Raw genomic sequence first — 57,671 nt, 5'->3', positions numbered from 1 at the left:
CTATATCGTAGATATCATTATTAACAACTAAAGGATTAACCATGAGCCAGACTCAATCAATAGCGACTTATGACGATAATAATATCTTTGCCAAAATGCTTGATGGTGATATTCCTTACCACAAAGTTTATGAAGATGATAAAACGCTCGCCTTTATGGATATAATGCCGCAAGCGAAGGGTCACGTACTCGTGATCCCTAAACAAAAAGCGGTTGATTTGGCCGACCTTGAGCCTGAATATGCGTCGGCGATACTTATGACTGCCAAAAAAGTCATGGCAGCCCAGCGGCAAGTATTTGCGCGTGAAGGCATTGTTCAAATGCAGCTTAATGGTAGCGAGGCAGGACAGACGGTGTTTCATTATCATATTCATCTTATCCCTAGCAGCATTCATGAGCTAGGTCGTCATGCGGTCACACAAGCGGATAATGCAGAGCTGGCCAAATTAGCTCAGCAACTTGCTGGAAAAATAATTGAGTAAGCTATCTTGACTACGCACTTATGATCTAACTATGAAGAAGGCAGCTGACAAGTTGCCTTTTTTAATTTTGGGTAACAGTCTAGTAACAAATGTTAATGTATTGTTATATGTTAGGTCGTTTTCTGGGGTTTTTCTAATGATTGTGTTAATTATTGTCGCCTACAACCTTTTTTATGACCTGCATAGCATCGTTATATGGATTCAGTGGCTGTAAGTGCTCAATGCTTAAGGCTAGTAACAGAACTTTTAATAGAACCTTGTTACCATAATAATAAGAGACCACGTTTATGGAAAATAGATCCTCTCGTTCTACCATCTTGCTGCCTGTATTTATACCAGCAGCTATCATTATGATTTTGTTAGTTATTGGTACGTCTATTAATCCAGAAGCTGCTGGTGCAGTATTCAGCAATGTGCTCAATTTTATTACCGACACTTTCGGCTGGTTTTATATGCTAGCGGTCGCTATATTTTTGATTTTTATCATTATGCTAGCGTTTTCATCTTATGGCAGTATCAAGCTCGGTCCTGATCATGGCGAAGCGGAATATAAGTTTCTCGAATGGTTTGCGATGCTGTTTTCAGCAGGTTACGGTATTGCACTACTATTTTATGGTGTAGCCGAGCCAGTAATACATTTTGCGAGTCCGCCACTATCACAGCCTGAAACTATTGCTGCCGCTAAAGAAGCCATGCAGATCGCCTATTTTCATTGGGGCTTTCATATTTGGGCGATCTATGGGGTTGTTGGTTTATCTCTGGCCTATTTCGCCTTTCGACATGGTTTGCCTTTGTCTATACGTTCCACTCTTTATCCACTTATCGGTGATAAAATCTATGGTCCTATTGGTCATACGGTTGATGTCTTTGCAATTTTAGGGACGATGTTTGGTATTGCCACTAGTTTAGGGCTATCTGTCGCACAAATTAATGCGGGTTTAAATTATCTATTACCTAACTTAGTCCCCGTTAATACAACGGTACAAGTGATTACGATTGCAGTGGTGACGGGTTTGGCGCTGATATCAGTGTTGGCAGGTATGGACAAAGGGGTCAAGCGCTTATCTATCTTGAATATGGTGCTGGCAACTTCATTAATGATTTTTGTATTCGTTGTGGGTCCAACGATATTTATTCTAAACGCTTTTATGGAAAACACGGGCAGTTATTTAGGTAATATCGTTGAGCGTAGTTTTAGTTTGCAAGCTTACAAGTCTAGTGATTGGATTGGTAGTTGGACACTGTTTATCTTTGCATGGACGATTGCCTGGGCGCCTTTTGTTGGTTTGTTTATCGCTAAAATCAGCCGTGGCCGTACTATCCGTGAGTTCATCGCGGGTGTCATGCTGGTGCCAACTATTTTCACCTTTTTTTGGTTTTCAGTATTCGGTGATACTGCGCTTAATATGATTATGGTTCAAGGGTATGACTCTTTAATCACTGACGTGCAGAATAACCAAGCGATTGCGTTATTCAAATTATTAGAGAATCTGCCTTTTACTCAGATAATATCTTCTATCACGGTATTGTTAATTATCACTTTTTTTGTGACTTCATCGGATTCAGGGTCACTAGTGATTGACTCACTAGCAGCTGGTGGCCGTAGTGATACACCATGGTGGCAGCGCTCATTTTGGGTAGTAACAGAGGGCGCAGTTGCTGCTGTTCTGTTAATTGCAGGTGGTTTGACAGCGTTGCAAACGGCGGCTATCGTCAGTGCTCTACCTTTTGCCATTATTATTTTAATCTCTATCTTTGGCATGTGGCGTGCCCTACGCATTGAGGGTCATCGTAATCAAAGTTTGGCCAATGACAATCATATACCACCGCACCTGCTCAAACTTGAATCATGGCGCGACCGTATTGACTATATTACCGAACAACCAAGTCGTGAGGAAGTACTGGACTATATCAAAGGTACGGTTATGTCGTCTATGACTGAGGTGGCAGAGAAATTTAAAGAGACAGGTTGGATTCCTGAAGTTAACTACGATGATACTAATAATCGAGCAGTATTGGAATTACAACGTGGTGACGATGTCGAGTTTTGGTATGAAGTGCGCTTATCACATTATGATACGCCTGATTATTACTCAGATGACTCAAAAAATGGGCTATCGCAAGATCACTATCATCGAGCGCAAGTGTACTTACGCCGCGGTGCCCAAACCTATGATCTATATGGCTATCAATCAGAGTCTGTCATCAACGACATCATTGATCAGTTTGAAAAGTACTTGCACTTCTTAAATGAGTCGCCTAATAGTTTGCCATGGCGTATGCAAGAGCATGATGAAGACCTTACCCTTGAGCAGGGTAGTGTGTTTGATAAATAGTATAGGTTTTAAACCTTGCAAAACCTATAATAACCCTTAGAATAACGGCTTGTTTTTATTGATTTAATTTTATCAAAGGGCAAGCCGTTTTTTATGTCTATAGATACGCTCATCCGTCCAAAATCAAGTCTAGAACTCAGTCCCAATACTGCCGCAGCAGCGAGGTCTGATAGTGCTCATCCGCTATTACAGCCATTAGTGATTGGCGGCTTGACGATAGAGAACCGCTTAATGGTCGCGCCAATGGCTGGCGTCACAGATAATCCTTTTCGCAGATTGTGCAAATCCTTTGGCGCAGGTCACGCAGTCAGCGAAATGATCATCGCTGATACGGCGCTTTATGCGCGTAGAAAGTCGCTTTATCGTGCTAACTTCGATAATGAAATTGCGCCTATCTCTGCACAAATTGCAGGGGCTGAGCCCGATAAACTCGCCGAAGCGGCACGCTATCAGATCGATAATGGTGCACAGATTATCGATATCAATATGGGCTGTCCTGCCAAAAAGGTCTGCCGTAAGCTGGCAGGGTCAGCGCTGCTACAAGATGAGGATCTAGTCGCAAGATTACTTGATGCAGCAGTAAACGCGGTCGACGCACCAGTAACGCTAAAGACGCGCTTAGGCTTTGAGAATGGTCGTGAGAATATTTTGCGCGTCGCCAAGATGGCCGAGCAAGCGGGCATTGCGGCGATTGCTATTCATGGTCGTACTCGCGAGGATATGTATACAGGCGAGGCACGTTATGAGCTGATACGTGAGGTCAAAGAGAGTATTAGCATCCCTGTCATTGCCAATGGTGATATTGATAGCGCCCAAAAAGCTCAGCAGGTTTACGAGCTAACGGGCTGTGATGCGGTGATGATCGGTCGCGCCGCTCAAGGTCAGCCATGGCTGTTTCGTGATATCGAGCATTATCTGCGCACAGGTCAGGTACTAGATGCGCCAACGGTTAGTGAGATTAAGGAGATAGTGTTGACACATTTGCAAGAGTTGTATGGCTTTTACGGTGAATACTCTGGCTGTCGTATCGCTCGTAAGCATATTGCTTGGTATACCACAGGTATTCCTAATTCTAATGCCTTTCGCCAAGCGATGTATGGGGAGGAGAGCACCGCTGGACAATTCAAAGTGGTGGAGAGTTTCCTACAAGCGCATGAATAAAGTGATTTAAAATATCGATTTTAAAGCCTCTAATAGATTGTTTTTTAAGACTTGCGAGCTGCTTTATATAACTAAGTTACTGCATAAAATAAATTAGTGAAAAATGAAAGCTACTGCTAAATAGTTACTGATTAATAATGCTTTGATACTTGCTAAATAATGTTTGTCAATAGTAATAAGCTAAACGGTACTATATAACTGATAGATTACTATGACTACTAATACCTTTACAAATATTTGCTTAATGGTGATAATCGCTGCATTATAAGGCTTTATGCGCATCTCTTTAACTAAGAGTAATTAGTTTTTGCTATGCTAAAACTGGATAGTGGCTGGACCACATTAAACAACAAGGACGTTTTATGGCTAATATATCAAAAAAAGTAATCGCTAAGGCCGTTAAGGGTAAAAATATTCTTATCACAGGTGCCTCAAGTGGTATTGGTGAGCGCACTGCGCATTTGCTTAGCGAATGTGGTGCTCATGTAATTTTACTGGCACGTACGGAAGAAAATCTTAAGATGGTCAAGGACGAAATCGAGAAAAACGGCGGTAAAGCCAGCTATTATGCTTGTGACCTGACTGATATGGACGATATCGAAAAGACGACTGATAAGATTATCGCTGACTTTAATCATATCGATATATTAGTGAACAATGCAGGTCGCTCTATTCGTCGCTCGGTTCATGAATCGGTTAACCGCTTCCATGATTTTGAGAGGACAATGAATATCAACTATTTTGGCGCGGTTAAGACTATTTTGGCCTTTTTGCCGATTATGATTAGTAGACAGACGGGTCAGATCATTAATATCTCATCCATTGGTGTACTAGCTAATAGTCCACGTTTTGCTGCCTACGTCGCCTCAAAAGCGGCATTAGATGCCTTTAGCCGTTGTCTAGCCGCTGAAGTAAAAGGCCATGATATCTCTATTACCAATGTCTTTATGCCATTAGTGCGCACGCCTATGATTGCGCCGACTAAGCTGTACCGTTATATGCCAGCGCTTATGCCTGATGAGGCAGCTATGATGGTAGCCAAAGCTATTGTAGAGCAGCCAAACAGTATCGCTAGTAACATGGGTAAGTTTGCTTCAGTTACTTTTTCACTGGTACCCGCATTTAACGTCGGTCTGCAATCTATGGGCTATCGTATCTTCCCAAGCTCAAGTGCCGCACAAACCACGGACTCTAAACCTAATATCGCCCAACGTGCCTTTGCAAAGCTGATCCCTGGCGAGCATTAATTCCAATAGTTTAATATTACTCTCTAAGAATTAAAGGATACTTCGGTATCCTTTTTTTGTTTAATTGATTTTACGAGGATACGCGCGATTTCCCAGTGAAGACTTTAAGGTTTGGCTTTAGGACAATGGCACTAAGATTTTGAGTGGTTTGTAGCAGCTTATTGTATATAGCAGTGTATTGTTCAACAGACCCTAGATAATTAAAGTACTAAAAGCGTATTATGTGGGGATTATTTTCATTACGGATAGCAAAAAAAGTGAGGTAGTAATACCCGCTTTTTTATGAATATTTTTATTAGGATAGGTCATGCTTCTTCGTTTTATTGCGCGTCATAGCACATTAATTATGCCAGTTTGCGCTATTGTGGGCTTTATTTTTCCAAACTTATCCAATGCAGTATTGGTATATTTACCCCAAATACTGTTCTTCTTGATGTTTTTCACTTTATTGGGTATCGATCAATATGCGCTGTTAAAGCGTATAGCGACAAGCTATGTCTGGGTTTTTGCCTTGTTACAAAGCGGGGGCATGAGTCTAGCTTTGATAGTCATTGCTTATGCGCTTGGTGTACGTGGCGATTGGCTATTGGCCATTGCAGGTCTTGGTGCCACTGCTCCATTATTTGGTAGTGGTGCGTTGGTCAATGCAGTGGGGTTTGATGCACAACTGGCAACGGCAAAAACTATCGCTGCGACCCTCGTTATGCCATTTACCTTATTAGGCGTATTGTGGCTATTAGGCGATGGAAATGCGCATATAGACGTTGGTACTTATATCAAACGCTTGTTAGTTTATATCGTTATGCCAATGGTGCTAGCTGTAGGGGTGCGTCGGTTCGTTCCACCTGCTATTTTGTCACGTTATTATCCCAAAATTGGACAGTTTAATATTTTACTGCTGATGTTGTTTCCATTGGGACTGATGGCAGGATTTCGTACTACCTTTGACCACGATCCGTGGCAAGCATTGTTATTACTAGTGCTAAGTTCGGTATTGGCATTGGTGTTTTATTTTAGCGCTTATATCATATATCGGCGTTTTGGCTATGAAAATGCCATTGTCGCTGCGCTGGTATGTGGCGGACGCAATGTACTACTTGCTTACACTATAACGGTACCCTTTATGGGCGCGGTGTTTCTACCGTTACTGGGTGCCTTTCAATTACCAGCATTCTGCTTACCCTTACTGGGCAAATATATGGCAAAACGCCATACACCTTGAAGTATAGATTTAAGGTCAGGTTTCAGCTCATGGTATCTACGGGCTGAGGTATCCTTTTTTATGTCATTGACATTATGAGGTAAGGGTCAGGTTCCCTAGTGAGGACTCGAATCTATTGAGCATAAGAAAGACAGTTTATATAGGGTCCGTTAAGGTATATATTAATACCAATGATCCAAATTCAGGAATTAAGTCATGTTATTTTTTCATTTAAAATCATCATTGCCTATATTCAAAACGGCAATGGCTTCTGCTTTACTAATCGGTACTGTACAACTGATGACAGGCTGTAACTCACAGCCTTCACCTTCAAGTAATGACAGCACTGCACAAACGAATAATACAGATAAAAATGTGGCTAAGGATGATAAGATGTCTGTCAATCCAGCGCCTACAGATACGAGTGCTATGGATAAAGCCCAAACTAACGAAGCAGAAGATATAGCTGATGAGCAAATCGTCAGCCCGTCAGGGTATCAAAAACTAAGCTTCGGTCAGGTTATTACCCCCGAATTGCTAAATAGCCTGAGAATGACCAAAGCCAAGAGCGATAACGAACAATGCTATTACGTCAGTAATCCAGAATTGAGCTATATCGATAAAGATTACGGTGAACGTGCTTCTGTGCTATATCAAATCATAGATGGTAAAGTTGCTCTGATCAGTATTCAGGATTCAAGCATAGCGTTTTATAAAGACATCAACGTTGGAAATTTAGCTACAGACGTTATGAAAGCACATAATGACGAGCTTAGCTACGAGGTCGATAAATATGCAGTTGATGGTGATTACTATAACCTGATTGCTAATGTCAATTTTAAGGCGATACAAGAAAGCCCACTTGGAGAATTCTTAAAAGACGACAATATTAGGCTTAATAATAAACAGGATAAGTTGCCGCTACAAATTGAATATCATATCAAAGGCGGTCAAAAGCTAAGTGATTCTACGATTAAGGCTACTGAGTGGACAGTAGACCATAAAAATCTATTAAAAGGTGAGGTAGAAAGCATCGATATTGGTATACCAGAAGCGATTTATTTGGTGGAAGGCTGCTCTTAAAAGTTGAACGTAGTAACCCAGCATCTAGCTGGGTTATTAGTGAAAGGCTATCTTTATAAGGTTGCTTTGTGATTCATGTTCAATCAATGAGTTATCGCACTCTCTAAAATCGTATAGGCTGCTTTGACCCTATCTGCGTTTGGATAGTTTTTATTTGCCAGAATGACAATGCCTGATTTTTTGGCAGGGATATAAGCGATATAGCCACCGAACCCATTAGTAGCGCCTGTTTTGTTGACCCAGACGTTGTTTAAAATAGGCGTTGGATGATTATCTGTTTTAATGGCTTGAGGCTTTAGCACCACGTTCATTGAGTTACCTTCGAGTAAGGTATCTAGCTGAGTAGGATAAGGGTACATCTCCCATCCTAACCCTTGGGTAAAAGTGCTCGCTTGATAGTAACCCTTTCTATTATTGTCTAACGCTTGCTGAATATCTTTGTCCAGCGGCACAAGACCCATATTAGCCGCCATAAAATGCGTCATATCTTTAATAGTGGATTTAATGCCGTAAGCTTCAGCGTCTAACATGCCAGGATTGACTCGGATAGCATCGCCAGCAGCGTTATAACCAAACGCATAATCCGCCATTTTGTCATTAGGCACATTGATAAAGGTGTTGGGCATATTGAGTGACGGTAATATTTTATTTTCCATCAATTGTGTGTAATCAGCATCCATGCTCAATGCCGATATGTAACCAAACAATCCTATGCTGGCATTGGAATATAAACGCGTTGAGTTGACGGGAAAGACTGGCTGCCAAGATTTATAATAACGAAGTAACTGTTCATTATTTTTAACGTCATCAGGGACTTGTAGCGGCAGACCACCAGCGGAATAGGTGGCTAGGTTTATAAGCTTAGTATTGCCAATGGGGCTGTTTTTTAGATAGGGAATATATTTGTCAGCGGTATATTCTAACTTAAGTGTGCCATTTAATTCTGAATAACTGGCTAAAGTAGCCGCAAACGTTTTACTGATTGAGCCTAGCTCAAAAATAGTGTTTTCTGAGACAGGTATTTTGGCTTTCTTATCAGCCAAACCATAATGATAGAAGTGTGATTTACCATCAATAATAATGCCAAAAGCCATCCCTGAAATATCATGTTCGTTCATTAACGATCTGGCTTGCTGATCAACGGCATTTTTCAGAAGATCATCACTGTCAGCTGCCTGTGCCGTTGCAGATAGCAATGCTACTGTCACTAAAGCGATAAGTCCTACTTGATTTAACAGAGTTTGAACGAATCTTTTCATTGTAGGGCTTCTCGTTTATTCTAATAAATGGACTAAGAATTTAATGCATATGCAAATAGCGCTTTGCTTTTAGTTAGGGTATGCCGCTTTATATTATCTCAGAATGCTGAATCCCTGACAATCTTAACGATTCAGTACTACAGATTGCTTCCAATAGAGTACACCCCTACGAAACTACCAAAACAGTCCTGATAATCAATAAATAGACTACTTAAAACAGACCACTATAATGAAACCACTTACAACAGACTATTTAACTAAAAACACGCCATAATATCCAAAATACGCCGAGCATAATGATTGCGATAATGAGCAGACGCTTACCCCAAAAAGGCACGAATGGCTTTTTATAACCTAAGTCATTGAGCTGACTATTGACCCCAGCTTGCAGACTCTTAAAACCTTGTTCTGTTGGTGTGGTCTTAACTTTATCCTTTGATAGCGTGCCAAATTCTTCTTCGATAGGCGCTTCATCAAAGCTAATAGCGCTATTAGGGATGCCTTGTTTATTGGCGATAGTTGTCAGCTTTTGCTGCTGTTTGGCTTTGATAGCGTCTTCATACTCATCAATACGAGCTTTGGCCGCCTCCATAGTGATACTTTCATCCGCTGCTAAGGTTTTAATTGCCATAACCAAATTGCCTTTTTCGACCATGATCACAACCGATTTTGGCAGCTTTTTACGGATTGATTGGGCGCTGGCGTCTGGATTAAACATAAAGATCCTTATGGGAAAAAGTTAAAACGATGTCTAGCAACTGTTTAATAACCTAAACAGCTTAAGCAACCAGTATAGCAACTCTATTACTGATTTCTATAATCGAATCGTTATCCAAAAAAATACCGCAATCAAGAGGATAGCGGTATTTTTGAGATTTTTAAAATTTATAGTTTTATGACTTACAATTTTTCTAAAATTATAAATCTTTCCAGCGCTGAATAGACTCTTTGATAACTTCTTTGGCCTCGTTCACATCACCCCAAGACTCAACCACCGTTGTGCCTGCTTTTTTCAGGTCTTTATAATGACTAAAATGGAAGTTTAGCTGATTGATAAGCTGTTTTGGCAGATCTTCTAAGCTGTTATAAGCGTTGCCTGTATCACGATCATCAGCAGGTACAACGACGATTTTGTCATCGACTTCGCCATCATCGACGAATTTCATCACGCCAATCACTTTAGCTTTTAAGAATATGCCAGTAGGTAGCGGCTGTTCGGTGATAATTAACGCATCTAGCTCATCGCCATCTTCGTCTAAAGTTTGCGGGATAAAACCATAGTTGCAAGGCTTAGCAAAGATTTGCGGATCAATACGATCCAGCTCAAAAACGGCTAACTCGCGGTTCCATTCTATCTTATGACTGCTATTTGCTGGAATCTCAACGACTACATTGATAATACCGCCATCAACATCACCTGCGTCCAAAATTTTATTAAAATCTGCCATAACTACTCCTGTGCTTTTTGTTAAAAATAAAAAGTGATTAAAAGGGGAAGGGTAATGCACTGTTTTTATCGCGGGCTACACACTTTATCGACAGTGCAATAAGTCGTAACCCTGCATAAATTATATCGAGAGCGAGTATAGCAAGTTTGACCGCGTTTTTGTGATTATGCTTAAGTCAAAGCTGGCACGATATTATGCAAAAAAAGACTCAATATATTTTATTTTGGGTCAGTTAGTCATTTAGCAGCGATAGGACGCAGCTCAAGGATTCCAGCATGACGCTGAGCAATATTATCAATAAGCTTTTGGGTGACCTCGCTATAACTTAATGAATCAGTGTCAGCACCACTCATCGCATTAGCATCACTCATAGCGATAAAATCGCTCAAGCGTAACATCTGCATACCCGCGTAGCCGCAAGGATTAATCGCATTAAAGGCTATTAGGTCGCAATCAATATTGAGCGCAATACCATGATAGCTAAAGCCGTGCTTGATCTTAAAGCCCAATGAAGCCATTTTGCCGAGCATAATAGGGTCATTGTTATTTTCAATGCCTTTGTTAGCATTAGCATCTATTTTGCTATATAGATAGACGCCAGGCGCATCACTACGTGCCTTAGCATAGATATTATTTTGCCCATGCAGACATTCGTTTATGACATCTTCAATCGCCTGCTCAGCATGTGAGACTAAGTTGCGCACACTCCAGCCTAAACTATGCAGATCAAATAGCCAATAAATCACTAGCTGTCCATGGCCGTGCCAAGTGACTTGTCCGCCGCGATCCGTCTTGATAATAGGGGTAGTGGTATGCGCTAAGATATGTTCCTCTTTGCCCGCCTGCCCAAGGGTGTAGACATCATTATGATCGACGATCCATAGCTCATCAGGGGTGCGCAACCCCTGCTGTTTTTTGAGCGCAATACGCTCAAGGGTACGCGCCAGCATCGCTTCATGAGTGGGATTATAATCAGCAGTGCTTAACGATTGACTGATAAGCATATCGCTAATAACAGTCTTATTAATAGCTAAGTCAGCAGCCTGATTAATATCATTGAGAGCGTTGATATCATTATCAAGATTACTGGCATTGGTAGGAGCAATAGGCGTTACAGAGGTCATAAGCGTTACCGTCTTATAGTTTTAGCATAAGGATTCTAAACGAGCACAGTAGTATTGTAGATTAATAGCTAGAGTTTAGCAGTATTTTGATAAAAGCGTTTAAACTCCAGTGAGAGTCATTATTCAATCTTGACTCATTATTAAGATTTTATAGCTGATTTGTAACCTATTTCGCACCTATCAGTGTTATAAATAAACTTTTCATTGTCTAGTCAATAAGTTACATTACATAGCAATTAAATAAAATAAGTTATTAGCTCAAGGCCTTCTATTGAATAAATCAATTGATGACTAGCCTAGAATGCATTTATTCTAACACTTATGACTAAAGGGATGACCGATAATGGATACTATACAGAACACTTTTGATCAAAAGCTTGATGAGCGTCATCTTGACAGCTTAAATGCTAACACTCAGTCTACTGCTAAACCTAGCATCATCACGACTATAGATAAGCTAAAAGCTCAGTTTACGCATATGCAAGAGCTTAGCCGTACTCAGCCTATCCTAGATTGGGACACGCGCGCCGAGCTACTGGATAAGCTAGATGCGCTACTTCGAGACAATCAAGATACGCTAGCCCAATCTATAAGTAGCGATTTCGGCTATCGCAGCACCTCTGAGACTCAATTTGCTGAGCTATTCCCAAGCTTTACGGGCATCACACATGCCAAAAAGAACGGCAAATCTTGGATGAAAACCCGCCGCGTGGCTATCTCCGCTTTATACTTGCCCGCTCATAACGAGATTCAGCCACAGCCATTAGGTCTTATCGGTATTATGGTACCGTGGAACTATCCGCTGTATCTAGCGATAGGGCCGATGATAGATGCGCTGACCGCTGGTAACCGCATCATGATAAAAATGAGTGAAGCGGCGCCTAAATTTGCGCAAGCCTTTGCTGAGGCAATTGCGCAGTATTTTTCCTCCGACATGGTCAGCGTCGTGTTAGGAGAGGTCGATATAGCGACAGAGTTTAGTAAATTACCGTTTGATCATCTGCTTTATACAGGCTCAACTGAGGTCGGCAAAAAAGTAATGGCTGCCGCCGCGCCAAACTTGACGCCTGTGACTCTAGAGCTGGGCGGTAAGTCGCCGGTGATCGTGCTTGACGATGCCAATCTTGAATCAGCGGTTAATCGAGTGATGATGGGCAAAACGATTAATGCAGGTCAGACTTGTATCGCGCCTGATTATGTGTTGATTCAACGTCCGCTGCATCAGCGCTTTATTGAGTTAGCCAAAGAGTGGATGCAAGCGCATTATCCAGATATCGCTAATAACGAAGACTATAGTTATATCATTAATCAGCAGCAGTTTGATCGTGTACAAGGCTATGTTGAGAGCTTGCCTGCCGATAGCGTTCATAAGACGACTGATGTCGATGCCAATATTGAGACACGCTTAATGCCACCTGTTATCGTCACGGAGCCTGCGCTTGATAGCGACGTTATGCAGAATGAGATCTTTGCCCCTGTACTGCCTTTGATGCATTATGACACCCTTGATGATGCGATTGATTTTATCAATGATCGTCCACGTCCTTTGGCGCTCTATGTATTCGGCAATGATGATCGCAGCATTGAGCAGATACGAACTCATACCGTTTCAGGTGGCGTTTGTATTAACGAAGTCATTATTCATGTGGCGCAGCATGATCTACCATTCGGTGGTGTCGGTCATTCAGGAATGGGCTCTTATCATGGCAAAGCAGGCTTTGAGCGCTTAAGCCATATGAAGCCTGTATTTGTACAGTCTAAACTGAACGGTCTGAATTTATTCTTGCCACCATATGACAAGTTATTCAAACGAGCTATGGGTATGTTCTTAAAGTAGCCTGCTTGTTTTAAATATTTATTTTAATAAAAAGCGCTTATCACGATAAGCGCTTTTTTATGCCTATCTTTTATAACTTGTTTTTTATAATTCGTTTTAAAACCGTTACCAAATAGCTATTGGTTATAGATAGGATAAGCAGCTACACTTTTAAAACTTGTTAATAATAAAAATTTTAATAATTAGGACATTTTATGCGCCAATGGATTGCGATAAGTTTATTATTAATAAGCTCTTTGTTCTTGTCATCAACGGTATTGGCAGCTTCAGCCACAAACTGTGATACGCCGATCAAATTTGGGGCACTGACATGGGAGAGCGGGCAGTTCACTACAGGTATTCTAAAATATATTACTGAGAGTGGTTACGGCTGCGCCATCGAGGAAGTACCAGGGGCTGGGCCTGCGCTTGAGACTGCATTGTCGCAAGATGATATCCAAATCATTGGCGAGCAGTGGGTGGGGCGCTCGCCGATCATGGAGCAAGCTATTAGCGATAATAAAGTCGCGGTGATTGGTGATACGCTCAAAGGCGGTGCCACCCAAGGCTGGTATGTTCCGCAATATGTGATGGATGATAATCCAGGCTTGCGTCGCTATCAAGATTTGCCCAATTACAGCGAGCTATTTACCGATCCTGAAGACCCCAGTAAAGCGCGTTTTATGAACTGTCCTTCGGGCTGGGCGTGTGAAGTTTTCAATACGCGCCTGCTTGAAAACACAGGGCTTGATAGCACCTTTAACAATGCGCATCCTGGTACGGGCGCAGCATTGGATGCTGAGATTGCCTCAGCGTTTGAGCAGCGCAAACCGCTGCTGTTTTATTATTGGCAGCCAACAGGGTTAATCGCCAAATATGACTTTGCCAAGATAGAGTTTCCGCCACATGATGATGCTTGCTGGCAGGACTTATTGTTAGCTGATGGTACTTCTAACTGTGTCTCAGGCGCGCCTGTATCGCCATTAGCAATTGCGGCCTCAACGCCTTTTATCGCCAGTCATCCAGAGCTTACTCAAGCTTATAAAAAAGTGCAGCTCACCGCCGATCAGCTCAATGGCGCAATCTTGGCTATGAGTGAGAATAAGCGCAGCGGTGATGAGCAAGCGCTCGTATTCTTACGAGAGAATCCGCAAGTTTGGCAATCTTGGCTGACACCAGAGGCTGCAAACAATCTTGCGACAGCCCTCGGTATTGACAATAAGGTAGGCGGTGCTGGTAATACAGATATGGATAGCCCGCTTAATAGCGTTGACAGCACTAGCTCTATACTAGCTTTATCCTCATATTTCCCTTCATGGTCGCTCGAAGACCCCTTGAACCGATCTTTGTCAGCGCTAGTCAAAAACTATGGCGATGTGTTTCGCGGTATTAGCCATGTCGCGTTGACTTATTTACTACTGCCCATCGAGCGTCTGTTAACTATCGTTCCGCCTTGGCTGATTATCGCTCTAGTCACGATATTAGCTTGGTTTGGCGTGCGCAAAGTCTGGTTTGCCTTAGCTTGCGGCTTTGGGCTGTTTTTGATTGGCTCTTTTGGTCTCTGGGTTGCGCTGATCGATACTTTTGCTTTGCTTATTGTCTCAGTATTAGTCACGGTTATTATCGGTATTCCTATCGGAATTGCGATGTCGGGGAGTACTATATTACGTAAGATAGTCACGCCTATCCTAGATGTGATGCAGACGATGCCAAGCTTTGTCTACTTGATACCTGTGCTTATGCTGTTTGGTATTGGCAAAGTACCTGCGCTATTTGCGACGATTATTTATGCGTTGCCACCACTTATTCGCTTAACGACGCTCGGTATTAAGCAGGTTAATCATGAAATGATAGAAGCGGGGCGCTCATTTGGTAGCACGCATTGGCAATTATTGATTTGGATTAAGCTACCACAAGCCTTACCCAGCATCATGGCAGGTATCAATCAGGCGGTTATGATGTCGCTAGCCATGGTGGTATTGGCCTCTATGATTGGTGCACCAGGACTTGGTGAAGATGTGTTGCAATCTATCCAGACCCTCAATATTGGGCAAGGCTTGCAAGCAGGGACAGCTATTGTCATAGTAGCGATCATTATTGATCGTATTACTCAAGCTTTTGGTCAAGGTAAACGCGCCCGTCAAAAGACTATTGCCGCAGCCAAGCGCCATGCTGGCTAAAGTTTTTTAAACTTATGACTTGAGTTTATAAACAGTAGCTTTTTGAATCCATATTAAAAATTAGCAAATTGAGAATAATAATGAATCATATTCAACTTGAAAATATCAGTAAGATATATAATGCTAAAGGCAAGCAAGCAGAGTCAGCATTGAAGCTATTGGCTGAGGGCATGGATAGCGCTACGCTAAAAGCGCAAACAGGGTATTCGGTAGGACTATATGATGTCAATCTGGCGATAAAAGCAGGTGAGCTGCATTGCATTATGGGGCTGTCAGGTTCGGGTAAATCAACGCTGATACGCCATCTCAATCGTCTGATAGATCCGACTAGCGGCAAGATATTAGTAGATACTAGTATTAATTCAACTACTACTGATAAGAGTGATTTTGAAGTAAAGCGTACCAGTAACAGCGTGACAGATTCTGCTATTAATATTTTAGAATTAGATGATAAAGGCTTGCAGCAATATCGCCAGCAAACCATCAGTATGGTATTTCAGCATTTTGGCTTAATGCCGCATCTGACCGTTATTCAGAATGTCGCTTACGGTCTACGAGTGCGCAAAATGAGTGTCAGCGAGCGTCATGAGATTGCTCGGCATTGGCTAAACGAAGTTGGCTTGCCAAATCTAGAGCAAAGCTATCCCGATGAGTTATCAGGTGGGATGCAGCAGCGGGTAGGGCTGGCGCGTGCTTTGGCTACAGATACCCCTATACTGCTAATGGATGAGGCGTTTTCCGCGCTGGATCCCCTTATTCGCAATCAATTGCAAGATCAGCTATTAGAGCTGCAAGAGCGCCTGCATAAAACCATTGTTTTTATCACTCATGATATCGACGAAGCAGTCAAAGTCGGTCAGCGTATTAGTATCTTGAATGGCGGGCGCTTAGTACAGACGGGTACCCCTGCGCAATTACGTGACACGCCTGCGGATGATTACGTTGCGCAGTTTATGAGTGCTAAGCATTAGCGTACATGCTCATTCGATTAGGAAAACTACCACATCAAATCATCTGGAATCACATAAGCGGCATAAGGATCATCTTCCTCCAGCTCGATATCTGACTTATCATTCGACACTACTATGAATCCTGTCAATTTGGACTCAATACGATCGGCTAGTGGCCGCGGTAGTAGGGCATAATTCAGAGGGTTGTCTAAGCTGCTATTATCTTCTAAGCGCGCAATAACCACATGACCTGCAACTATTTGCTCATAGAGCTTCTGGGTGACATAGAGCTTTTTGATTTTGCTATTATCGACAAACTGATAACTGACCTCGCCCTGAGTGTTTGTGAGCTGATGCTGTTTTATCATTTGAATAATATTAGCATGTAAGGTTTTTTGCTCCAGAAGCTGCTGCTTTTCATGATTAAGTTGCTGATCCTTAGCGACCTTTTTTGCCTGCGCCTCGGCTAATGCTTTTTTGGCCTCAATGTTGGAGGCATCCCCTGTGCGCTTAGCATGTTGAGATTGTTTGCTTATCTTGTTCGCTTTTTTACTATCGACTAATCCAGCTTTTAACAGCTGCGCTTGCAGGGCATTTTTTGCCATAATTTAATTCTCAAAATAAGTAGGTTCTAAATAAGTGACTTTTAAATAAATAATTAATAAATATCGTAAAAAGACATTATATTTTAGCAAATTTTACTATAGACGTCATTGTCTACTGCTATTGATATGAGCGCTAGTATCACAATAGAAAGTGTTTGTAATAAGTAGTGAAAGCAACAACGAAGCGCGAATTTGGTTATACTATTTGCTTATACTGGGCGTTCACTAATGCTAATGGCGCTTTATTGATTTTAAAATTATAAATACTACCTCTGTTTTTTTTACCAATTTTCTCATTTTTGCTTTTATTATTTTAAGGTTTCAGCATGACAGCTACATCCAACCCTATAGTTTATCCTCCTATTATCACATCCTTACTTGATAATGACTTATATAAATTTACCATGCTGCAAGCAATGTTACATCAGTTTCCACAGACGCATGGTGTTTATCGGTTCCGTTGTCGCAATAACCAAGATACTGATTATCCGCTTGGCACTATCAAAGAGGCGCTAGAGCAGCAATTAGATAGCTTATGTCAATTGCGCTTTTTACCTGATGAGCTTGAGTATCTACGTAGTCTACGTTTTATGCGCTCAGACTTTGTTGATTACTTGGAGCTGTTTCAGCTTAAACGTCGCTTCATTACGGTGAGTACCGATAGCAAAGGTCGATTGATTGTTGATATCGAAGGACCAATGATTCAAGCGATGTTTTTTGAAGTCTTCGTGTTAGCTATCGTCAATGAGCTGTATTTCAATGCTCTATCCGATCCTAGTGTGATTAAAGAAGGTCAGCGTCGACTGGATGAAAAAGTAGAACTGTTGCATGATTATGCAAAGCGCCAGTCTGCTGATAATAATCAAGCTGACCACAAGCAGGAAAAGATACCACCGTTTATTGTGGCAGACTTTGGCACGCGTCGCCGTTTTAGCAAAAGCTGGCAGGCGCATGTGGTCGAGACACTGCATAAAGCTGAGCCCGATATCGTGAGTGGCACCTCAAATGTGTTGCTGGCAAAAAACCTAGAAATGACGCCGATAGGCACGATGGCGCATGAGTTTATGCAAGCCTTTCAAGCGCTCGATGTACGTCTGCGTGATTCACAAAAAGCGGCGCTTGAGGCTTGGGTGCATGAATATCGTGGTGATCTGGGTATTGCCTTGACGGATGTAGTAGGTATGGATGCGTTCTTACGTGATTTTGATTTATACTTTGCCAAGTTATTTGATGGTCTGCGCCATGACAGTGGCGACCCCTACGCATGGGGTGATAAAGCGATTGCTCATTATCATAAGTTAAAAATAGATCCAAAAACTAAAGTATTAACCTTTAGCGATGGGCTTAATCTTGATAAGGCTTGGGAGCTACATCAGTATTTCAAAGATCGTATTAAGACCAGCTTTGGTATTGGCACCAATTTGACCAATGATATGGGCTTAACGCAATTAAATATTGTCCTAAAGCTAGTTGAGTGTAATGGTCAGCCTGTCGCTAAGCTGTCTGATAGTCCTGGCAAAACTATGATTAATAACGATACTTATCTGGCTTATTTGCGCCAAGTATTTGAGGTTGATGCGTTGGACTGATTTTTATTAATAGTTATTCATCACCATCAACCACTTCTTCATCAGCAAACGCTGCGTCTAATGCTTGTTGCACCGCATTGATACGAGTCTCACAAACGCGATAGGCGGCAATAGATTCTTCAACGGTCGTCATCAAGTTATCAATATCTGGCTCATCTTGCGCTTGCAAATCAGCGGCATTGGTTTTTAGAATATCATAAGCTGCCTTAAAAGTTTTTGGGGTGGCTTTTTTGCGTTTACGGGTAGTGGTAGTCGTCATAATTTTTCCTTAATGTTCATGATTTTAAAAAATTTCATATTTTAAGACATTGTTTTTGCTAAATTAAAATTTTAAGTCTCTAAGCTTTCCACATTCGAGTTTTCAACCTTTAAGATTTGTGCAACAGCGTTTCCATCTTTTAACACAATGCTTATTATTTGCTCAGGGTAAAGCTGCTTGCTACTGGTCAAGGTATGTTTTCCTGATGTAGTCGTTAGCAGGGTATAGCCTTGATTCAGTACTCGCTCAGGTCGATGTAATAGCACAATGTCGCGCAGATAAGCGCTTTCTCGTTGCGCTTTTGTTAGCTGCTGTTCAGCGCTGTGCATAATTGTCTTTCGTTGGTTGCTAGATTCTATACTAGCCGTCGTTATAATTTGCTGGGCGGCTTGTTCTATTTGACTTTGATAATCGATAGTTAATCTAGTCGTTTGCTTGACTTGGCGCTGAGCACTTTGTTGAATACTGCGCCAAGCATAGTCGCTATCTTTTTGCAGCGCGGTTAGCTGACCTATAGTTTGTGATTGCAACTGACTAAGCTGACGAATAGCTTGTTGTTCAGCGCTTTTAAGCTGTCGCTGGGCGGCTTGTGTGATTTGCGCCCGATACTGCACCGTTTGCGCAACTAAGTTAGCCAAATGCGCGCTAATAGCCGCGATAACTTTGGAGGGCGTATCAAAGCTAGTATGCGCCACTTCATCTAAGATGACTTTATCACGCTCATGACCGATACCTACCCAAACAGGGACAGGCTGCTCAGCTATGAGGGCCGCCAGCTCATAATCATTGAGATAAGCCAAATCGCCAACCGCACCGCCACCACGAATAATGACTAATAAATCAGGCAGCCGATGATAATTATCATAAAACTGCTGCTGCGCGCTGACAATCGCTTGGCGTATCTCGCCTGGCGCATGATTGCCCTGAAAGGTAGCATTATAATAGTGAAACTGGCAAGCGCCTGTGCTGGCAAGTCGATCGGCATCGGCTTGAAAGTCGCCGAGTCCTGCTGCCTTTTCAGGGGCGATGACGATAACGTGCTCGATATCAAAGGGCTTGGGTAGCTGCTGATTCAGATGGAGTAGCCCTTCACCCGTCAGACGATCGACCATCTGCGCATATTGGCGCGCTAAATCACCTAAAGTATAGCTAGGATCAATATCTTCAATCGTTAAGGCAAAACCATACTGCGCATGGAAGCTGGCGGAGACTTTGAGCAGCACTGTTAGATCGCGTGCCAGTGGCATGCCCGTCGCGCGCTCAAACTTGGCTAATACACGCGTGGCTTTGAAGCGCCAAAGATTACCACGACAGCTGGCAACCACTTTGCCATCATCGTCCTTTTCAGCCAGCTCAAAATAATAATGTCCGCCTTTACTGGATAAGTTGCGAATCTCAGCTTTGACCCAAACCCGATGCGCAAAGGTTTGCTTGATGACCATATCTACTGCTGCGAGATAATCGCTCAGGCGCAGTACGGTATCCTCAAGATTGGTCTCTAAACTAGCCTCAACCTCGGCCAGCTCAGCCTCTAGAGTTTCTAAATCCTTGGCAGGGGTTATTACTTTAGCGTTATTTTCGGCGGCTGATTTTTTGCTTACTGATACAGCATTAAGATTAGGTTTACGCATAATAAGACCAGATAGCTATCGATGATATGTCTATAATAAAATGTCAAAGCGCTAGCTTAGCCTAAAAGTAAGCTAACAAAAAGTCTATTCATAAAAAAGCCAATAACGACCATAAAATTATTATCCTAGTTATTGGCTAAAATTGTTATTGGCTAAAATTTTGACACTTTACCATTGAGGTTTTAAATTACTGGCAGCGAAAGTTAATGGTGTATTCATAATCATCATCACGCGAAAAGTCTGGTGACTTATTACCCAGCACTGAGCCAACCACCGCACCTACTTGTCCAATCATGCGTCCAGCACGCTCATCTAATAGCCCATTATATTTCACTTCGTCATTGACGATGATCACTTGTTTACTGCGACAGGTTTTATTGGCACTATCGATAGCGTTCTGCTGCGCTTTTACTTTTGACTCGCCTAAACCTGTGGTCTCGAAAGTGGCGTCAGCCCGCTGAATGACTGGGGATGAGGGCGTGCTTTGGCAAGCGCTAAGGGCTAAAGCCGCTGCAATAGTTGCACTGAGCGCTAAAGTTTTATTCAAAGTAGCTTGGTTATTTATCATGAGTTATATCCTTTAAGTCATGCAAAATTAGTCTTCTAACGAACCATGTGAATCTACCTGATTAATAGCGGTAGCGTATATAGGGTTAGTGTGTACGATATTACCTCTATGTTGCCCAAAGACAATATGAGTAGAATAAAAAACAGATGCTTCGATAGCAACATTGCTTTAATTAGAGCTATTTTGTTCGATAAGCAGCAAATAACTTGAAATATAAGCTGTATCTAGGATAATTGGTCTATATTCTTAACCTGTAGTTATCATTATGCCCTTAATTCCTGCTCCTGCTGGCGTGTTGGAAGTTGACGCGCTTTGGCAACAAGACAATCCTAACGATGCTAGTACCGATACTGTAGCGCTATTAAGCCATCCTAACCCTCTATTTGAAGGCACGATGAATAATAAAGTCGTCACTACTATGTACCGATTTGCCCGTGACAATGGCATGCATGTGGTACGCTTTAATTTTCGCGGCGTTGGTCAATCGACAGGCGAGCATGATTACGCGGATGGTGAATTACTCGATGCTATGACCGTGCTACAATGGCTGGCGACCCAAACTAATGCCCGAAAAATATGGCTTGGCGGCTTCTCTTTTGGGGGTTATGTGACCGCCCGAGTGGCTGAACAGATGCTAATATCACCTCATATATGGGGCTTGAGTGACTTTGAGATTGACAAGGTAGCGCTAATCTCGCCGTCAATAGAGAAAAACGCTAGCGATGATATCAGCTTGCCTATAGAAAAAACTTTTGAGATCTATGGCAATGCTGATGAAGTGATTGAGCCTGCCAATATGCAAGCTTTTGCTGAGCGTTTGGGCATTGAGGTCAGTGTCGTTGATGGCGCAGGGCACTTTTTTCATGGACGCTTGTCAGAGCTCAAAAAACTATTGGCGCAGCATAGCGCAGAGTAAAGTGATGTTTGAAGGCCAAGTGCTAAGGTTTAGGTTATAAATTTTAAGTCATAAAGACGATGTTTTATAACCTATGCTATAGAGTTTATAGTCTAAAGCTTGTATTCTAAAGCCTATATTAAGCGGCAAGCTTAAGCTAGTTCATCTTTGATAATGGTTTATAAGCCTAGTTTTTAGATGCTGTTTGAAGATTGTTCTGGTAGTACAATGGTCACTATACTCAGTGTTAAAGACATAAGTTAGTAGCCATTGTTGATAGTAATACTTTTATTTATTTTGTCAAATGATGAGTCGCATTATGAGTTTATCTCCATTGCAGCGCTACGAGCAAGCCATTGAGCAAGAAGGCTTTAATAAAGATGAGCAACAGCATCAAGCTATGAGCTATCTTGATCATCTCTACCATCAGCTGAATGAAAGTGCGAATCAAAAAAAGAGCATGTTTAGTTTTTTAAAATCAAAACCTGCCGCGCCAAAGGGCTTGTATATGTGGGGCGGAGTCGGTCGTGGTAAGACGTGGATGATGGATATGTTCTATGATTCACTAACTATCGATCGCAAGATGCGTCAGCACTTTCATCATTTCATGCAGCGAGTACATAAAGAGCTTAATCAGATTCAGGGTCAAGCAGATCCCCTAGAAAAAGTGGCTGATATTATCTATAACGAAGCCGTTGTTATCTGCTTCGATGAGTTTTTTGTCTCTAATGTCTCAGATGCGATGATTTTGGGCGACTTATTTACTATGTTGTTTAATCGTGGGGTGACTTTAGTTGCCACCTCCAACATCGAACCCTCTGGCTTGTATAAAGATGGTCTGCATCGGGATCGATTTTTACCTGCGATAGCTGAGGTTGAGACTCATACTACGGTGATGAATATCGATGCAGGGGTGGATTATCGATTGCGGCTATTGCAACAAGCTGAGCTTTATAAGTCACCAATGACGCGAGATAATCATAATTGGCTGGCGAACCGTTTTGCCAGTTTATCTACTAATATTAAGATTAGCAGCGAGCCTATCGAAGTCAATGGTCGTGAGGTCAAAATCAACGCCCGTACTGAAACCATGCTTTTTTGTGATTTTCGGCACTTGTGCATGCAGCCGCGCTCAGCGTCAGACTTTATTGAAATAGCCAATCGTTATAGTATGGTACTGGTCAATGCCGTACCTGCCTTAGACGACGATCTGCGTGATCCGACTCGGCGTTTTATTTATATGGTTGATGAGTTCTACGATCGACGGGTCAAACTGTTAATTCGAGCTGAGCAGTCTATTTTAGACTTATATCAAGGCGAAAAGTTAGCCTTTGAGATTGAGCGTACGCGCTCACGATTGCTTGAGATGCAGTCAGAGGATTATTTGAAGATGAAGCATCGCCTTGATGATATAGCGTAAGCCTTTTTATTAGGTAAGATGGATTTTGTTATACATTGCTTATTACACTGTATCCAAACTTATTACAGTGAGCTCGTAAGAATGCTCAGCATAAGCCATACAAAAATAGCTTTGTATGGCTTTATACTTTAAAGCGCTTGATAGAATCAAACTAGGATTAACTATCGAAAGCATTCAACACTGAAAATAATTAAAAATTAAGGATAGATAATGAGTATAGATAATCATATCGATGATGACGATGTAACTAATGATAATACTGACGATCAAATGAGCGCTGAGCAGCTGATTGGTTGGATTAACTCTAGACGTAGCATAGGTACTCTAAATGAGCCTGCACCAAATCATGAGCAAATTCGCTCGGCTATTGGCTGCGCAGCAACCGCCCCTGATCATAAAAAGCTGCGACCATGGCGTTTTATTGTTACCGAAGGTGAAGCTCGACATCAATTAGGTCAAGCACTGGTCGCTGCCGCTCAAGCTAAAGCAGCTATTGATGATGAAGAGTTATCTGAGAAAACTGTGCATAAGACTGCGAACTTACCCCTGCGCGCGCCCGTCATTATTACTGTAGTCACTCAAATGCAAGAAAATAAAAAAGTGCCACCCTTCGAACAGATGTTAAGCGCAGGCTCTGCGGTACAGAATCTGATATTAGCATTAAAAGCACAAGGCTTTAGCACAGTATGGCGGACAGGATTATTATGTAATGAGCCCGCTGTAAAAGCTTACTTTGGTATTGGCGAGGATGACTATGTCACCGCTTTTGTCTATACAGGTACAAGTCCTGTGGAAAAAACCTCACGTAAGCCTATCGATATCGAGACTTTGTTGCGCTTTGAGTCTTAGAACTAATATAAACTTAAAGCAAACTGAGATTGCTGTAAAATAAAGCTATATCTTTAGGCGTCAAGCCTACAAGCAACCAAAATAATATCAGAGGATTGGATAATAGATATGACTAAAGATAATAAAACGCCTAACAGTGATATAGATAATCACAATGATTCTGATGCTAATAACCCTAACAATGAAAAGCAAGGCGGCTTGCTGGCAACTATTATTGAGCGCGCTAACAAGTCAGGACTTGTGCGTAAAAAGCTTAATCCTAGTAGTATAGAATCTGCTGTAGCCAATAATATGGATGATATTCATAAGTCGCCAACCAAACTGCGCTTGGCGTTTTTGGGCGGTGGCAGCTTTGGTACGGCAATGGCAAACTTAGCCGCACGCAATGGCTGTGATACCACGCTTTGGGTGCGCGATAAGCGGACGGTTAAGTCAATGACGAAGCTACGCATGAACAAGAAGTATCTGCCTGGATTTAAGCTCGATGATCGACTCAAATTTAGCCATGACTTGGAATCAGCGGTTAAAGATAAAGATATTATCTTTTTGGCAGTACCTAGTTCAGCCTTTCGTCAAACCCTTAAAAACATAGCCCCTTACATCACTGGGCAGTCGATAGTGTCACTCACTAAAGGTATGGAAAAAGATACTTTTGCTATGATGAGTGATATCATCAAAGATGAGTTGCCAGAGGTGAACTTTGGGGTGATGTCAGGGCCGAATTTGGCTATTGAAATCATGAAAAATATGCCATCAGCGACAGTGATTGCCAGTCAATCTGAGCCACTACGTCATGCAGTACAAGCCGCGCTACACAGTGCGTTTTTCCGTGTCTTTGCCAGCGATGATATCCGTGGTGTTGAGCTTGGCGGTGCTCTCAAAAATATCTATGCTATCGCGATGGGTATGGCGGCGGCGTATGACGTAGGCGAGAATACCAAAGCAATGCTATTGACTCGCTCACTTGCCGAGATGAGTCGTTTTGGGCTTGAGGAAGGTGCCAACCCATTGACCTTTTTAGGCTTATCAGGGGTAGGTGATCTGTATGCTACTTGTAGCTCTGAGCTCAGTCGTAATTATCGAATCGGTAATATGCTCGGTCGCGGTATGAGTATTGATGCGGCGGTCAAAAAGCTGGGTCAGACCGCTGAAGGGGTCAATACCATTCAGCAGGTACATGAAAAAGCGACCAGACAGGGCATCTATATGCCAATCACCCATGCTTTATATGCAGTGATCTATGAAGATAAAGCGGCATTAGGCGTGGCTCTACATCTAATGGAAGCAGGATTCCGTAGTGATGTCGAGTTTGTGATGCCGCACGATCATAGTAACGCTGCATTAACCGCGCAGATGCAGGCAGCGGCGCAAAAAGATGACGATAGTAGTGATGATAGAGATACCAGTGACGATAGCGCTGACAATAAGTAAAGCTAATAATTAATAAAGTCAAATAGTAGAAGTAGGAAAAAGACAGCGATGAAAATTATATTAATGCGTCATGGTCAAGCAGGAGACTATACTCACCCTGATAGTGCCCGTCAATTGACCGACTTTGGTCACAGCCAAGCAGCGCAAACAGCGGACTATATTATCGGCAACTATCAGCCTGATTATTTTGTGGTCAGTCCCTACGTTCGAGCGCAGCAGACGCTAAAACAATTACAAGCGATTGCACCAAAAATACCTGTTACTATACAAGATAATATTACTCCAGGTGACGACGCTCGTGCAGCGTTGGCGGCGCTTAGCCGTATCGAAGCTGAGTGTCTGATAGTGGTCTGTCATATGTCGATCATTGCGCATATTGCCAGCTTGCTCACAGGAATAAGCCCAGAGAGCTTTGCACTAGCAGAAGCTCGGGTATTTGAGATGGATTTTGTCATGTCAGGTATGGCAACCGAGATTGATCGCTTTGTACCTGAGCAGCCTTAGCCTTAATAATAGCTAAGCTTAACGTCACTGTTTTTGCGAGCTCTTTACTTCGTTAGTTTATTCATTGAGGATGTGCTTAGTGTTACAGGTATGGTTGAGAGCGCAGCACAGCTCGCTGGCTGTCTGGCAAGTAGAGACAGGACAATGGCATATTGTCGATGGCTGGCAACAGCTGCATGATACTTATGTTAATTCTAATGGTATCCATTCTAGCCATAGAGCCAATAGCAATAAGGCGTTGTGTCTGTATTTTCCCACTAGCCATATGTTGCAAGTTGACACTCAATTGACTAGCGCGCAGCTTAAGCAGCTAGGGAGTACAGGCAGACAATATCTGTTCGAGGAGACGTCACTGACGCCGATTGAGCAGTTGAGCGTAAAGCAGATTAATCAGACCAATGCCTCTTATCTGTATGCCTTAGCACAAAACGATATCGAAACTTGGCAACAGGGTGCAGCTTTAGCGGGGCTAAAAGTCAGTGCTTTGCTTCCTGATTTTCTGTTATTACCGACCCCTAAAGAGGGGGCAGGGCAGCAAGTTGCCCTCTATCAAGATGCAGATACTACCTTAGTGCGTCAGGCGGAGTATCAAGGGCTTGCAGTTAGTTATCTACCGTTACTATTTGAGCGCCTGCCACAGCTAAGCGAAGTGTGTAGCTTGCCAGCTATTAGCGATACTACTCACGACATAAGTGGCGAGACATCAGATAGTAACTATATTGACAGCAACTATATTGACAGTAACTACATTAATAATGTCACCGCTGAGACAGCCACCCTTATTAGCGATCAGCAGCTGCTATTGACACCATTAGCCATTAGCCCTCAACCTATTGCCTATCCTGAACGTCATACGCTTAACTTTTTTGTCAAGACCTCAGACACTAAGCTATCCCCTTATCTACGCATAACTCTAATGGTCGCCTTATCAGCACTAGTATTACAAATGGCGGCAGATGGCTTGCAGTGGTATCGTTACGATGCGGCCGCCAGCGCTACTGAACAAGCGATTGCAACGCAGTATCAGTCTTGGTTCGTTGATGAGCGCTTAAATCCACGGACAGGGCTTGAGGCGCAGATGCGTGACAAGCTGCGTACTGGTGCTCAAACCTCGCCTTCTATGGCAGCTTTAGCGCGTATTTCTCCCTTGATAAAACAGTCCTCCTTGCAAGCACAAGCGCTGACTATACAACCAACGAGCTTGAGCTTTACTATCATAGCGCCCGATCGCGATAGTTTAGATAAATTCGCCAATACTTTGAACGAGCAAGGGTTAAGTGCCAGCCTACAGCGGGTCAATAGTAGCGAGCAGGGGCAATTTAGTGGTCAGATTACGGTTAATATCGCAGACAACGCAGTAAATGAGGCCGCAAATAATCAGCCTGCTGCTAGGCTCAGCGCAGATTCTTAAATTAAGATAAGATTTGAACAAGGCTACAGGATGAGTATATTAAAGCGTCGCAACAATAATGCATCTGCAAGCTCTGCAACTGCTCGTACCAGTGGCTATCAAGATTTGCTATGGTCACGCTGGCAAGCCCTGTCCGCGCGCGATCAGCTGGCTCTGAGTGTCTTATTAGTATTTTTACTATTATTCATTGGTGGGTTTGGTGGCTATACACTGTATCAATCCGCCAAAGACAGCAAAACTGAGTACCAGCAGCAAGTCACCGACTATTTTTGGTTACGCTCGCAAGCGGGTAATATCGATAGCAGTGCGATCAATAATAACAATAATGAGGGTACAGCGCAGCCTGCGGCTAGTCGAGTTAGTGCTCTACTCAATGGGTCAGGTATCAATGATGCGCAAGTCGTCGCGGCTGGCGAGTCAGTGCAATTAAGTTTTGCCAATAGTAGTCAAAGCGTGGTCAGTAATGCGCTCGGTCAGCTTGAGCAGCAAGGCTGGCAGTTTGATCAATTGACGATGCAACAAGATATAGCGACTAAACAGATCCAAGTACAAGCTACTATTATTAACTAATGCTAATGAGCATTGAAGTGGTTTATCTTGAAAACGCTCAATAATGCCACAATAAAACAATGATAAGGTTCAAAATACTTTATTAGGCGTGTCTTAAAGCTTTTGAGCAAAAACGCTGAGTGGTTGCCGCCTATTATGGATGCTTACTATGAACGACCCTTTAAATAATAAAGCTGATAACAATGACGATACTAACAATAGTCAGCGCCACCAAACGCAAATCACTGAGCCGCCTCGATTCTTTGCTGACTCTGATATACAGTCGCAATCGAGTTATGATTTAGCACAGCAACGGCAAAGTAATAGCATGAGTGATAGTCAACAGCGCACGCTGACTGCTTATAATCATATTACTTACTTGTTATATGTACTGAGCTATTTTACCGCTGGGTTATTATGGGTCGTGCCTATTGTGATGAATTACATCAAGCGTCACGATGCGGATAATACTTGGCTGGCAACTCATTTTGATTGGCAGATTAAGACCTTTTGGTACAGTATTGTCGGTTTTGTCATTGGTACTGTCATGTTGTTATCCGCTTTTGGTGTACTAGGTATAGGCACGCTAGCCAACAGTAGTGGCATGACTTATGGCTCGATGGCATTGGGCGGCTTTGGAGTATTCATTATTGGTATTACCGTTATTTGGCACTTGTACCGTATTGTTAGAGGCTGGATTGCTTTGACTGATAATCGTCCAGTGCCTTAACTGCTCAACATGAAACTTTAGTGTTATCTCTATTAAGCTGATATAATCGCAGCGATTGCCTTTATAGGTTAATTTTACTTGTATTGTCCTATTACTCACCATTAATTTGGATTGATTTTTGCTATGTCTTACGCCTTACTGCGTCCGTTATTATTTAAGATGGATCCTGAAAACGCTCATGATATGACGCTGGCTTTGCTTGAAAAAGCTCATAAAGCGCGTGCTTTGGGCTTGGCTTATGGTCAGCACATGCAGCCGACCACTTGTATGGGTCTGCAGTTTAATAATCCAGTAGGCTTAGCAGCAGGGCTAGATAAAAATGGTGACTATATTGATGCGCTTGCCGAGTTAGGATTTGGTTTTATTGAGGTCGGTACAGTCACCCCAAAGCCGCAATTAGGTAATGATAAGCCGCGCCTGTTTCGACTCAAGCAAGCCGATGCTATTATTAACCGTATGGGCTTTAATAATCATGGCGTTGAGCATCTGATCGAAAACGTTAAACACTGCAAATATAAAGGCAATATAGGTATTAACATTGGCAAAAACGCGAGCACGCCTGTTGAGCAAGCGGCTGATGATTACGTGTATTGTTTAGAGCGCGTCTATCCCCACGCCTCCTATATTACCGTCAATATCTCCTCACCTAATACTGAGAATCTACGCGATCTACAAAGCGGAGAGGCACTTACTCATCTATTAGACAATATCAAAAACCGCCATAGTCAGCTGGCAACTGAGTACGGCTTTTATGTGCCGCTGGTGCTAAAAGTCGCACCTGATCTAGAGCCTGAACAAGTTGATTATATCTCCCAGCAGCTATTAGACTTTGAGATTGATGGACTTATAGCCACTAATACCACTTTGAGCCGTATAGGGGTGGAAGATCTGCGCGACGGTGATCAAATGGGCGGTCTATCAGGGCGTCCTGTCAGTCATACTAGTACCCAAATATTGCAACAGTTCTCCGATCAGTTGGGTGATAAAGTTGCACTAATTGGGGTTGGTGGTATTGATAGTGGCGACAAAGCGGTTAAAAAAATAAAAGCGGGCGCAGAATTAGTACAGCTTTATACGGGGCTTATCTATCGAGGTCCAGGTCTAGTGCAATCCTGTATTCAGGCTATCGGTGGCTATTACGATGCGATGGATAGCGATGCAATAGATGATGACAAAAAAGCCGGTAATATGATAGATAGTGATGCAGTGGACATGAAACCAAATGAACAGTAATGAAGTAGTCAAAATAATAGGACGCTGTTTATGAGTGGCATAGATATTGTCATTGCCGTAGTGGTGTTAATTGGCTTATGGCGCGGCTTTCAAGTCGGTTTGATTAAGACAGCCGTTGGTCTAGCGGGCTGGTTTATTGCTTTGATTGCGGCGACTCGTCTGGCAAGCTATATTGCCCCGCAGCTATCCGCTATCGTTGAAAACCCCGTATTACAAACCGCTCTAGCTTTTTTAGTCGTAGTGATTTCTATATTAGCCATCATGCATCTGCTCGCCTTTGTATTCTCAAGTGCGCTCAAAACTTTGCGTTTAGGGGTAGTAGATAAGATGGCGGGCGGCGTATTAGGCGCTGCCAAAAATGTACTAGTTATCCTTGTCATTCTCAGTATCAGCGCGCCACTATTAGTACAAATGCCGCAGTGGCAAGCTTCAGTGATTGCTCCTGAATTATTGCCCTATGCACCGATGGGCAAAGAGCTGGCTAAAGATATGCTAGGTGCCGCTTGGGGTCAGATCAATCAGTCATAAACAGCGTTTTAAAACACTGCCAGTTACTATTATTACGTTAGTCATTATTATTACGCTTCAACCGTGTTAGATTAGCTTTATCTCATTATCACTATTTGCTTAAAACAGGATATACCTATGTGTGGAGTTGTCGGCGTTGCCGCTCATGAACCCGTTAACCAAGTTCTTTATGATGCCCTCACGATGCTACAGCACCGTGGGCAAGATGCAGCAGGTATTGTGACGCTGCAAGATGGCCGCTTGTATTTACGTAAAGAAAATGGCATGGTTCGCGATGTGTTTATGAACCATCATATGATCAAGCTAGTCGGTAAATTTGGCATCGGTCATGTCCGCTATCCTACTGCGGGTACCTCTAGCAGCGCCGAGGCGCAGCCGTTCTATGTTAATTCTCCATACGGTATCACTTTGGCGCACAATGGCAACTTAACTAATGCTGAGAGCCTTGCCAAATCACTATATGTAGAAGACCGTCGTCATCTTAATACCGATTCAGACTCTGAAGTTTTATTGAATGTCTTGGCTCATGAGATGCAAAATTTAGATAAAACTCATCCAACCGCTGTGGATATTTTTTCAGCAGTGACCGCTGTCTATAGCCGTATCGAAGGCGCTTATGGGGTAGTAGCCCTCATTACGGGTCATGGTTTATTAGCGTTTCGTGATCCTAATGGTATTCGTCCGCTAATCTTTGGTGAGCGCTTAGCCGCGAATGGTGGTACAGAATATATGGTCGCCTCTGAGTCGGTAGCCCTGACAGGTTGTGGCTATACTATCATCCGTGACGTCAAGCCAGGTGAGGCAATCTTCATTGATCTAAATCATCAGCTGCATACCCATCAGTGTGTTGAGCAGCAAGAGTACACACCGTGTATCTTTGAATATGTGTATTTTGCTCGTCCAGACTCGATCATGGATAATATCTCTGTCTATAAATCACGTCTGCGCATGGGTGAAAAACTAGGACAAAAGATCATGAAAGAGTGGGGCGAGGATCACGATATCGATGTGGTCATTCCTATTCCTGATACCTCGCGCACCTCAGCGATGGAGCTGGCGCTACAGATGAATATTAAGTACCGCGAAGGCTTTATGAAAAACCGCTATATCGGACGTACCTTTATCATGCCAGGTCAGCAGCAGCGCAAAAAGTCAGTGCGTCAAAAGCTGAGTGCTGTGCCATTAGAGTTCAAAGGTAAAAACGTCTTGCTAGTCGATGATTCAATCGTCCGTGGCACGACTTGTTATGAGATTATTCAGATGGCCCGTGACGCGGGCGCGCGAAAGGTATTCTTCGCTAGTGCCGCGCCACCTGTTAAATATCCTAACGTCTACGGTATTGATATGCCTGTACGTAGTGAGCTGATTGCTTCAGGTCATAGCGTCGAGGAAGTCCGTAAAATTATCGGTGCTGATCGCTTAATCTTTCAGGATTTAGATGACTTGATCGATGCGGTAAAAGATACCAAGCATAGCCGTGTTGAAGGCTTTGATTGTGCCGTATTTAATGGCTGTTATATCACAGGTCAGATCAACGAAGCGTACCTTGATCATTTGCAAGAGCAGCGTAGTGAAACGGCTAAAACAGGCAAGAAGGGCATGCAAATAGTCGCGGACACCCCAGTCGATATGATGGGTGTTGAAGAGATCTAAGCGTTTAGATATAAAAGTTTTGATAATAAAAAAAGCTGGATTCTATGTGAGTCCAGCTTTTTTGTGTTTTAAAAGAATGGCCTCTAGATTTGAGTTCTTTAATAGTCGTGAAATATGCGGGGCTTGGGTTATCGTTCTTTAATATTTAGCTTCACGCCTCGTCCCTCGGCAAAAGCTGTGCTTCGTTGTTTCCTCGCTCACCCTCGGCAAATTCAGCTTAGTCCTTGAGTAAAGCGTAGATACCATGAGAAAAAGCAAGCTTAAAAGCTCAATTTTTATGTAAAGCAGCATTAAAAGGCTGTTGGTTTTTGAGAACCGCTTGAGCGATGGATAGAATCTTTCGCATCAAAGCGACGATCACCACCATCTTAGGTTTGCCATGACTGTTTAAGCGAGTGACAAAGCTTTGATAAGCACCATTTTTATACTTGCCAAATGCGAACCCCATAGCAGGCATATACAGCACCTTTCTAATTTCGGAATGACCAATCTTAGAGATACGAGGCTTCTTTTCAACAGAGGTTCCTGACTGATGAATCATAGGAGTGAGACCTGCAAAGCTTGTCGCTTGTTTTGCCTTTTTGAACTTAGACCCATCGCCTAGATAGGCAAGTAGCCAAGGCACAGTGAGCCTGCCAACAGCGGGTATAGAGGCTAGAAGCTTGGCATTACGTTTGAGCGTCTCATCAGAGGCAATAAGCTCATCTATAGTCGCTTGAATCAAAGTGATTTCAGATGCTAGAAAGTCAAGTGTTCGCTGACAGGATGCTATAGCATCACAGTCTCTAAGCATAGTTTTACGCACCTGTTCAGATTGATGCTGGCACTTTAAATGCTCAAGCTGACGTAGCTTTAGCAGCAAGCCTCGCTCTGCTTCTTTAGGGGGTAGCCACGCTTGTGGCTGCTCTTTGGCACAATAGCGAGCAATAAGCTTAGCATCAACGATGTCACTCTTGCTACGAATGTTAAGACTGCTCGCATAGCCTTTAATGCATTTAGGGTTGATCACACTAACGGTAATACCTTTAGCGTTTAGGTAATATGCCAGTGGTTCCCAATAAACGTTAGTCGCTTCCATCAGAAAGCGCAAATCTGAGGGCGCTTTGTCGAGCCACGATAGTAGCGAATCAAAGCCTTGGGCAGTGTTATCAAAGCTTAAATGTTGATAGTGGGTGTTGTCGATGTATAAAGCGGCATCAAAGCTCTTGCATGAGATGTCAATGCCAATATAATAAGTATGATCCATAGTACTCTTAAACCTTGTAGATTCGGGCTACACGACTGTGTGCCTAGGATACCATTCGAGATGTGTGTTATGGATTGTCGGCATAGGCTTTATCTACGTTACAGGTTTTAAACCTAAGGCTGGGTTCAACTCTATGCCGACAGTGCCTCCATTAGTGTACGCTAATAGTGGCACTTTTTATCATACAAGGGTGGGTTAGCGATAGCTTAACCCACCAAATCTATAATTCAAACATTCAACAGTGGGTTACGTCTTGTCTGCGAGAATTTGACAAAATATTTTATGCTTACTGTTGTAAATAATATTTTATTAAATTGATTAAATAAGTTATAAGTACATAGCCTTCCAAAAGTTTTGTTTATCTAAAATCCAGTAGACATCTCTATCTGAAATGTAATAGCTAAAGTCTCCATTTGTTGCTAACCAATTATCGTAAGAAACCGAACTTTCAGGACTCAAATCATAGTCCGTATGTAAATATATTTGACGATCAAAATTGATATAGTATCTTGGAAGTCGTGATTTTATTTTATTAATGTCATGGAAAAGATCGTCTTCAATCACGTTATTATAAGATAAACCATATTCAAGCTTAGAATAAATATAATTTAGATTCTTTGAAGAAAAGTCATGACGAATAATTTCATTTAAATCGGATTTTTCTAAAATTATTGTTTCTTCTAATGCCAAATACTGATTGAAATTTTTCTTATTTAACTTGGATATACCACCTCTTGAGTTTTTTAAACCGTTATTAAAGAGTTCCAAGGTGATGTAACCTTTATCAAGTAAAGCTTTTGCTTCAATCTCTTCGTCTAGTTGATAATGATATTTACAATCTAAGATCCAATAACTTATATCGTTGCAAACGAGATATGCGATAGATTTCTCATTTAACCATAGGTCTTCGATTACTTTTTCAGTCAAAATAGACATTAGTATTTGCACTACTCCAAATATTGTTATTTATTTAAAACTATTAACTCAAAAGAGTTTTATTGAAATATAGAAGCCCAAACCTTTAGCAATTCTAAAGCTTTGCTATTTTTATGTTTAGATCGTAGGCTAGATGAAGCTACCAACAGCTAACTAATAATAGCTACGTTCATTTTATAGCTAAATTAATATTTTGATCTATATAAACTAATCTATTAGCAACGCATTGATGAAAATACAAATATAGAATCAATCTAACTCATTACCGAAGCACTTATAAATATAAGTAGCGTTGAAGAGCGGGATACGTTCAATATACTTTATTAAAAGGTTGATACAACATCTCAAGCTATTTATGGTTCAGCTACCCAAAAACCGCTCAAACACCCAAAGCAAACCATTTAATGCAGCGATACCAACGACCATGCTGACCAGTAGCTGACGGCTGACATGATAGACGAGTAATACCAATCCCAAAGCGCCTATTTGTGATAATAATAAATGTAACTCTGGACTATCAATGCGAGTGGTTATATTTAAATCCAGATAACTCATACTGGTTAGAATCAGTAAGACCATCACCGATAACGGTAAGCTCTCGTTAAGACGATGTAGCCAAGGCTTGTCGAGTAACTTCTGAGGTATCAGCGCAGGTATTGCACGAGTAATAAACGTCACAGCTGCCATCGCAAAAGTTGCCAAGATTAAATAACTACTTGTCATTTGCTAGTCCTCGCTTTTTTAGCCACTTTTTTTAACCAAAATCCACGTGCTAAAATCATTACCATACAGATAGCAATCGCCACGAGTAATAACCAATCACTGGTAAATAGGGAGGCGATAGCTAAGCTAATAACGGCTATGATAATTGGGAAATATCGTTTAATCATTTTAAATTGCTCATAAGCCAAAATGGCAAATAGACATACTAAAGCAAAGTCCAAATTCGGCACTAGATCATTCAATGCGCTACCTATCATTACCCCAATTGCACTTGCCAGTACCCACCAGCTTTGATTAAATAGACTAATCGGCAACATAAGCGCTCGGCGCTCGTTGACAGGCAAGCTGGTCATCACCGAAAAGGTCTCATCGGTGAGAGCAAATAAGCAGTAAGTCTTAGCGAGCTTTTGCGTCGGCATGGTTTGTAATAAAGGCACGGCATAGAACACATGACGCAGATTAATAGCAGCAATATTAGTCGCCATACTTCCCACAGGTAAGCCCGCACTCAGCATCGGCAAACAAGCATATTGCGCGGCTCCTGCATACAAAACTATGCTAAGCATAATCGTCGCCCATATAGGCACGCCTGCCACTTGCGCCAACACGCCAAATGCGATGCCAGCTGGTAGGTATCCCATGGCGACAGGAATGCTTTTTTTGAAGCCTTGTGCCCATTGAGTCGTCTGTAATTGTACTTGCGAATAGGTTTCCACTTGATATCCTAGGTTTTAGCGTTCTATATACTTATTATTTTATCTAAGCCGAAAATTTGCTATTTTCATGACATCTTTGCTTAGCTTTACTCTCAATTTTTATGAGGAATGGCACAGCCATTATTGGTCAGGCTGCAAAATCTCATAGCTGCCTGTGCGCTGTGCTCGATATAGATATACCCCAAGCACTAGCATGCGCAAGATCAAAATACACCAGACACTGAGCCAAATACCGGTCATATCATAACGCTGATAAAGCAGCCAGCTAATCGGAAAAAAGATAGCCGCCCATATGATAGCCGCATTGCGAATGACACTGCCTGCGGTCAAACCAAAAAATATCCCATCCATCCAATATGCGCCAACGCCTATCAGCGGTAATAAAATAGCGTAATTTTTATAGGTGTTCGCCAAATCAAAGACCTCACTAATATTAGTCATCATTGTCAAATAACTAGGTGCTGCAGCCCACCAAATCAAGCTGAGCACTAGAGCAAGTCCATAGCTGACGATACCTGTGCGTTTGACGATGATAGCAAAACGCTTCCAATCACGGCGACCTGCTGCTTGACCGGTCAAGGTTTCAGCAGATACCGCTACGCCGTCTAATGCAAAAGCTGAGATACTCAGTATCTGTAATAAAATAGCATTCGCCGCCAGCACTAAATCACCACTCTGCGCTGACAGGCGAGTCATCCAAGCGAAGCTCAATGTTAAGATCAGCGTACGAATAAAGATATCTTTATTCAGCATAAATAGCCTAAGCATTTTAAAGCGAGTAAACTGCTTTGGATCAATAGAGAACAAGGCTTGCCAATTGATGCTTAAATGTTGGCGACTGAGCCATAACGCTAATACGACACCCAGCCAAAACGCAATAGTGGTGCCTAATGCCACACCGACCAAGTCCATCTGTAGACCATAAACAAAAAACAAGGTCAAAGTAATATTAGCAAAGGCGATAAAGCCTTGTTGATAGAGCATATAGCGGGTCTTGCCTTGCCCTGCAAACCAGCCAATAAAGGCAAAGTTCATTAATTCAGCGATGACGCCCCAAAAACGCACATCTAAATAAGTCTTGGCAGCCAGACCACTGGCAGGATTGGCTGATAAAGCTTGCAAGCCATAATCAATTAGCCAAGGCTTTGCCAGCAGCAATACCATGCCAATAACAAAAGCCAGTAGTAGCGCTCGCTGCAAAATAGGTAATAGGGGAGATTGCGATTTTATAGAGTTTTCTACATTATTCTTATTATCGTTTTCATAATTGCTGTTCGCCAGTTGTCCGAGTGCCTGCGCAGATAATCCCGAAGAAGCATATTGCAAAAAGTTAAAGCTGACCAGTAATAGCGACAGTAACTGAATAGCCAAACCCATGCCAGCCAGCTTCGCTGCGTCATTCATATTACCAACGATAGCCGTATCAATCACACTTTGCAGGGGCACTGCCAAATTAGCCAACATCACAGGCACAGCAATAGCAATGATACGCTTATAGCGAGTATCAATAGGAGTAAGAGTGTTAGGTGGGGCAACTGGAGTCATGAAAGAATCGCTTGTACTAGTATACGAAGAGCGGCATACAAAAGCAGTATGCACAAAACAGCAAAAAGATAAAAGCACCTAACGAATAGGTGCTTTTATAGAGTGTTTATAAGACGCTGCAAACATTAGCAACGTTTTACTGGATTATTATAACTACTCTTGCTCAAACATTTTTGGGTCATTGAAAGTGACGATTTCTTCTTCAAACTCAGGTTTTACTTTTACAACAAAGTCATCACGCGATAGACCCATTGCCAATGGAATAGAGCTGGCAATATAAGTTGAAGAATAAGTACCCGCAAGCAGACCAATAAATAGCGCCACTGAGAACCAATACAAGCCGTCACCGCCTAAGAACATCATAGCCAGCACGACTAATAGTACCGTCGAGATGGTCATAATAGTACGACGCAAAGTCTCGGTCAATGAGAGATCAAGGGTTTGACGCGGGGTGATGCCTCGTACACGGCGGAAGTTCTCGCGGATACGGTCGTAGACGACGATGGTATCATTCAATGAATAACCAATCAGCGCTAAGATAGCCGCTAGTACGGTCAAATCGAAGGGGAAACCAAACAGCGCAAAAACCCCGATAGTCACGATAGCGTCATGGAATAGCGATAACACAGCACCTAATGCTAGTTTGAACTGGAAGCGTAGCGCGACGTAGCCGAGCATACTGACCAGCGCTAAAGCTAGCGCCATTAATGAGTTGAGATAAACCTCATTACCGACCTGACTGCCGATAATATTAACGTTGGTGATTTCGACTTGATTATTAGGTAACGCTAAGGCGTTTTCAAGATTGGTATTTAAGCCACTGATATCATCCGCTTGTGGTGGCAGGCGAATAAGCAGCTCATCTCGCGTCCCTAAGTACTGTACGACCGCATCATCAAAGCCATTATCTGCAAGCGCTTGCACGACAGCAACTTGCTCAACAGGCTGCTCGTATGCTACATCAGCTGAGACACCGCCCGTAAAGTCCAGACCGAAGTTAAGACCGTTAACTGCAATAGCGATGATACTACCAATCACCAAGATGATAGATAGAATACCCATCGGCTTCTCTATACTCATAAACGGGATAATACGCTGATTACCAATCGCTTTGATACCGCCCTCAGCTTGTGCCGCTGCGCTCTCCTCCATACTATCCATGCTATCGATAGGCTCATGCGTTGCTGCCGGTGGCTGTACTGCTAAGCTATGGGATGTTTTTTCACCGCGCTTTTTGCTTTTAGTAGTGTCAGCCTTGACACTAGACTTATTAGTCTGAGTGTTACTGCCTTTGCCATCGCGGCGTGGCTTATTACGGCGGCGGCGTGCTTTTTCTTGTGCCGCCTCATTGCCACTATTGGAACCACCACCTGAGCTATTAGAAGTCGGTGTGTTGTCCTTATTGGTAGGGCCTTTTTGTTCGATCGCCATAATATTCTCCTAACCGATGCTCAGACGTTTGATTGATTTGCGCTTACCATAAGCAATTTGTACTAGCGCTCGAGTGACCAAAATAGCGGTAAATAGCGAGCTGACAATACCAATAGCTAATGTAATTGCGAAGCCTTTGATCGGTCCCGTACCAATGGCAAATAGAATAAAGGCGACTAGCAAAGTGGTGATGTTGGCATCAAAGATACTACTAAAGGCGCGATCAAACCCTGCGCTGATCGCATTCTTTGGTTTGATACCATTTGCCAGCTCTTCACGTATGCGCTCAAAGATCAGCACGTTAGCATCGACCGCCATACCGATAGTCAGTACAATACCTGCGATACCAGGTAAGGTGAGTGATGAGCCTAAGATAGACATAATGGAGATTATGATAATAACGTTGACTGCCAAGGCGATATTGGCAATGACGCCAAACACCCGATAAAAAATAATCATAAAGGCAAAGACTAACAGGTAACCTACTTGAGTTGAGAATAAGCCTTTATCGATATTCTCTTGTCCAAGTGATGGGCCAATGGTGCGCTCTTCAACAAAATACATCGGAGCAGCGAGTGCGCCTGAGCGTAGGAGCAGGGCAAGCTCAGCAGCTTCGGCACTACTATCTAGACCTGTAATACGGAAGGAAGAGCCTAATACCGCCTGAATATTAGCGCGGTTAATGACTTTAGTCTCAGAATACGGCGTACGTATCTCCGTGATTTCACCTGTAGTTGGATCTTCTTCATAAGTAATTTTTTGCTTATTTTCAATAAACAATACCGCCATCTGATCGCCAACACGCGTACGAGTCGCGTTTTGCATCAGCTTACCACCGGCACTATCTAAAGTAATGCTAACCTCAGGCTGACCACTTTCTGGATCAACATTGGTCTGCGCATCAGTGACTTTCTCACCGGTAACAATAGCTTGGCGCTCAAGCAGCACGGGCGGCCCATCAAGAGTCTCAAAGGGGAACGCCTCAGTACCTGCAGGCGGAATACCCCCTGTAAAGTTCTCAGCATCCTTGGCAACCATTCTAAACTCGAGATTGGCAGTACGGCCCAATACCCGCTTGGCTTCAGCAGGATCTTGAATCCCTGGTAGCTCAACAACGATACGGCTAGCACCTTGTGACTGTACGAGCGCCTCAGCAACCCCAAGCTCACTAATACGATTGCGCAAAGTATTTAAGTTTTGATTGACCGCGTAGCTATTGATCTCATCTAATTTGGCATCGTTATATGCCATGATAAGGGCAGGGCCTTGCTCATCGATTGATGACTGTAAGCTAAAATCATTACCCATAGCGCCTTGCAAAATATTTTGCGCGCGATTACGGGTATCCGTATCAGCGAAATGCAGAGCGATAGTTTGCCCTTCAGTCTTAATCCCTTTGACAGCGACACGCTCAGCACGCAAACTACTACGCGCTTCACGGCTTGCATTATTCAAACGCTGCTCTATGGCCTCATCCATATCTACTTCTAAGACAAAACGTACGCCACCGCGCAAATCAAGTCCTAGTTTCATCGGTTTGGCACCGATATCACGTAGCCACTGCGGAGTCGTTTGCGCTGAATTGAGCGCGACTACGTAATCATCGCCTAAGTTCTGTATCAGCACCTCTCGAGCTTTGAGCTGAGTAACTGAATTATTTAGACGTAGCAGAGCGCTATTGCCCTCAAAACTACCGTCTATATAACTCACGCCAGCATCATCGAGCAGGCTTTGCGACTGAGTCAACACCCCCTCAGACAGCTGAGTGCCAGCCGCAGCACTAGTGATCTGTACAGCGGGCTCATCAGGATAGAGGTTGGGCGCTGCATAGAGACCAGCTACTATGAGCACGATGACGATAACGAAGTATTTCCAAGCGGGATATTGCATAATCACTTCTTTATGTTAATAAAATACTGGCGATGCAGGCCACAAGTAAGCAGAAAATGACCGTAAATCTTTAACGGTCATTTTATAAATTTTTATATTGATACGCTAGATTGTCTTGACAATCTAAACGCTTTCAATAGTACCTTTAGGCAGTACTGAAATCACTGATGCACGTTGTACTTTGACATCAGTATTATTATTCAGGCTTACAATGGCGTAGTCGCCTTCTAAAGATTTGATGCGGCCCATAAGACCACCCGCAAAGATAATTTCGCTACCTACAGTCAAAGCGCTGACCATAGCACGATGCTCTTTGGTGCGTTTAGACTGTGGACGAATGACTAAAAAGTAAAAAATAGCAAAAAAAGCTACAGGTAGTAAGATTTGACCAAATAACGAAGCGCCGCCGCCAGCAGCCTCAGCGGCATGGGCAGATTGGATAAAAAAGCTCATAAATTCTCTCAGTAAGTCGTAGATAATAATAAAATTAGACGCATAGTAACAAAATTTCTTAGGCTTAGCATTAGTTAATACTAGCGCATAGGTATATTTTTGCGATTGGCGCTGTTGTTTTTGAGCTAGGCAGATATCTTGCAAGTTCGATAAGCGCTATCGCTGTCATGAATGATTTAATATGGCGATTTAAAAACTAAAGTATAATGGCAAAAATCTACGAAAATAAACAGTAGTTGCCCATACAAATTATTGTTAAACAGCTTTATCAATGCTACTATCGAATCATTAAAAACCTTATGTTTGATACCCCGTATTTAATATTTTGTGTTTGATGTTTTTTCTAAATTACCTTTTATTCTTCTCATAATCTTTAGGTTACTTACCCTTGCTCCCCAATCCTATGTTTACACCTTGCTTATCTCATTCGTGCGCCTCTGAACAAGAAGCGCCTGCAGAACCTCCGCCGATGAGGTTTGCCTGCCATCTTTATTTATCCGATTATTTTCATAGTAAATCTGCAAGGCTTATGTCTTATGCTTTACTATTGATATTCTTGATACTACCTTATCCTGCTTTTGCTGCTGAGACTTTAACTGAACCGACCACTGCCAATGTATTATTGCTCATTGGTTTTGTCAGTATGGCTATTGGTCTATCTTTTGTCTGTTCCATGGCAGAGTCTGTATTGCTGAGTATGACGCCATCGTATATTGCTGATGTGCAAGAGAGTAATCCCAAAAAAGCAAAAATGCTTAAGCGCCTAAAACAAGACAGCGTCGATCAGTCTTTGGCCGCTATCTTAACGCTTAATACTATCGCCAATACTTTAGGCTCTATTGGCGCTGGTGCGCAAGCGACTATCGTTTTCGGTAGTGCTTGGTTCGGGCTGTTTTCAGCGTTAATGACCTTAGCGATTCTTACCTTTTCTGAAATTATCCCCAAAACTTTAGGCACAGTCTACTGGCGTCAGTTAAGTGGACCTGTCGCATACTTTGTGCGCGGGATTATTATTGTCTTATATCCGCTTATTTGGCTGTCTGAGCGCTTAACTAAGCTGCTGGTCGGTGGTAAAGATACTAATGTGTTTAGTCGCCGTGAGTTTGCAGCGTTAACGAATATTGGTGAAGAGGCGGGTCAAATTGATCCGCTTGAGGCGCGTATTATTCGTAATTTATTAGCTTTTGGTGCGATAAAAGTCGAAGATATTATGACGCCGCGCTCGGTAATGCTGGCGTTTGAGCAGACTAAGACAGTCGCTGAGGTGATGGTTGATCGACCTAAACTAACCTTTTCGCGGCTACCTATTTATGATGGCGATTTGGATAACATTACAGGATTTGTGCTCAAGACGGACATGCTACTCGCCAAAGTAAACCATGCGATGCATAAGCCCTTGACCCAGTTTGAGCGGGAAATTAGCTTTGTATTCTCGAAGATGAAGCTGTTTGATCTACTAGAGCTAATGCTAAAAAACCGCATTCATATCGCTATCACCGTCGGTGAGTATGGTGAGGTCAAAGGACTCGTTACTTTAGAAGATGTGTTCGAGACTTTATTAGGGCTTGAGATCGTTGACGAGATTGATCGAGTTGAAGATATGCAGGCGCTCGCACGGCAGATGATGGATAGACGAGTTGAGCGCTTGGGTATGAAACTTAGTGATGATGAAGAGCATGAAAAACAAAATAATGAGGCTAGAATGTAGTTTTGACTTTTAGAGCCTAAAGGCAACTTTCATTTTATTTTATGATAAGACTATTATAGATGTATAAACTTTATTATAAGTTATTATAAGAAAGGCATAAGCGTGTTATATCAATACTCACACAGGGTGTTACATGGTTGTGATAAATTAATGATACGCTAAAGCTAGGCTAAAAAAACGGCTAAATAATTTGTATTAAGATTTAGGAATAACTATAACCTAAGGTCAGTTAAATCTTGAAATATAAATATTTAATGCTGCATGCTTAACCACTATTATTGCTAAGGATTATAATGAAAAAACTATGGGAAAAAGGTCTATTCGCTTTACTCATTAAAAGTACCAGTATCGTTGCCCTAGCAGCGGTCGCCAGCACTTTTGCTATCAGCGCGCAAGCGGCGACTATGACAGATAGCTTAGTTCAGAATTACTCATCTGCCATGAAATCGGCTGCCAACAGCAAAAATATTAATCAAGTGGCACGTTTGGTGTCTGATGACGCGCTGATTTCTTTATCTAGAAAAGGCAAATCGACTAGTTTAGACAAAGACGCCTACCTAAAACTGCTACAAACAGGCTGGAATCAAACGTCCAATTATCGTTATGAGATTAGCATTAATAATATCGTGACGACTGGTGAACAGGCAAAAGCCAATGTGACTACGACCGAAAGCTGGGTCAAAGATGGTCAAGATGTCTCGTTTGTTACTAATTCACGAGTCACCTTAACGGTAGCCACCGGCAATGCGGTATTACTTAGAGCAGTATCACAAGTGACCATTGATTAATTATCGATTGATTAAAGGCAACTCAAAGCAGTTGTCATTAGAGTAGATATGATAGCCTGTGACAATTGATGTCGGGATAATCATCTTACTCATTACTAAATTAAAATTTAATTCAATATCTTTAGCTAGTTATGGTTTTTAGCTAGCATTGCATACTATACTACTGATTAAGCTACTCATTAAAAAGTGCTATTAGATAAGCCGTTTAGTTTCTTATACAAGTTAACCGTACTCGCTGCTAGGAAATATCAATAATTATGTCTACTGTGTCCTCCAAATCTCGCTCATTCGTCGCATTACCTTTGACGCTAGTTATTTCAACGCTACTCATTAGCGCCTGTAGCAATACCTCGACTGTCAGACAAGGTACGATCTCCAAACAGGCACCAGTAGTGACCAAGCGCCCTGTTGGTCAACCACCAGTGGTGACTCAGCCTACCGCCAATACAGGCACCGATTATTCAACAGCCTATCTGGATGCTGATAGCCTAGATGAGCTGGCGGATTTGCTTGAAGCCAGTGACATGACGATGGTTGAGGGCAATAAGCTTGCCATTCAACAGTACGGTGATTTATGGAGTCGTCTGCGTGCAGGCTATCGTATGAATGGCGGTCAAGCTACCTATAATCAACGTATCGAAGGTCAAAAGGGCTGGTTTACTAGCAGACAAGACTATCTAAATCGCCTTACTGCCCGAGCAAGTCGTTATCTTTATCATACAGTACGTGAGGCTGAACGTCGTAATATTCCAACTGAGTTGGCGCTATTGCCTGTCATTGAAAGCTCCTATGACCCCAGTGGAACTAGTAGCGCAGCTGCGGCAGGATTATGGCAGTTTATTCCCAGTACGGGTCGCATCTATGGTCTTAATCAGAGCAGTACCTATGATGGTCGTCGAGATGTCATTGAGTCAACACGAGCCGCTTATGACTTTTTGACCGCTCTGCATAATCAGTTTGGCTCATGGGAGCTGGCATTAGCGGCTTATAATGCAGGCCCTGGTCGTGTCCAAAAAGCAATAGACGCCAATGCAGCGCAAGGCTTACCGACCGACTATTGGTCACTCAGATTACCAACAGAGACGATGAATTATGTGCCGCGCTTTTTGGCAGTAGCTGAAATCGTCGCTGATCCACAGCAATTTGGGGTTTACCTGCCAGCTATCGCCAACCGTCAACATTTTCGCAGTGTGCCTGCTAATTATGGCGTCAGCTTAGCTGAGGTATCACAGGTGACGGGTGTCAGTTATGATGAGCTAGAAAGGCTTAATACCGCATTGACCTCTTCTCGTGTTGACTCGTCAGGTCCGCAGCGGGTGATTATTCCTAATGACGTTGATCTCAATGTCGATGCAAAGTTGAGCAGCCTAAGAGGTAATGGTAGTAGTAATGTGATTGCCTCAACGACACCTGGCAGCGCCTCAAATAATACACCAAGCTATAACAATCAGCCTTATACTAGCTCCTCACTGCCTTCTACTGGTGGTGGACTAGCGGAGTATGCTTCGAGCGCCAGCGTCCCGCAGCAAACGACGAGTTATATCTCACCGACTCAAGCGCCGACCAGCAGTTCAGTGTATAGCAGTAATGCGTCAGTCAGTAGTGAGCCGCCGATCACTAGCAGTGAAACCAATAAAATCAATGCTGAACTTAAGAGCAGCAATAGCTTGCCGACGACCTCAGCACAGATAACCCGTAATAATACTATTACCCAAGAGCCACCACTAAGTGCAGCTGAGCGTGACTTTATTGCTCAACAGATTCAACGGCAAACGCCTGAGCAGCGCGATATCGTTAGCGCCGTCGACGGTAATATTAAGCTCTCAGCAATCCAAACCCAGCAGTCTATCTTAGAGGCTAGTGGTAAAGAGAAAAAAATAACCTTTTCAAATAAAGCTACCGATAAGCCAAAACCGCAAGGTGAACGCTCTACTTATACGGTAAAGCGCGGTGATACCTTATCTAATATTGCTACCCGAGCTGGCGTGAGCTGGCGTGATATTGCAGAGTGGAATCAGATTGACGCCAATGCCAATTTATTATCAGGTAGTACGCTGTATTTATATAATGCCAAAACCATTGAGCCTATAAGCAGTACTAGCGCTACAACAGCCAGCCAGCCTGAGAGTTACGTCGTACAAGGTGGTGATACGCTTATCGGTACCGCCAATCGCTTTGGTCTATCGGTCACTCAGTTGGCCAGCTATAACAATATAAGCAGCCGTGCTGATTTACTCAGAGGGCAAAAGTTATGGTTGATTCCGGGCAAAGTAAAAGCCCCTGTTAGCACGCCAGCTGCCGCTCCAAGTAAGCCAAACATAGCAACCAAGAACTACAAAGTGCGCTCAGGTGATGGACTTATTGCCTTAGCAAAACAGTTCGGTATTTCGACCCAAGCACTAGCGGGTCTTAACGGTATCGGTGCTAGAGATTCCCTATATGTAGGCCAGACTCTAAAAGTCCCTGCTAATGCTGATACGAGTGTGACAAGTAGTAACTCAAGCAGCAGTAGTTCAAGCAGTGCCAGCTCAGTGGCGACGAGCTCTTACAAAGTAAAATCAGGCGAAACTTTGATAGGTATTGCCAATAGCATTGGGGTGAGTGCTGAGCAAGTAGCGGCGGTTAATAGTAGCTTTGATGCCAACGCACGTCTGCAACGCGGTCAAACGATAAAAGTGCCAGCGTCTAAAGCTCAAGTAGATATCAAGCTCAATGACAAGCCTGTCAGCTACAAGATTCAATCAGGTGATACCTTAATTGGGGTGGCCAATCGTTACAAGATTGGCGTAAGTGACTTGGCAGCAGCTAATAATCTAAGCACTAACTCAAACTTAATATTAGGGCGCAGCTTGACTATTCCTGCTAATGGTAGCGGTGGTTCATCATCTAGCAGCAGTACGAGTAGCAATACCAGTAGTAATAAAACCAGCACCTCTAGCAGCAGTAATGGCAAGAAGCTAGGCAACACTGAAAACTACAAGGTACAATCGGGTGATGGTTTGATTGCTTTAGCAGCGCGCTTCGGCGTATCTGTGCAGGACTTAGCAGCAACTAACGACATTGCGGCTAATGCACAATTGCAACGCGGACAAACCCTCAAAGTTCCTAAAGTTACCGTTAGCTATACGGTAGGCTCAGGTGACAGCTTAATTGGACTGGCACGTAAGTATGGTGTCTCAACCAAAGAGCTGGCTGATATGAATAGTATTGCAGCGGATACTATGCTCCAGCGTGGTCAGAAGCTAACGGTTCCTAATCGTTAATACTGTGTTTTAAAGCGATTAGCACTAAAAAGGCGACTCTATTAAGAGTCGCCTTTTTACATGGTTAAGAGATATGAATTCGATTGACTAACTACTGATTAGCGGTTGTATCTTAGCTGACAGTGCGATGGAGCACACCTTACAAAGACTAATGCATTAACAGAAACGATTAAACGGTCTGGGTCTTAATCGTTTCGAGATAACTTCTGATATTGCTGACGTAATGCATTGCTTGTCCATAGCGACTGTTATCTGCTTTATTTTCAGACATATAAGAATATACATTTGCCCAGCTCTTATCATCTATATCCTGTGCACGTAGCTTACGCTGAATACGTTTAACCGCATTAGGCCCCATATTGTAGCCTGCTAAGGCAAACCAAACTCTATCCCTTTTGGGTACATCTGCAAAGTCTGCTTTTACTTGCTTAAGATAGCGCGCGCCGCCACCAATACTTTGATAAGGATCAACGCGATCAGCGACGCCCATCTCTTTAGCAGTAACGTTGGTCAGCATCATAATACCGCGCACGCCAGTAGGCGATACAGCGCTCGCATCCAAATGCGACTCTTGGTAACCCATTGCGACGAGCAGCTCCCAGTCATGATTATAGTTTTGAGCTTGCGCCTTAAAAGAAGACTGATAATTAGGCAGCTTTTCAGTCAAGGTCTTTTGAAAGTGCTGCTGACTGTACGCATCTTTTAACAAGTTTTGATTATAAAATGCGGCTAGCTTTTGGGTGTTATTAAGCTTGATGTTATTGCATAAAAAGCTGCTGGCTTTTTTTGATAGAGGATCGTCAGACTCTTGAAAAGCCCAGCTGACCTTGGGGTGTAGGCCGTTTTTGGTCAAGCTAGTATCATAGCCACAGCTGACATTGACTGAGGGTAGAGCAAGCTCATTTCTCAGCTCAGTGCTGGCGGTAGTCAGTGCCATATCAGCATCACCTGACTTTAGTGCTCTAAGAGCCGCTTCTTCATTAGCATAAGCCTTGAGATTGATAGCCACGCCAAGCTCGTCGGCATAGCTACGTACTAAATCATAGCCAAAACCATGCTGGAAGCCATCGGTGGCAAAATAAGTGCTATCACCTGGGACTGCTGCAATCGTCAAAGTATTACTGACAATAACCTGATCATAAGCAGATACATCACTATTAGTAGTGGTTAAGCTTTGAGCAGGTAGAGATAGCATAGCGATGCTAGAAACCTGCACCACCTTTTTGGACTTGGCAAAACGAGTGACTTTAGCCGATGGAACAGATGTAACGAGGTTACTTTTGGTGTTAAGCAAACACTGAGCGGGCCTTAGTAAATGGGTAATACTACGTTTAGCGCCTTGCGCAGATACTTTTACACGATAAGTAATACGCTGCATGGATGTCTCCTAATTGTAGCCATCCTACTCACCCTCAAGCGCACGTTTAGCATAATTTAACTTATAGCTAAAACTGCGACTTGTACAATGCCATTCTATTAGGTGCTATAGCACACAGTAGTTAGGCAAGCATTGGTTTGTATCAGCATAATTTTAATCATTTAAATAATCACGACTATATTTTTAATTACAATTTACGCTTATTATCAATTAAATATAGGATCGATAATAAAGCTATAAATAAAAATGATAGTCAGATAACTCGTTAGTAAGCTGCTTAAATTAGTGGATTATCTAAATTAACAAGTCACTTAAATAAATAGCAAACTTTGAACTTGTGAAGATAACTCACTTAATAGTCGCTTCACTATAACGAGCTTAATTATGCGATACAGGGGTCAGGTCATGAATAAATTATTGCGATAACCACTAAGTAATCTAGGTCTAAGGATAAAAATAATTACCTTAGATACTGTTAGTAAAAATAATCTCATATCAAATAGCGATCATCCAGCGTCATTATAAAGTCTCTTAAATTTACCGCTATTTTGCATAGCAAAGCCAAAACGCTGATAAATATTTAAGAGTAAATTGAAAATGAGTGCAACATTAGCTTATACAAGGATCTAATTACTTATAGCGATACTTATATAAAATGATTTAACAAACCATGCTAATGCTATAACCGGAGGCTGTAGTTAATGAAAAGTTTCATGACGGAACATTCTCTTACAATTACACTTTATAGGGATCTAAAGGCTGTTATTCAAGTTAAACTAACAAATCAGCAATAAAAATTAACAATTAAGCAGGATTATCGATATCTATAAAGTCTACTTTTAGCGCAAATTGTTCAGCAATTATATCACCTAGAGCCTGAATACCACCGCGTTCTGTTGCATGATGACCACAAGCAAAATAATCTATGCCAAGTTCGCGCGCGCTATGAGTCGTACGTTCTGATATCTCTCCTGAGAGGTAAGCATCACAGCCCATAAGTGCCGCTTGGTCAATCATATCTTGTGCGCCGCCTGTACATATTCCTATACGCTCGATAGTTTTTTCAGAGTTTATATTCGATGGGCTGAAGTCGCTTGCGATATGTAGTGGAGCACGGTGCAGAGCTTGAGTAATAGTAGCGCTCAAGCTTGCTGCACTTTGCGGCAGGCATGTTGCAATATTACCGACGGGATGCGATTCATGCGGATACAGCGCGCCTGTTATCGTCAGTCCTAAGATTTGAGCAAGTTTGGCATTGTTACCGATGATAGGATGCGCATCGAGTGGGAGGTGATAGGCGATCAGAGAGATGCCATGTTGCATAAGTTTACGAATACGGCGACCTTTCATGCCCGTGATAGGCTCAGATTCACCTTTCCAAAAATAGCCATGATGTACCATGATAGCGTCAGCCTTTGCCGCAATTGCGGCATCAATAAGCGCCTCGCAAGCGGTAACACCCGTTATAATACTGGTAATGACTTGACCACCATCTACTTGTAGTCCATTGGGAGCATAGTCTTTAAATGCGCTTGCCTCTAAGTAGTCATCGCAGAATGCAACTAGAGCCTGTGGCGTTATAGAAGATGGTTTTGTATGGGTATCATTGTTGCGGGTTACGCTCAGAGCACTTACATTATGGTTATGGGTCATTGAGTATTCCTAATCTGCTAAGCTTAAATGAATAAGCAAGTTATCATTATTGACTGTAGTTTATCACATCATTAATTGACGCAATATGTCCTAAGGTTTCGCTATTAAGCGATAGCAAAAATTGCGTTAACCGTGATAACTTAAAGGCTACACGAAGATTTACTATTAAATAGTAAGCCCAGCTATAATTATTAGCTAAAGCTATTTATCAAACTATTTATGATTGCTAAGCCTTGTCTTCAAGGGTAATGATCTACATAAATTCTATTTGACTGTGTCTTAATTATTAAGAAAAATATAGACTCAGATTAAATTTTAACTAAGTGTTTTTTAATTAAGTATTATATTCGCTACTATTTGCCGCATAAAATTTACAGAGGTTTTATATGTCGTCTCCACGAGCTAACAACTCACAGGCTAACAGTAAGGGTACGCTACTAAAGTGGCTGCCTTGGGTGCTTTTATTAATAGTTCTTGCTGCATTTACTTGGCTATTTACTAGTATGAATAGCGCATCAAACGCTTGGGAGCCGCCGAGGACGACGCCTGAGGAGCAACAAGCCTCAGCACCTGTAAGCGATACGCCTGCACCGATTTCGTCTTATCATAATGCGGTCGCGCGCGCCTCACAGTCAGTGGTCAATATCTATACCACCCAAGCTATGGCTGAGCATCCCTACATTGATGATCCTGTCCTGCGTCGATTTTTTGAAAATCAAGACAGTCAGCAAGGAGCAGGGCCTACTAATTTAGGCTCTGGTGTTATCGTCTCAGAAGATGGTTATATCGTGACTAACGCGCATGTGGTCGAAAAGGCCGATGAGATTACCGTAGCATTTAGTGATGGGCGTAAGAGTCGCGCAAAAGTTATTGGTACGGATCCTGATAGTGATTTGGCGGTGATTCGAGTCGACATGACAGGACTTACGCCTTTAGGATTTCGTGAAGAGCCTATTCGCGTTGGTGACTTAGCCTTAGCGATTGGTAATCCGTTTGGCGTAGGTCAGACCGTTACCCAAGGCATTATCTCAGCGACGGGTCGTACTGGTCTAGGTGTCAATAAGTTTGAAGACTTTATTCAGACCGATGCGGCTATCAACCCTGGTAATTCAGGGGGCGCATTAGTTGATGCGCGTGGCGAGTTGGTCGGGATTAATACGGTTATCTTCTCACGCTCAGGCGGCTCGATGGGTATTGGCTTTGCTATCCCAACGGCACTGGTTGAGCAAGTGATGAACGCGCTAATCAAGGACGGTCGCGTCAGTCGTGGCTGGCTAGGCATTGAGATTCAATCACAGCTACGTGATCCAACCCAGCTTGAGACCACTACGGGTGTCGAAGTGTTAAAAGTCGTCCCACAAGGCCCAGCGGCTAAGAGTGGCTTGCAAGTAGGCGATGTTATCTTGACTATCGATGATGTTGAGATGACTGATGCCAATAGACTGATTCAATACGTAGCGCGTAAACCGCCTAATATGGTATTGAACGCGCAAATATTGCGTAGAGGCAAAAATGCTCAAGTTGAGATTATGCTAGAGGAGCGTCCTGTACAAGAAGTCGTGCAACGTCCTGTCGCTATGGAGGGTGGCCTTGAAGAGCCTGATTATCATGGTCAGGCTCAAAACAGACCTATGATGAGCGAGGAGGAGCGCGACCGTATGCGTGAGGAGCTGATGAAGCTGTTTGAGCAAGACGGTGCGGTTCAGTAGGCTATACAGAGAGACGCTCAGATCAAAAAAAACGCGCTAGCATAGAGTTAGCGCGTTTTTTTGATTCATTTTCTTATTCTAAGGGTGTTAATGCCGAAAGTCTTAGCTCTTGATAAACTCATGGTCGATATGGATGACCCCTTTGACTCGGCAGCAACAAGGCAAAATCTCATTATCCTCAATCATCGCCAGCGGTGCAAAAGGGTAGTCGACCTCATGTGAGCTGGATAACTTCTGCACGCGGCAGCTACCGCAATAGCCCTCACGGCATTGAAAGTTCACCTCATGACCGGTACGCAAGAGCCCATCAAGTAGACTCTCATCATCATGCAAGTAAAAGCGCATTTTGCTAGTCGTTACCCAAGTCATAATAAACCCTGCCGTACTTAATAACTTAATACTCTTTAAAATACTCTTAGTCTAGCTTTATAAACCAAATCTATCATTCAGTATCAAAGCTCAAAATCATCAAAATCGCTATCTGAAAGATCAGAGTCGATCTGCCCGACTAAATAAGAGCTAATCTCAGTCTCTTGCGGGGCCACTTGCACATTATCAGAGGACAACCAAGTATTGATCCAAGGTATCGGATTGGATTTTGAATTTGGGAAGGCTGATGGTAGACCAACCGCTTCCATACGCAAGTTAGTAATATATTCAATATATTGACAAAGAATGTCTTTATTTAGGCCGATCATCGAGCCGTCTTTAAATAAATAACCTGCCCATTCTTTTTCTTGCTCAGCTGCTTTTCGGAAGATTTCGATACCTTGTTCATGACACTCAGCAGCAATCTCGACCATCTCAGGATCATCGCGACCGTTACGCATTAGATTAAGCATATGCTGCGTTCCTGTCAGATGCAGCGCTTCATCACGAGCGATTAGCTTAATGATTTTGGCATTACCTTCCATCAGTTTGCGCTCAGCAAAAGCAAATGAGCAGGCAAATGACACATAAAAGCGAATCGCCTCTAAGACGTTGACTGCCATAAGGCAGAGATATAATTGCTTTTTAAGCGAGCGCAAATCAACGGTGACCGTCTCGCCATTAATATGGTGCGTACCCGCACCATATAAATTATAGAGCTGGGCATTGTAGTACAAGTCATCGTAATACTTCGCGATGTCAGAGGCACGCTCTAAGATATGCTCATTTTGCATGATGTCATCAAAGATAAGACCAGGATCATTGACAATATTGCGAATGATATGGGTATAGCTGCGCGAATGAATAGTCTCAGAGAAGGTCCACGTTTCAATCCACGTCTCAAGCTCAGGGATAGAAACTAAGGGTAATAGCACAACGTTTGGACTACGACCTTGAATAGAGTCAAGTAAGGTCTGATACTTTAGATTACTGGTAAAGATATGCTGCTCATGCGAGGACAAGTTGCCATAATCCATGCGGTCTTTTGAGACATCGACTTCCTCAGGCCGCCAAAAAAAGCTCAGCTGCTTCTCAATCAATTGCTCAAAGATAGGATGCTTTTGCTGATCGTAGCGCGCGACGTTGACCGGCTGACCAAAGAACATAGGCTCTTTCATAGCATCATTTGGCGTTTGATTAAAGATTGAGTAAGTCATGGGAGTGGCCTTTATTGGTTATGCGTCTGTTAGTAAGTGTAGGCTGTGGCTTTAGCTCAGCAAAATAAAAGTATTCGTTATAGGATTACAAATCGTCTAATATTACTCGTATCGGTGGTTGTCCATCATTTATTCGCTGTTCAACTATTTTACCTAGCTCTATATCATTCTGTTCTTCAGAAATATCATCTATCAAACTCAATATATTTGTCCGTTCATCAACTTCATGAGTCATAGTGTTTTCCTTCATTGATCTAAGAAAATATCTTTTAATTATAACAACTTAATATATCTATTAGAGTTTCGGATACATTTTAAGAACTATAAATTCTCCAATGATATCTGCGCCGATATTTGCTCATCATTCATATAAGCCTTTAGCATTTCGCTCAGCTCACCATCATCGAATGCCGCTAATTCACCGGTCGCACTATGACGTAGTTTGTCCAAATCTGCGTCGTGTATCTGTTTCTTAGTCGCTTTTTTCACAGGTTTTTTCAACTGCTTTGCTACTGTCTTTTTCGGACTTTCATTAACGTCTAATTGCTCACGGACAGCTTCGATATCGACATCTACTTGGACGATATGCGAGCTACCATCATCTAGATCCGAAAATACGTTAGGGATAAACAATCCACCGTCTTTGATGATTGCGGTATAGTTCATGTTTATGACCTCTTTTTTTATTGTTTTGCATAAGATTTAATTTTAGCAGTTTTTGGGAGCCAATCCCGCCTACCGCTTGTATCTGCCTAGTCGCTGGCGTGCAGTCTATGATGTCTGGTCGCATTCCTGTTGCCTCGATACTGCATCCAGCCACAGCCTACATCGCCATCAGCGTTGGCAGGATACCGCTACAGTCGGGGCTAAAAAGCCTCGTTGTAGCATTGCTAATCTTTCTAGCCAAATCTGATATTTAAGCATTTTTGTAGGGTGCTTTTTAAGCACCGTTTGCACGGCTTATCTATATCATCGGTGCGCTGGGCGCACCCTACAAAAACTGCTATGATCTAAAAGTAGGTTAGTGTCGAGGTACGAGACCCAACATTATATTTTTATATAATGATGATTGTTGGATTTCGTTCGTCAACCTAACCTACACACTGTTTGAGACTATGAAATTTTGTCTGAAAATTCTCCAAAATAAGGCTTCAAAGCTTGCTTAATCTCTTCTCTAGATTCACTATTTACAAGCCTTAATATCATTTTAGCCAGTTCATCTTTCTGTAAACCTAAGATGGCACTAATCTGACTAGCTAACGATTTTCTATTATAAATTTTCAATAATTTTAAATAATCGCTAGAATTAATAGCCTCAGTAAATAATGCTTCTTTTTCACTATAAATTTTAGCGACTTCAATGTTATTTGTTAGTGACGATAAAGCCGACTCAAGGTTGTCTTTACCATTTGCTTTATCATTGAAACAATTTAATTGAAACTTAATCTCACTTGCTACATGTAAGGACACTTGTTTTTCAAATTCTGACTGTAATCTATTAATAACAAAATTTGAAACGGCATTTGAGTCCTCATCAGGATCTCTTCCAAGTTTAACACTCACTATTTTTGTCACTTCTGGCACACAAAAGAGATTTTCAACCTCTGCAACCTCTAGAGTATAAATCCCATTATCTTTTAAAGTTTCTATCTCATTCTCGACTCTTCTATCTCTATCTATAATTCCGTAAACATTAAGATGATGAAGCTGTCTACTTGATTTTAAAGCTTTGACAGTTGAGATAACTTCTGCACATGAACCGCTTGGAATAACTAAAAAATCATCAAGTATCGCTTGGTATAATTTTGAGTCAAAACTACCTTTAATACCTTCAACAAGTACAATAGGTTTTCTGCTACCAAGTATCTCTATTAATAAATTTTCAGGTAATCCATCTATCTCTTGAACTAATTCCCAATCCCAGTTGGTTCCATCGTAAGATTTAAGCCATATTTTTTGAGAATTAGGTAAAGATACCGCAAAGTCAACGTCATGTGTCATATAAACAAAAAGGCAGTCTGGTCTTAATTTCTGTATTTCTATCCATAGCGGTGCTTGAATAGACTTATGGAGGTGTATCTCTGGTTCATCAATTATTATTACTCCATTCTCAGGCGCTGCCAAACATTGGCCTATAAGATAAAAAACAACCCTTTCACCATCGCTCATTTCTGAAGCAGAATACGCACTTCCCTCATCACCTACTATACAGGTTTGAACACTTAGTCCTTCTAAGATTAAGTGTCTATGAGGTAATACTTTTTCCCAAACTTGTTTAATCAAATCCAGCTTAGTTAAAGGAGGTGTTACTCTATCCAAAGTGCGCTTGGATTCATTTAGGTACTTAGCACTTTCATCTGTAAACTCTGAAAATAGATAAACCATTAACTGGCTAAAATCATTCAACAAGTGAGTTACAGGTTTCATATCCCAACGCCAATCATTCTTATAATCTAAAAAATTACTACTTGTAATATTGCTCATACCTTCATATCCAGTCAAAAACTCTTTTTCTGCTAATTGGATATTTTTTGGCATTGTATTATCAGGCATCAATAAAGATTTCTGTGCAGATATTCGATGCACTTTTTCTTTCTGTGGAGAATCCATCTCAATCCATGTACCAAGTCTTGTTTTACCTGAACCGTTTGCACCGATTAGGACTAGGCTTTGAGGACACTCAATTGCTTCAGTGTCATTGTTTTTTCTAGATAGATTTAGAATAAATGGTTCTGTCATAGGCTTTTGCCTCTATACTTTTAAAGATAGTATATAAAATTTTATGTAGATATCATTTTGCCGAAACACAATCAAGCAGCCATTTTAACTGTTTGAAGCCGATAAGGCATTTGGTGTTTTAATACACTATACGACTACTTCAGATATAGAACTCGCCGCATATAAAACCTATATCTTACAAGCCCCACCAGCACAATCATCTTCCATATCCGCTTGGGCATCATTCGCACCGTCACGCGTATTATGATAATACAAAGTCTTTACGCCTAGCTTATACGCGGTCAATAAGTCTTTAAGCAATATCTTCATCGGCACGCGATTACCTTCATAATGTGTAGGGTCATAGTTAGTGTTGGCAGAGATACTTTGATCGACGAACTTTTGCATGATAGCGACCAGCTTTAGATAGCCATCATTGTTCGGCATTTGCCAGAGTAGCTCGTACTGACCGCCTAGTTTTTCAATCTCAGGCACAACTTGCTTAAGGATGCCATCTTTTGACGCTTTGATAGACACGAGACCGCGTGGTGGCTCGATACCGTTAGTGGCGTTGGCAATCTGGCTTGAGGTTTCAGATGGCATTAGCGCGGTTAGGGTCGAGTTACGTAAACCGTGTTCGGTAATCTCGCTACGCAAGGTTTCCCAATCGAGGTGCAATGGCTCTTGGCAGATCTTATCGAGATCTTTTTTATAAGTATCGATCGGTAAGATACCTTGCGAATAAGTGGTCTCATTAAAAGCAGGACAAGCGCCTTGCTCTTTAGCAAGTTTATTCGACGCTTTTAGCAGATAATACTGCAGCGCTTCAAAGGTTTGATGGGTCAGACCAATAGCACTGCCATCTGAGTAACGCACGCCATTCTTCGCCAAGTAATAAGCATAGTTAATCACGCCAACGCCTAGAGTACGGCGGCGCATACTGCCATTTTGAGCGGCTTTGACAGGATAGTCTTGATAGTCGAGTAGGGCATCAAGCGCACGCACGATCAGCTCAGCTGGCTCTTCGATATCGCTGACATTCTCGACTTTACCAAGGTTGACCGCTGATAGTGTACAAAGAGCGATTTCACCTTCTTCGTCATTGATGTTATCGAGCGGCTTGGTCGGTAGCGCGATTTCCATGCATAGGTTTGACTGGCGAATCGGCGCAACCGTCGCGTCAAAGGGACTATGCGTGTTGCAATGATCGACGTTTTGGATATAGATACGACCGGTGCTAGCGCGCTCTTGCATCATGAGACTAAACAAGTCTGCCGCTGGGATTTGACGGCTACGAATGCTCGGGTCATTCTCGTATTTGGTGTATAGCTCTTCGAATTTATCTTGATCTTCAAAAAATGCATCATATAGACCTGGGGTATCACCCGGTGAAAATAACGAAATATCTTGACCTTTGATTAAGCGCGTATACATGGTTTTATTTAACTGAACACCATAGTCCATATGACGGACACGGTTGTCTTCGACGCCGCGGTTATTTTTGAGTACCAGTAACGACTCTACTTCTAAATGCCATATTGGATAAAATAACGTCGCAGCACCACCACGGACGCCGCCTTGTGAGCAGCATTTTACAGCCGTTTGGAATAATTTATAAAAAGGAATACAGCCCGTATGCTGGGCTTCACCGCCACGGATAGGGCTACCAAGGGCACGAATACGACCCGCGTTGATGCCGATACCCGCGCGTTGTGAGACGTAGCGTACGATGGCGCTAGTAGTGGCGTTGATAGAATCTAGACTATCACCACATTCGATCAGTACG

Annotated in this window: 49 protein-coding genes and 1 pseudogene (1 of these 50 only partly in view); 26 read left to right on the top strand and 24 right to left on the bottom strand. The window is 42.5% G+C overall.

The window, feature by feature from the left end; all coding sequences use genetic code 11:
- Positions 1-41 precede the first annotated feature (41 nt).
- The 6 genes from Q9G97_RS07710 to Q9G97_RS07685 all read left to right on the top strand — a co-directional run bounded on the left by Q9G97_RS07710 (position 42) and on the right by Q9G97_RS07685 (position 7,510).
- Entirely contained in the window at positions 42-482 is a 441-nt protein-coding gene (locus Q9G97_RS07710) for an HIT family protein (protein WP_305898333.1), read from the top strand.
- 287 nt (positions 483-769) lie between these two features.
- Positions 770-2,818, top strand: coding sequence for a BCCT family transporter (locus tag Q9G97_RS07705; protein WP_305898332.1), 2,049 nt, complete (start codon positions 770-772; stop codon positions 2,816-2,818).
- Positions 2,819-2,911: 93 nt separating this feature from the next.
- Positions 2,912-3,979 (top strand): tRNA dihydrouridine synthase DusB, encoded by a 1,068-nt coding sequence (gene dusB / locus Q9G97_RS07700; RefSeq protein ID WP_305898331.1) that lies wholly within the window; start codon positions 2,912-2,914, stop codon positions 3,977-3,979.
- A gap of 362 nt (positions 3,980-4,341) precedes the next feature.
- Positions 4,342-5,226, top strand: a complete 885-nt coding sequence (locus Q9G97_RS07695; protein WP_305898330.1) for an SDR family NAD(P)-dependent oxidoreductase — start codon at positions 4,342-4,344, stop codon at positions 5,224-5,226.
- 307 nt (positions 5,227-5,533) lie between these two features.
- Complete coding sequence (locus Q9G97_RS07690; protein WP_305898329.1) at positions 5,534-6,448, top strand: lantibiotic ABC transporter permease; 915 nt, start codon at positions 5,534-5,536, stop codon at positions 6,446-6,448.
- 195 nt (positions 6,449-6,643) lie between these two features.
- Positions 6,644-7,510 carry a hypothetical protein gene (locus Q9G97_RS07685; protein ID WP_305898328.1) on the top strand — a complete coding sequence of 289 codons (867 nt, stop codon included), beginning with the start codon at positions 6,644-6,646 and terminating at the stop codon, positions 7,508-7,510.
- A gap of 83 nt (positions 7,511-7,593) precedes the next feature.
- Here Q9G97_RS07685 and ampC read toward each other — a convergent pair whose 3' ends face one another.
- The 4 genes from ampC to lipB all read right to left on the bottom strand — a co-directional run bounded on the left by ampC (position 7,594) and on the right by lipB (position 11,221).
- On the bottom strand, positions 7,594-8,769 hold the full coding sequence (gene ampC, locus Q9G97_RS07680; RefSeq protein ID WP_305898327.1) for a class C beta-lactamase: 1,176 nt from the start codon (positions 8,767-8,769) through the stop codon (positions 7,594-7,596).
- Between the two features lie 253 nt (positions 8,770-9,022).
- Positions 9,023-9,487 (bottom strand): hypothetical protein, encoded by a 465-nt coding sequence (locus tag Q9G97_RS07675; protein ID WP_305898326.1) that lies wholly within the window; start codon positions 9,485-9,487, stop codon positions 9,023-9,025.
- Positions 9,488-9,686: 199 nt separating this feature from the next.
- Positions 9,687-10,217 (bottom strand): inorganic diphosphatase, encoded by a 531-nt coding sequence (locus tag Q9G97_RS07670; protein ID WP_305898325.1) that lies wholly within the window; start codon positions 10,215-10,217, stop codon positions 9,687-9,689.
- Positions 10,218-10,453: 236 nt separating this feature from the next.
- Positions 10,454-11,221, bottom strand: coding sequence for a lipoyl(octanoyl) transferase LipB (gene lipB / locus Q9G97_RS07665; protein WP_305900301.1), 768 nt, complete (start codon positions 11,219-11,221; stop codon positions 10,454-10,456).
- Between the two features lie 598 nt (positions 11,222-11,819).
- Here lipB and Q9G97_RS07660 point away from each other — a divergent pair.
- The 3 genes from Q9G97_RS07660 to Q9G97_RS07650 all read left to right on the top strand — a co-directional run bounded on the left by Q9G97_RS07660 (position 11,820) and on the right by Q9G97_RS07650 (position 16,308).
- Positions 11,820-13,178 carry a coniferyl aldehyde dehydrogenase gene (locus Q9G97_RS07660; RefSeq protein WP_305900300.1) on the top strand — a complete coding sequence of 453 codons (1,359 nt, stop codon included), beginning with the start codon at positions 11,820-11,822 and terminating at the stop codon, positions 13,176-13,178.
- 194 nt (positions 13,179-13,372) lie between these two features.
- Positions 13,373-15,337, top strand: coding sequence for a glycine betaine ABC transporter substrate-binding protein (locus tag Q9G97_RS07655; protein WP_305898324.1), 1,965 nt, complete (start codon positions 13,373-13,375; stop codon positions 15,335-15,337).
- Positions 15,338-15,417: 80 nt separating this feature from the next.
- Positions 15,418-16,308 (top strand): ATP-binding cassette domain-containing protein, encoded by an 891-nt coding sequence (locus Q9G97_RS07650; protein WP_305898323.1) that lies wholly within the window; start codon positions 15,418-15,420, stop codon positions 16,306-16,308.
- A gap of 26 nt (positions 16,309-16,334) precedes the next feature.
- Here the strand turns inward: Q9G97_RS07650 and Q9G97_RS07645 are convergent, their stop codons facing one another.
- Positions 16,335-16,892 carry a DUF2058 domain-containing protein gene (locus tag Q9G97_RS07645; protein WP_305898322.1) on the bottom strand — a complete coding sequence of 186 codons (558 nt, stop codon included), beginning with the start codon at positions 16,890-16,892 and terminating at the stop codon, positions 16,335-16,337.
- Positions 16,893-17,218: 326 nt separating this feature from the next.
- Here Q9G97_RS07645 and pncB point away from each other — a divergent pair, with 326 nt between their 5' ends.
- A complete protein-coding gene (gene pncB, locus Q9G97_RS07640; protein WP_305898321.1) occupies positions 17,219-18,481 on the top strand; it encodes a nicotinate phosphoribosyltransferase in 1,263 nt (420 codons plus the stop codon).
- Between the two features lie 13 nt (positions 18,482-18,494).
- Here the strand turns inward: pncB and xseB are convergent, their stop codons facing one another.
- From xseB to Q9G97_RS07625, 3 genes are all read right to left on the bottom strand, one after another.
- Positions 18,495-18,740, bottom strand: a complete 246-nt coding sequence (gene xseB / locus Q9G97_RS07635; RefSeq protein ID WP_305898320.1) for an exodeoxyribonuclease VII small subunit — start codon at positions 18,738-18,740, stop codon at positions 18,495-18,497.
- Positions 18,741-18,811: 71 nt separating this feature from the next.
- Complete coding sequence (gene xseA, locus Q9G97_RS07630) at positions 18,812-20,371, bottom strand: exodeoxyribonuclease VII large subunit (RefSeq protein ID WP_305898319.1); 1,560 nt, start codon at positions 20,369-20,371, stop codon at positions 18,812-18,814.
- A gap of 187 nt (positions 20,372-20,558) precedes the next feature.
- Positions 20,559-20,939 (bottom strand): hypothetical protein, encoded by a 381-nt coding sequence (locus Q9G97_RS07625; RefSeq protein ID WP_305898318.1) that lies wholly within the window; start codon positions 20,937-20,939, stop codon positions 20,559-20,561.
- 265 nt (positions 20,940-21,204) lie between these two features.
- On the opposite strand from Q9G97_RS07625, the gene Q9G97_RS07620 reads away from it, so the two are divergent.
- The 11 genes and pseudogenes from Q9G97_RS07620 (at position 21,205) to purF (ending at position 32,142) form a co-directional block, all read left to right on the top strand.
- Positions 21,205-21,855 carry an alpha/beta hydrolase gene (locus Q9G97_RS07620; protein ID WP_305898317.1) on the top strand — a complete coding sequence of 217 codons (651 nt, stop codon included), beginning with the start codon at positions 21,205-21,207 and terminating at the stop codon, positions 21,853-21,855.
- Between the two features lie 298 nt (positions 21,856-22,153).
- Positions 22,154-23,254: a cell division protein ZapE gene (gene zapE / locus Q9G97_RS07615; protein WP_305898316.1), complete on the top strand. Its 1,101-nt coding sequence runs from the start codon at positions 22,154-22,156 to the stop codon at positions 23,252-23,254.
- A 210-nt stretch (positions 23,255-23,464) separates the two neighbouring features.
- Complete coding sequence (locus tag Q9G97_RS07610; protein WP_305898315.1) at positions 23,465-24,103, top strand: nitroreductase; 639 nt, start codon at positions 23,465-23,467, stop codon at positions 24,101-24,103.
- A 108-nt stretch (positions 24,104-24,211) separates the two neighbouring features.
- The gene (locus tag Q9G97_RS07605) at positions 24,212-25,534 is read left to right on the top strand and encodes an NAD(P)H-dependent glycerol-3-phosphate dehydrogenase (RefSeq protein ID WP_305898314.1); all 1,323 of its coding nucleotides are present in this window, start codon (positions 24,212-24,214) and stop codon (positions 25,532-25,534) included.
- A 48-nt stretch (positions 25,535-25,582) separates the two neighbouring features.
- Positions 25,583-26,038, top strand: coding sequence for a histidine phosphatase family protein (locus Q9G97_RS07600; RefSeq protein WP_305898313.1), 456 nt, complete (start codon positions 25,583-25,585; stop codon positions 26,036-26,038).
- Between the two features lie 79 nt (positions 26,039-26,117).
- Positions 26,118-27,449, top strand: coding sequence for a type II secretion system protein GspL (gene gspL, locus Q9G97_RS07595; RefSeq protein ID WP_305898312.1), 1,332 nt, complete (start codon positions 26,118-26,120; stop codon positions 27,447-27,449).
- Positions 27,450-27,479: 30 nt separating this feature from the next.
- Positions 27,480-28,019 carry a type II secretion system protein GspM gene (gene gspM, locus Q9G97_RS07590; RefSeq protein ID WP_305898311.1) on the top strand — a complete coding sequence of 180 codons (540 nt, stop codon included), beginning with the start codon at positions 27,480-27,482 and terminating at the stop codon, positions 28,017-28,019.
- A 148-nt stretch (positions 28,020-28,167) separates the two neighbouring features.
- Entirely contained in the window at positions 28,168-28,728 is a 561-nt protein-coding gene (locus Q9G97_RS07585; protein ID WP_305898310.1) for a hypothetical protein, read from the top strand.
- Between the two features lie 123 nt (positions 28,729-28,851).
- A pseudogene (locus Q9G97_RS07580) lies at positions 28,852-29,883 on the top strand (quinone-dependent dihydroorotate dehydrogenase); the annotation flags it as partial.
- Positions 29,884-29,991: 108 nt separating this feature from the next.
- On the top strand, positions 29,992-30,489 hold the full coding sequence (locus Q9G97_RS07575) for a CvpA family protein (RefSeq protein ID WP_305898309.1): 498 nt from the start codon (positions 29,992-29,994) through the stop codon (positions 30,487-30,489).
- A 117-nt stretch (positions 30,490-30,606) separates the two neighbouring features.
- Positions 30,607-32,142, top strand: coding sequence for an amidophosphoribosyltransferase (gene purF / locus Q9G97_RS07570; RefSeq protein WP_305898308.1), 1,536 nt, complete (start codon positions 30,607-30,609; stop codon positions 32,140-32,142).
- 268 nt (positions 32,143-32,410) lie between these two features.
- Here the strand turns inward: purF and Q9G97_RS07565 are convergent, their stop codons facing one another.
- The 8 genes from Q9G97_RS07565 to yajC all read right to left on the bottom strand — a co-directional run bounded on the left by Q9G97_RS07565 (position 32,411) and on the right by yajC (position 41,082).
- Positions 32,411-33,388 (bottom strand): IS110 family transposase, encoded by a 978-nt coding sequence (locus tag Q9G97_RS07565; RefSeq protein WP_305898307.1) that lies wholly within the window; start codon positions 33,386-33,388, stop codon positions 32,411-32,413.
- A gap of 327 nt (positions 33,389-33,715) precedes the next feature.
- Positions 33,716-34,324 carry a hypothetical protein gene (locus tag Q9G97_RS07560; RefSeq protein WP_305898306.1) on the bottom strand — a complete coding sequence of 203 codons (609 nt, stop codon included), beginning with the start codon at positions 34,322-34,324 and terminating at the stop codon, positions 33,716-33,718.
- Positions 34,325-34,684: 360 nt separating this feature from the next.
- Positions 34,685-35,047, bottom strand: coding sequence for an AzlD domain-containing protein (locus tag Q9G97_RS07555; RefSeq protein ID WP_305898305.1), 363 nt, complete (start codon positions 35,045-35,047; stop codon positions 34,685-34,687).
- Entirely contained in the window at positions 35,044-35,688 is a 645-nt protein-coding gene (locus Q9G97_RS07550) for an AzlC family ABC transporter permease (protein ID WP_305900299.1), read from the bottom strand. Before Q9G97_RS07550 ends, Q9G97_RS07555 begins: the two co-directional genes overlap by 4 nt.
- A gap of 195 nt (positions 35,689-35,883) precedes the next feature.
- Positions 35,884-37,308 carry an MATE family efflux transporter gene (locus Q9G97_RS07545; RefSeq protein WP_305898304.1) on the bottom strand — a complete coding sequence of 475 codons (1,425 nt, stop codon included), beginning with the start codon at positions 37,306-37,308 and terminating at the stop codon, positions 35,884-35,886.
- 153 nt (positions 37,309-37,461) lie between these two features.
- A complete protein-coding gene (gene secF, locus Q9G97_RS07540) occupies positions 37,462-38,739 on the bottom strand; it encodes a protein translocase subunit SecF (protein ID WP_305898303.1) in 1,278 nt (425 codons plus the stop codon).
- A 9-nt stretch (positions 38,740-38,748) separates the two neighbouring features.
- Complete coding sequence (secD, locus tag Q9G97_RS07535; protein ID WP_305898302.1) at positions 38,749-40,629, bottom strand: protein translocase subunit SecD; 1,881 nt, start codon at positions 40,627-40,629, stop codon at positions 38,749-38,751.
- 123 nt (positions 40,630-40,752) lie between these two features.
- Positions 40,753-41,082, bottom strand: coding sequence for a preprotein translocase subunit YajC (gene yajC / locus Q9G97_RS07530; protein ID WP_201569118.1), 330 nt, complete (start codon positions 41,080-41,082; stop codon positions 40,753-40,755).
- Between the two features lie 697 nt (positions 41,083-41,779).
- On the opposite strand from yajC, the gene Q9G97_RS07525 reads away from it, so the two are divergent.
- From Q9G97_RS07525 to Q9G97_RS07515, 3 genes are all read left to right on the top strand, one after another.
- Positions 41,780-42,790 (top strand): CNNM domain-containing protein, encoded by a 1,011-nt coding sequence (locus Q9G97_RS07525; RefSeq protein ID WP_371747936.1) that lies wholly within the window; start codon positions 41,780-41,782, stop codon positions 42,788-42,790.
- Between the two features lie 293 nt (positions 42,791-43,083).
- Entirely contained in the window at positions 43,084-43,578 is a 495-nt protein-coding gene (locus Q9G97_RS07520; RefSeq protein WP_305898301.1) for a hypothetical protein, read from the top strand.
- Between the two features lie 257 nt (positions 43,579-43,835).
- Complete coding sequence (locus Q9G97_RS07515) at positions 43,836-46,841, top strand: LysM peptidoglycan-binding domain-containing protein (RefSeq protein WP_305898300.1); 3,006 nt, start codon at positions 43,836-43,838, stop codon at positions 46,839-46,841.
- Positions 46,842-47,010: 169 nt separating this feature from the next.
- Here the strand turns inward: Q9G97_RS07515 and Q9G97_RS07510 are convergent, their stop codons facing one another.
- Positions 47,011-48,219, bottom strand: coding sequence for a transglycosylase SLT domain-containing protein (locus Q9G97_RS07510; RefSeq protein ID WP_305898299.1), 1,209 nt, complete (start codon positions 48,217-48,219; stop codon positions 47,011-47,013).
- 804 nt (positions 48,220-49,023) lie between these two features.
- The gene (locus tag Q9G97_RS07505) at positions 49,024-49,872 is read right to left on the bottom strand and encodes a Nif3-like dinuclear metal center hexameric protein (RefSeq protein WP_305898298.1); all 849 of its coding nucleotides are present in this window, start codon (positions 49,870-49,872) and stop codon (positions 49,024-49,026) included.
- Between the two features lie 386 nt (positions 49,873-50,258).
- Between Q9G97_RS07505 and Q9G97_RS07500 the strand changes: the two genes are divergently transcribed.
- Positions 50,259-51,581 carry a S1C family serine protease gene (locus Q9G97_RS07500; protein ID WP_305898297.1) on the top strand — a complete coding sequence of 441 codons (1,323 nt, stop codon included), beginning with the start codon at positions 50,259-50,261 and terminating at the stop codon, positions 51,579-51,581.
- Between the two features lie 102 nt (positions 51,582-51,683).
- On the opposite strand, the gene yfaE is transcribed toward Q9G97_RS07500, so the two are convergent.
- From yfaE to Q9G97_RS07480, 4 genes are all read right to left on the bottom strand, one after another.
- A complete protein-coding gene (gene yfaE, locus Q9G97_RS07495; RefSeq protein WP_201569104.1) occupies positions 51,684-51,950 on the bottom strand; it encodes a class I ribonucleotide reductase maintenance protein YfaE in 267 nt (88 codons plus the stop codon).
- A gap of 83 nt (positions 51,951-52,033) precedes the next feature.
- Positions 52,034-53,167 carry a class Ia ribonucleoside-diphosphate reductase subunit beta gene (gene nrdB, locus Q9G97_RS07490; protein ID WP_305898296.1) on the bottom strand — a complete coding sequence of 378 codons (1,134 nt, stop codon included), beginning with the start codon at positions 53,165-53,167 and terminating at the stop codon, positions 52,034-52,036.
- 85 nt (positions 53,168-53,252) lie between these two features.
- On the bottom strand, positions 53,253-53,402 hold the full coding sequence (locus Q9G97_RS07485) for a hypothetical protein (RefSeq protein WP_201569100.1): 150 nt from the start codon (positions 53,400-53,402) through the stop codon (positions 53,253-53,255).
- Positions 53,403-53,488: 86 nt separating this feature from the next.
- Positions 53,489-53,833, bottom strand: a complete 345-nt coding sequence (locus Q9G97_RS07480) for a hypothetical protein (protein ID WP_305898295.1) — start codon at positions 53,831-53,833, stop codon at positions 53,489-53,491.
- A 107-nt stretch (positions 53,834-53,940) separates the two neighbouring features.
- Here Q9G97_RS07480 and Q9G97_RS07475 point away from each other — a divergent pair, with 107 nt between their 5' ends.
- Entirely contained in the window at positions 53,941-54,087 is a 147-nt protein-coding gene (locus Q9G97_RS07475; protein WP_305898294.1) for a hypothetical protein, read from the top strand.
- Between the two features lie 193 nt (positions 54,088-54,280).
- On the opposite strand, the gene Q9G97_RS07470 is transcribed toward Q9G97_RS07475, so the two are convergent.
- On the bottom strand, positions 54,281-55,906 hold the full coding sequence (locus tag Q9G97_RS07470; protein WP_305898293.1) for a DUF4435 domain-containing protein: 1,626 nt from the start codon (positions 55,904-55,906) through the stop codon (positions 54,281-54,283).
- Positions 55,907-56,074: 168 nt separating this feature from the next.
- Positions 56,075-57,671 carry the 3' portion of a class 1a ribonucleoside-diphosphate reductase subunit alpha gene (gene nrdA / locus Q9G97_RS07465; RefSeq protein ID WP_305898292.1) on the bottom strand. 680 nt of this gene lie beyond the right edge of the window, so 1,597 of the gene's 2,277 nt are visible here — the last part of the coding sequence; its start codon lies beyond the right edge, outside the window; it ends in the stop codon at positions 56,075-56,077.

The organism is Psychrobacter sp. M13 (assembly GCF_030718935.1).
GTDB classification, from domain to species: Bacteria; Pseudomonadota; Gammaproteobacteria; order Pseudomonadales; family Moraxellaceae; genus Psychrobacter; species Psychrobacter immobilis_G.
Note: the sequence above shows the minus strand (reverse complement) of the source record. Positions and strands in the feature narration are given on the sequence as shown.

Bases quoted from the DNA above. Each gene is read 5' to 3' on its own strand.
- Q9G97_RS07670 (WP_305898325.1), bottom strand. From the start codon at position 10,217: ATGGCAGATTTTAATAAAATTTTGGACGCAGGTGATGTTGATGGCGGT.
- Q9G97_RS07685 (WP_305898328.1), top strand. From the start codon at position 6,644: ATGTTATTTTTTCATTTAAAATCATCATTGCCTATATTCAAAACGGCA.
- Q9G97_RS07585 (WP_305898310.1), top strand. From the start codon at position 28,168: ATGAACGACCCTTTAAATAATAAAGCTGATAACAATGACGATACTAAC.
- Q9G97_RS07620 (WP_305898317.1), top strand. From the start codon at position 21,205: ATGCCCTTAATTCCTGCTCCTGCTGGCGTGTTGGAAGTTGACGCGCTT.
- Q9G97_RS07660 (WP_305900300.1), top strand. From the start codon at position 11,820: ATGCAAGAGCTTAGCCGTACTCAGCCTATCCTAGATTGGGACACGCGC.
- yfaE (WP_201569104.1), bottom strand. From the start codon at position 51,950: ATGACTTGGGTAACGACTAGCAAAATGCGCTTTTACTTGCATGATGAT.
- xseB (WP_305898320.1), bottom strand. From the start codon at position 18,740: ATGACGACTACCACTACCCGTAAACGCAAAAAAGCCACCCCAAAAACT.
- Q9G97_RS07545 (WP_305898304.1), bottom strand. From the start codon at position 37,308: ATGACTCCAGTTGCCCCACCTAACACTCTTACTCCTATTGATACTCGC.
- Q9G97_RS07560 (WP_305898306.1), bottom strand. From the start codon at position 34,324: ATGTCTATTTTGACTGAAAAAGTAATCGAAGACCTATGGTTAAATGAG.
- Q9G97_RS07675 (WP_305898326.1), bottom strand. From the start codon at position 9,487: ATGTTTAATCCAGACGCCAGCGCCCAATCAATCCGTAAAAAGCTGCCA.
- pncB (WP_305898321.1), top strand. From the start codon at position 17,219: ATGACAGCTACATCCAACCCTATAGTTTATCCTCCTATTATCACATCC.
- Q9G97_RS07520 (WP_305898301.1), top strand. From the start codon at position 43,084: ATGAAAAAACTATGGGAAAAAGGTCTATTCGCTTTACTCATTAAAAGT.
- Q9G97_RS07655 (WP_305898324.1), top strand. From the start codon at position 13,373: ATGCGCCAATGGATTGCGATAAGTTTATTATTAATAAGCTCTTTGTTC.
- secD (WP_305898302.1), bottom strand. From the start codon at position 40,629: ATGCAATATCCCGCTTGGAAATACTTCGTTATCGTCATCGTGCTCATA.
- xseA (WP_305898319.1), bottom strand. From the start codon at position 20,371: ATGCGTAAACCTAATCTTAATGCTGTATCAGTAAGCAAAAAATCAGCC.
- dusB (WP_305898331.1), top strand. From the start codon at position 2,912: ATGTCTATAGATACGCTCATCCGTCCAAAATCAAGTCTAGAACTCAGT.
- purF (WP_305898308.1), top strand. From the start codon at position 30,607: ATGTGTGGAGTTGTCGGCGTTGCCGCTCATGAACCCGTTAACCAAGTT.
- Q9G97_RS07690 (WP_305898329.1), top strand. From the start codon at position 5,534: ATGCTTCTTCGTTTTATTGCGCGTCATAGCACATTAATTATGCCAGTT.
- Q9G97_RS07625 (WP_305898318.1), bottom strand. From the start codon at position 20,939: ATGATAAATAACCAAGCTACTTTGAATAAAACTTTAGCGCTCAGTGCA.
- zapE (WP_305898316.1), top strand. From the start codon at position 22,154: ATGAGTTTATCTCCATTGCAGCGCTACGAGCAAGCCATTGAGCAAGAA.
- Q9G97_RS07480 (WP_305898295.1), bottom strand. From the start codon at position 53,833: ATGAACTATACCGCAATCATCAAAGACGGTGGATTGTTTATCCCTAAC.
- Q9G97_RS07485 (WP_201569100.1), bottom strand. From the start codon at position 53,402: ATGACTCATGAAGTTGATGAACGGACAAATATATTGAGTTTGATAGAT.
- Q9G97_RS07695 (WP_305898330.1), top strand. From the start codon at position 4,342: ATGGCTAATATATCAAAAAAAGTAATCGCTAAGGCCGTTAAGGGTAAA.
- Q9G97_RS07510 (WP_305898299.1), bottom strand. From the start codon at position 48,219: ATGCAGCGTATTACTTATCGTGTAAAAGTATCTGCGCAAGGCGCTAAA.
- Q9G97_RS07575 (WP_305898309.1), top strand. From the start codon at position 29,992: ATGAGTGGCATAGATATTGTCATTGCCGTAGTGGTGTTAATTGGCTTA.
- secF (WP_305898303.1), bottom strand. From the start codon at position 38,739: ATGGCGATCGAACAAAAAGGCCCTACCAATAAGGACAACACACCGACT.
- Q9G97_RS07705 (WP_305898332.1), top strand. From the start codon at position 770: ATGGAAAATAGATCCTCTCGTTCTACCATCTTGCTGCCTGTATTTATA.
- Q9G97_RS07610 (WP_305898315.1), top strand. From the start codon at position 23,465: ATGAGTATAGATAATCATATCGATGATGACGATGTAACTAATGATAAT.
- Q9G97_RS07515 (WP_305898300.1), top strand. From the start codon at position 43,836: ATGTCTACTGTGTCCTCCAAATCTCGCTCATTCGTCGCATTACCTTTG.
- gspM (WP_305898311.1), top strand. From the start codon at position 27,480: ATGAGTATATTAAAGCGTCGCAACAATAATGCATCTGCAAGCTCTGCA.
- Q9G97_RS07555 (WP_305898305.1), bottom strand. From the start codon at position 35,047: ATGACAAGTAGTTATTTAATCTTGGCAACTTTTGCGATGGCAGCTGTG.
- Q9G97_RS07600 (WP_305898313.1), top strand. From the start codon at position 25,583: ATGAAAATTATATTAATGCGTCATGGTCAAGCAGGAGACTATACTCAC.
- ampC (WP_305898327.1), bottom strand. From the start codon at position 8,769: ATGAAAAGATTCGTTCAAACTCTGTTAAATCAAGTAGGACTTATCGCT.
- lipB (WP_305900301.1), bottom strand. From the start codon at position 11,221: ATGCTTATCAGTCAATCGTTAAGCACTGCTGATTATAATCCCACTCAT.
- Q9G97_RS07550 (WP_305900299.1), bottom strand. From the start codon at position 35,688: ATGGGATACCTACCAGCTGGCATCGCATTTGGCGTGTTGGCGCAAGTG.
- Q9G97_RS07500 (WP_305898297.1), top strand. From the start codon at position 50,259: ATGTCGTCTCCACGAGCTAACAACTCACAGGCTAACAGTAAGGGTACG.
- Q9G97_RS07710 (WP_305898333.1), top strand. From the start codon at position 42: ATGAGCCAGACTCAATCAATAGCGACTTATGACGATAATAATATCTTT.
- nrdB (WP_305898296.1), bottom strand. From the start codon at position 53,167: ATGACTTACTCAATCTTTAATCAAACGCCAAATGATGCTATGAAAGAG.
- Q9G97_RS07525 (WP_371747936.1), top strand. From the start codon at position 41,780: ATGACGCCATCGTATATTGCTGATGTGCAAGAGAGTAATCCCAAAAAA.
- yajC (WP_201569118.1), bottom strand. From the start codon at position 41,082: ATGAGCTTTTTTATCCAATCTGCCCATGCCGCTGAGGCTGCTGGCGGC.
- Q9G97_RS07505 (WP_305898298.1), bottom strand. From the start codon at position 49,872: ATGACCCATAACCATAATGTAAGTGCTCTGAGCGTAACCCGCAACAAT.
- Q9G97_RS07475 (WP_305898294.1), top strand. From the start codon at position 53,941: ATGATGTCTGGTCGCATTCCTGTTGCCTCGATACTGCATCCAGCCACA.
- Q9G97_RS07470 (WP_305898293.1), bottom strand. From the start codon at position 55,906: ATGACAGAACCATTTATTCTAAATCTATCTAGAAAAAACAATGACACT.
- Q9G97_RS07650 (WP_305898323.1), top strand. From the start codon at position 15,418: ATGAATCATATTCAACTTGAAAATATCAGTAAGATATATAATGCTAAA.
- Q9G97_RS07645 (WP_305898322.1), bottom strand. From the start codon at position 16,892: ATGGCAAAAAATGCCCTGCAAGCGCAGCTGTTAAAAGCTGGATTAGTC.
- Q9G97_RS07565 (WP_305898307.1), bottom strand. From the start codon at position 33,388: ATGGATCATACTTATTATATTGGCATTGACATCTCATGCAAGAGCTTT.
- Q9G97_RS07605 (WP_305898314.1), top strand. From the start codon at position 24,212: ATGACTAAAGATAATAAAACGCCTAACAGTGATATAGATAATCACAAT.